The sequence below is a fragment of the Cyanobium sp. HWJ4-Hawea genome (assembly GCF_024345815.1).
Lineage (GTDB): Bacteria > Cyanobacteriota > Cyanobacteriia > PCC-6307 > Cyanobiaceae > Cyanobium_A.
On record NZ_JAGQBV010000001.1, the window covers coordinates 55,985 to 111,761 of the forward strand.

The 55,777-nt window shown below is 58.3% G+C and carries 54 protein-coding genes, 4 tRNA genes, 1 other RNA gene and 2 pseudogenes (1 of these 61 only partly in view); 30 read left to right on the forward strand and 31 right to left on the reverse strand.

Going from position 1 to position 55,777, the window contains the following annotated elements:
* From KBY58_RS00315 to KBY58_RS00340, 6 genes are all read right to left on the reverse strand, one after another.
* On the reverse strand, positions 1-297 hold the 5' end (the start) of the coding sequence (locus tag KBY58_RS00315) for a hypothetical protein (RefSeq protein WP_255002196.1). Its footprint begins 879 nt before the window's first position; 297 of the gene's 1,176 nt are visible here — the first part of the coding sequence; its start codon is at positions 295-297; its stop codon lies beyond the left edge, outside the window.
* A gap of 33 nt (positions 298-330) precedes the next feature.
* A complete protein-coding gene (locus KBY58_RS00320) occupies positions 331-3,609 on the reverse strand; it encodes a hypothetical protein (protein WP_255002197.1) in 3,279 nt (1,092 codons plus the stop codon).
* A gap of 14 nt (positions 3,610-3,623) precedes the next feature.
* Positions 3,624-5,102: a tubulin-like doman-containing protein gene (locus KBY58_RS00325; protein WP_255002198.1), complete on the reverse strand. Its 1,479-nt coding sequence runs from the start codon at positions 5,100-5,102 to the stop codon at positions 3,624-3,626.
* Positions 5,102-5,569 (reverse strand): hypothetical protein, encoded by a 468-nt coding sequence (locus KBY58_RS00330; protein ID WP_255002199.1) that lies wholly within the window; start codon positions 5,567-5,569, stop codon positions 5,102-5,104. The genes KBY58_RS00325 and KBY58_RS00330 overlap by 1 nt, the downstream gene beginning before the upstream one ends.
* Positions 5,570-5,747: 178 nt before the next feature.
* Complete coding sequence (locus KBY58_RS00335) at positions 5,748-6,914, reverse strand: hypothetical protein (protein ID WP_255002200.1); 1,167 nt, start codon at positions 6,912-6,914, stop codon at positions 5,748-5,750.
* A 175-nt stretch (positions 6,915-7,089) separates the two neighbouring features.
* Positions 7,090-7,809 carry a hypothetical protein gene (locus KBY58_RS00340; RefSeq protein WP_255002202.1) on the reverse strand — a complete coding sequence of 240 codons (720 nt, stop codon included), beginning with the start codon at positions 7,807-7,809 and terminating at the stop codon, positions 7,090-7,092.
* Positions 7,810-7,815: 6 nt separating this feature from the next.
* Between KBY58_RS00340 and KBY58_RS00345 the strand changes: the two genes are divergently transcribed.
* From KBY58_RS00345 to KBY58_RS00355, 3 genes are all read left to right on the forward strand, one after another.
* Positions 7,816-8,310 carry a hypothetical protein gene (locus tag KBY58_RS00345; protein WP_255002203.1) on the forward strand — a complete coding sequence of 165 codons (495 nt, stop codon included), beginning with the start codon at positions 7,816-7,818 and terminating at the stop codon, positions 8,308-8,310.
* Between the two features lie 5 nt (positions 8,311-8,315).
* A complete protein-coding gene (locus KBY58_RS00350) occupies positions 8,316-9,068 on the forward strand; it encodes an ARC6/PARC6 family protein (RefSeq protein WP_255002204.1) in 753 nt (250 codons plus the stop codon).
* Between the two features lie 1,393 nt (positions 9,069-10,461).
* On the forward strand, positions 10,462-11,487 hold the full coding sequence (locus KBY58_RS00355; RefSeq protein WP_255002205.1) for a S1C family serine protease: 1,026 nt from the start codon (positions 10,462-10,464) through the stop codon (positions 11,485-11,487).
* Positions 11,488-11,787: 300 nt separating this feature from the next.
* Here KBY58_RS00355 and KBY58_RS00360 read toward each other — a convergent pair whose 3' ends face one another.
* A complete protein-coding gene (locus KBY58_RS00360; RefSeq protein ID WP_255002206.1) occupies positions 11,788-12,225 on the reverse strand; it encodes a hypothetical protein in 438 nt (145 codons plus the stop codon).
* A gap of 86 nt (positions 12,226-12,311) precedes the next feature.
* On the opposite strand from KBY58_RS00360, the gene KBY58_RS00365 reads away from it, so the two are divergent.
* Positions 12,312-13,493 carry an aminotransferase class V-fold PLP-dependent enzyme gene (locus KBY58_RS00365; RefSeq protein ID WP_255002207.1) on the forward strand — a complete coding sequence of 394 codons (1,182 nt, stop codon included), beginning with the start codon at positions 12,312-12,314 and terminating at the stop codon, positions 13,491-13,493.
* Between the two features lie 9 nt (positions 13,494-13,502).
* On the opposite strand, the gene KBY58_RS00370 is transcribed toward KBY58_RS00365, so the two are convergent.
* Genes KBY58_RS00370 through yidD form a run of 3 tightly spaced genes read right to left on the reverse strand, consistent with a single transcriptional unit; the run spans position 13,503 to position 15,630 of the window.
* Positions 13,503-15,029: a UDP-N-acetylmuramoyl-L-alanyl-D-glutamate--2,6-diaminopimelate ligase gene (locus KBY58_RS00370; RefSeq protein ID WP_255002208.1), complete on the reverse strand. Its 1,527-nt coding sequence runs from the start codon at positions 15,027-15,029 to the stop codon at positions 13,503-13,505.
* A gap of 26 nt (positions 15,030-15,055) precedes the next feature.
* Positions 15,056-15,349, reverse strand: coding sequence for a glutaredoxin family protein (locus tag KBY58_RS00375; RefSeq protein WP_254932871.1), 294 nt, complete (start codon positions 15,347-15,349; stop codon positions 15,056-15,058).
* A gap of 14 nt (positions 15,350-15,363) precedes the next feature.
* Positions 15,364-15,630, reverse strand: coding sequence for a membrane protein insertion efficiency factor YidD (gene yidD / locus KBY58_RS00380; protein ID WP_255002285.1), 267 nt, complete (start codon positions 15,628-15,630; stop codon positions 15,364-15,366).
* 92 nt (positions 15,631-15,722) lie between these two features.
* On the opposite strand from yidD, the gene rpsD reads away from it, so the two are divergent.
* Complete coding sequence (gene rpsD, locus KBY58_RS00385; protein WP_254932870.1) at positions 15,723-16,331, forward strand: 30S ribosomal protein S4; 609 nt, start codon at positions 15,723-15,725, stop codon at positions 16,329-16,331.
* A 231-nt stretch (positions 16,332-16,562) separates the two neighbouring features.
* Here rpsD and KBY58_RS00390 read toward each other — a convergent pair whose 3' ends face one another.
* Positions 16,563-17,702 carry a hypothetical protein gene (locus KBY58_RS00390; RefSeq protein ID WP_255002211.1) on the reverse strand — a complete coding sequence of 380 codons (1,140 nt, stop codon included), beginning with the start codon at positions 17,700-17,702 and terminating at the stop codon, positions 16,563-16,565.
* 137 nt (positions 17,703-17,839) lie between these two features.
* Between KBY58_RS00390 and KBY58_RS00395 the strand changes: the two genes are divergently transcribed.
* Complete coding sequence (locus KBY58_RS00395; RefSeq protein ID WP_255002212.1) at positions 17,840-21,910, forward strand: DUF4114 domain-containing protein; 4,071 nt, start codon at positions 17,840-17,842, stop codon at positions 21,908-21,910.
* Positions 21,911-22,192: 282 nt separating this feature from the next.
* On the opposite strand, the gene KBY58_RS00400 is transcribed toward KBY58_RS00395, so the two are convergent.
* From KBY58_RS00400 to KBY58_RS00425, 6 genes are all read right to left on the reverse strand, one after another.
* A complete protein-coding gene (locus KBY58_RS00400) occupies positions 22,193-22,528 on the reverse strand; it encodes a nucleotidyltransferase domain-containing protein (protein WP_255002213.1) in 336 nt (111 codons plus the stop codon).
* Positions 22,529-22,567: 39 nt separating this feature from the next.
* On the reverse strand, positions 22,568-23,452 hold the full coding sequence (gene trpC / locus KBY58_RS00405; protein WP_255002215.1) for an indole-3-glycerol phosphate synthase TrpC: 885 nt from the start codon (positions 23,450-23,452) through the stop codon (positions 22,568-22,570).
* 1 nt (position 23,453) lies between these two features.
* A complete protein-coding gene (locus KBY58_RS00410; protein WP_254932866.1) occupies positions 23,454-24,905 on the reverse strand; it encodes a dihydrolipoyl dehydrogenase in 1,452 nt (483 codons plus the stop codon).
* Positions 24,906-24,942: 37 nt separating this feature from the next.
* Positions 24,943-25,803, reverse strand: a complete 861-nt coding sequence (locus KBY58_RS00415) for an RNA methyltransferase (RefSeq protein ID WP_315858007.1) — start codon at positions 25,801-25,803, stop codon at positions 24,943-24,945.
* Positions 25,804-25,806: 3 nt separating this feature from the next.
* A complete protein-coding gene (locus tag KBY58_RS00420; RefSeq protein WP_254932865.1) occupies positions 25,807-26,055 on the reverse strand; it encodes a hypothetical protein in 249 nt (82 codons plus the stop codon).
* Between the two features lie 13 nt (positions 26,056-26,068).
* Positions 26,069-26,152: transfer RNA gene (locus tag KBY58_RS00425), tRNA-Leu, on the reverse strand.
* A gap of 133 nt (positions 26,153-26,285) precedes the next feature.
* On the opposite strand from KBY58_RS00425, the gene murA reads away from it, so the two are divergent.
* The 5 genes from murA (at position 26,286) to KBY58_RS00450 (ending at position 30,652) form a co-directional block, all read left to right on the forward strand.
* Positions 26,286-27,611 carry a UDP-N-acetylglucosamine 1-carboxyvinyltransferase gene (gene murA / locus KBY58_RS00430; protein ID WP_255002218.1) on the forward strand — a complete coding sequence of 442 codons (1,326 nt, stop codon included), beginning with the start codon at positions 26,286-26,288 and terminating at the stop codon, positions 27,609-27,611.
* 12 nt (positions 27,612-27,623) lie between these two features.
* Positions 27,624-27,705, forward strand: a tRNA-Leu gene (locus KBY58_RS00435).
* The gene (locus tag KBY58_RS00440; protein WP_255002221.1) at positions 27,681-28,910 is read left to right on the forward strand and encodes an aspartate aminotransferase family protein; all 1,230 of its coding nucleotides are present in this window, start codon (positions 27,681-27,683) and stop codon (positions 28,908-28,910) included. The genes KBY58_RS00435 and KBY58_RS00440 overlap by 25 nt, the downstream gene beginning before the upstream one ends.
* The gene (locus KBY58_RS00445) at positions 28,903-30,123 is read left to right on the forward strand and encodes a bifunctional folylpolyglutamate synthase/dihydrofolate synthase (RefSeq protein ID WP_255002223.1); all 1,221 of its coding nucleotides are present in this window, start codon (positions 28,903-28,905) and stop codon (positions 30,121-30,123) included. Before KBY58_RS00440 ends, KBY58_RS00445 begins: the two co-directional genes overlap by 8 nt.
* 46 nt (positions 30,124-30,169) lie before the next feature.
* Positions 30,170-30,652, forward strand: a complete 483-nt coding sequence (locus KBY58_RS00450) for a pentapeptide repeat-containing protein (RefSeq protein WP_255002225.1) — start codon at positions 30,170-30,172, stop codon at positions 30,650-30,652.
* Here the strand turns inward: KBY58_RS00450 and KBY58_RS00455 are convergent.
* From KBY58_RS00455 to KBY58_RS00465, 3 genes are read right to left on the reverse strand one after another with little or no spacing between them, the layout of a single operon-like run.
* Entirely contained in the window at positions 30,649-32,109 is a 1,461-nt protein-coding gene (locus tag KBY58_RS00455) for an FAD-binding oxidoreductase (protein ID WP_255002226.1), read from the reverse strand. The genes KBY58_RS00450 and KBY58_RS00455 overlap by 4 nt on opposite strands.
* Positions 32,106-33,401: an amidohydrolase family protein gene (locus KBY58_RS00460; RefSeq protein WP_254932859.1), complete on the reverse strand. Its 1,296-nt coding sequence runs from the start codon at positions 33,399-33,401 to the stop codon at positions 32,106-32,108. Before KBY58_RS00460 ends, KBY58_RS00455 begins: the two co-directional genes overlap by 4 nt.
* Positions 33,398-33,880 carry a DUF4359 domain-containing protein gene (locus KBY58_RS00465; protein WP_255002228.1) on the reverse strand — a complete coding sequence of 161 codons (483 nt, stop codon included), beginning with the start codon at positions 33,878-33,880 and terminating at the stop codon, positions 33,398-33,400. The genes KBY58_RS00460 and KBY58_RS00465 overlap by 4 nt, the downstream gene beginning before the upstream one ends.
* Here KBY58_RS00465 and KBY58_RS00470 point away from each other — a divergent pair.
* A tRNA-His gene (locus KBY58_RS00470) sits at positions 33,867-33,939 on the forward strand. The genes KBY58_RS00465 and KBY58_RS00470 overlap by 14 nt on opposite strands.
* A 52-nt stretch (positions 33,940-33,991) precedes the next feature.
* Here KBY58_RS00470 and KBY58_RS00475 read toward each other — a convergent pair.
* Both KBY58_RS00475 and KBY58_RS00480 read right to left on the reverse strand, forming a co-directional pair.
* Complete coding sequence (locus KBY58_RS00475; RefSeq protein WP_255002229.1) at positions 33,992-35,071, reverse strand: DUF1611 domain-containing protein; 1,080 nt, start codon at positions 35,069-35,071, stop codon at positions 33,992-33,994.
* A complete protein-coding gene (locus KBY58_RS00480; protein ID WP_254932856.1) occupies positions 35,071-36,171 on the reverse strand; it encodes a dipeptide epimerase in 1,101 nt (366 codons plus the stop codon). The genes KBY58_RS00475 and KBY58_RS00480 overlap by 1 nt, the downstream gene beginning before the upstream one ends.
* A 59-nt stretch (positions 36,172-36,230) precedes the next feature.
* Between KBY58_RS00480 and miaB the strand changes: the two genes are divergently transcribed.
* The 5 genes from miaB (at position 36,231) to ftsZ (ending at position 41,251) form a co-directional block, all read left to right on the forward strand.
* Positions 36,231-37,595, forward strand: a complete 1,365-nt coding sequence (gene miaB, locus KBY58_RS00485; protein WP_255002230.1) for a tRNA (N6-isopentenyl adenosine(37)-C2)-methylthiotransferase MiaB — start codon at positions 36,231-36,233, stop codon at positions 37,593-37,595.
* 34 nt (positions 37,596-37,629) lie between these two features.
* The gene (locus tag KBY58_RS00490) at positions 37,630-38,727 is read left to right on the forward strand and encodes a D-alanine--D-alanine ligase family protein (RefSeq protein ID WP_255002231.1); all 1,098 of its coding nucleotides are present in this window, start codon (positions 37,630-37,632) and stop codon (positions 38,725-38,727) included.
* The gene (locus tag KBY58_RS00495; protein WP_254932853.1) at positions 38,724-39,134 is read left to right on the forward strand and encodes a hypothetical protein; all 411 of its coding nucleotides are present in this window, start codon (positions 38,724-38,726) and stop codon (positions 39,132-39,134) included. The genes KBY58_RS00490 and KBY58_RS00495 overlap by 4 nt, the downstream gene beginning before the upstream one ends.
* A 10-nt stretch (positions 39,135-39,144) precedes the next feature.
* Positions 39,145-39,984 (forward strand): cell division protein FtsQ/DivIB, encoded by an 840-nt coding sequence (locus KBY58_RS00500; RefSeq protein ID WP_255002232.1) that lies wholly within the window; start codon positions 39,145-39,147, stop codon positions 39,982-39,984.
* A 175-nt stretch (positions 39,985-40,159) separates the two neighbouring features.
* Entirely contained in the window at positions 40,160-41,251 is a 1,092-nt protein-coding gene (gene ftsZ / locus KBY58_RS00505; RefSeq protein WP_254933953.1) for a cell division protein FtsZ, read from the forward strand.
* A 21-nt stretch (positions 41,252-41,272) separates the two neighbouring features.
* Here ftsZ and ffs read toward each other — a convergent pair.
* Positions 41,273-41,369: signal recognition particle sRNA small type (gene ffs, locus KBY58_RS00510), an RNA gene on the reverse strand.
* Positions 41,370-41,415: 46 nt separating this feature from the next.
* Here ffs and panB point away from each other — a divergent pair.
* Positions 41,416-42,237 carry a 3-methyl-2-oxobutanoate hydroxymethyltransferase gene (gene panB / locus KBY58_RS00515; RefSeq protein WP_255002287.1) on the forward strand — a complete coding sequence of 274 codons (822 nt, stop codon included), beginning with the start codon at positions 41,416-41,418 and terminating at the stop codon, positions 42,235-42,237.
* Here the strand turns inward: panB and KBY58_RS00520 are convergent.
* Positions 42,137-43,417 (reverse strand): annotated as a pseudogene (locus tag KBY58_RS00520) (coproporphyrinogen-III oxidase family protein); the annotation flags it as partial. The gene panB and the pseudogene KBY58_RS00520 sit on opposite strands and share 101 nt — an antisense overlap.
* A gap of 97 nt (positions 43,418-43,514) precedes the next feature.
* Here KBY58_RS00520 and KBY58_RS00525 point away from each other — a divergent pair.
* Genes KBY58_RS00525 through KBY58_RS00550 form a run of 6 tightly spaced genes read left to right on the forward strand, consistent with a single transcriptional unit; the run spans position 43,515 to position 48,338 of the window.
* Positions 43,515-44,636: a PIN/TRAM domain-containing protein gene (locus KBY58_RS00525; RefSeq protein WP_255002233.1), complete on the forward strand. Its 1,122-nt coding sequence runs from the start codon at positions 43,515-43,517 to the stop codon at positions 44,634-44,636.
* A gap of 31 nt (positions 44,637-44,667) precedes the next feature.
* Positions 44,668-45,372, forward strand: a complete 705-nt coding sequence (locus KBY58_RS00530) for an ATP-dependent Clp protease proteolytic subunit (protein ID WP_254932849.1) — start codon at positions 44,668-44,670, stop codon at positions 45,370-45,372.
* A gap of 35 nt (positions 45,373-45,407) precedes the next feature.
* Entirely contained in the window at positions 45,408-46,010 is a 603-nt protein-coding gene (locus KBY58_RS00535; protein WP_254932848.1) for an ATP-dependent Clp protease proteolytic subunit, read from the forward strand.
* Between the two features lie 51 nt (positions 46,011-46,061).
* The gene (ilvC, locus tag KBY58_RS00540) at positions 46,062-47,057 is read left to right on the forward strand and encodes a ketol-acid reductoisomerase (protein ID WP_255002234.1); all 996 of its coding nucleotides are present in this window, start codon (positions 46,062-46,064) and stop codon (positions 47,055-47,057) included.
* Between the two features lie 14 nt (positions 47,058-47,071).
* Positions 47,072-48,046: an adenosylcobinamide-phosphate synthase CbiB gene (gene cbiB / locus KBY58_RS00545; RefSeq protein ID WP_255002235.1), complete on the forward strand. Its 975-nt coding sequence runs from the start codon at positions 47,072-47,074 to the stop codon at positions 48,044-48,046.
* A gap of 49 nt (positions 48,047-48,095) precedes the next feature.
* Complete coding sequence (locus KBY58_RS00550; protein ID WP_255002238.1) at positions 48,096-48,338, forward strand: hypothetical protein; 243 nt, start codon at positions 48,096-48,098, stop codon at positions 48,336-48,338.
* On the opposite strand, the gene KBY58_RS00555 is transcribed toward KBY58_RS00550, so the two are convergent.
* Positions 48,304-48,702 (reverse strand): YciI family protein, encoded by a 399-nt coding sequence (locus KBY58_RS00555; RefSeq protein ID WP_255002239.1) that lies wholly within the window; start codon positions 48,700-48,702, stop codon positions 48,304-48,306. The two genes, KBY58_RS00550 and KBY58_RS00555, sit on opposite strands and share 35 nt — an antisense overlap.
* A gap of 39 nt (positions 48,703-48,741) precedes the next feature.
* Here KBY58_RS00555 and KBY58_RS00560 point away from each other — a divergent pair, with 39 nt between their 5' ends.
* The 5 genes and pseudogenes from KBY58_RS00560 (at position 48,742) to KBY58_RS00580 (ending at position 50,454) form a co-directional block, all read left to right on the forward strand.
* Positions 48,742-48,918 carry a hypothetical protein gene (locus tag KBY58_RS00560; RefSeq protein WP_254932843.1) on the forward strand — a complete coding sequence of 59 codons (177 nt, stop codon included), beginning with the start codon at positions 48,742-48,744 and terminating at the stop codon, positions 48,916-48,918.
* On the forward strand, positions 48,891-49,268 hold the full coding sequence (locus KBY58_RS00565; protein ID WP_315858008.1) for a hypothetical protein: 378 nt from the start codon (positions 48,891-48,893) through the stop codon (positions 49,266-49,268). The genes KBY58_RS00560 and KBY58_RS00565 overlap by 28 nt, the downstream gene beginning before the upstream one ends.
* Before the next feature lie 325 nt (positions 49,269-49,593).
* On the forward strand, positions 49,594-49,788 hold the full coding sequence (locus KBY58_RS00570; protein ID WP_255002242.1) for a hypothetical protein: 195 nt from the start codon (positions 49,594-49,596) through the stop codon (positions 49,786-49,788).
* A 96-nt stretch (positions 49,789-49,884) separates the two neighbouring features.
* A complete protein-coding gene (locus KBY58_RS00575; RefSeq protein ID WP_255002243.1) occupies positions 49,885-50,196 on the forward strand; it encodes a CopG family ribbon-helix-helix protein in 312 nt (103 codons plus the stop codon).
* Positions 50,138-50,454, forward strand: a pseudogene (locus tag KBY58_RS00580) (type II toxin-antitoxin system PemK/MazF family toxin). Before KBY58_RS00575 ends, KBY58_RS00580 begins: the two are co-directional and overlap by 59 nt.
* Positions 50,455-50,476: 22 nt before the next feature.
* Here the strand turns inward: KBY58_RS00580 and KBY58_RS00585 are convergent.
* The 6 genes from KBY58_RS00585 to hisF all read right to left on the reverse strand — a co-directional run bounded on the left by KBY58_RS00585 (position 50,477) and on the right by hisF (position 55,503).
* Positions 50,477-50,561: transfer RNA gene (locus tag KBY58_RS00585), tRNA-Ser, on the reverse strand.
* A 54-nt stretch (positions 50,562-50,615) separates the two neighbouring features.
* Positions 50,616-52,577: a ComEC/Rec2 family competence protein gene (locus KBY58_RS00590; RefSeq protein ID WP_255002245.1), complete on the reverse strand. Its 1,962-nt coding sequence runs from the start codon at positions 52,575-52,577 to the stop codon at positions 50,616-50,618.
* Between the two features lie 33 nt (positions 52,578-52,610).
* On the reverse strand, positions 52,611-53,528 hold the full coding sequence (glyQ, locus tag KBY58_RS00595; RefSeq protein ID WP_255002288.1) for a glycine--tRNA ligase subunit alpha: 918 nt from the start codon (positions 53,526-53,528) through the stop codon (positions 52,611-52,613).
* 88 nt (positions 53,529-53,616) lie between these two features.
* Positions 53,617-54,324 (reverse strand): bifunctional demethylmenaquinone methyltransferase/2-methoxy-6-polyprenyl-1,4-benzoquinol methylase UbiE, encoded by a 708-nt coding sequence (ubiE, locus tag KBY58_RS00600; protein WP_255002247.1) that lies wholly within the window; start codon positions 54,322-54,324, stop codon positions 53,617-53,619.
* A complete protein-coding gene (locus tag KBY58_RS00605) occupies positions 54,311-54,670 on the reverse strand; it encodes a hypothetical protein (protein ID WP_255002249.1) in 360 nt (119 codons plus the stop codon). Before KBY58_RS00605 ends, ubiE begins: the two co-directional genes overlap by 14 nt.
* Positions 54,667-55,503, reverse strand: coding sequence for an imidazole glycerol phosphate synthase subunit HisF (hisF, locus tag KBY58_RS00610; RefSeq protein ID WP_255002250.1), 837 nt, complete (start codon positions 55,501-55,503; stop codon positions 54,667-54,669). Before hisF ends, KBY58_RS00605 begins: the two co-directional genes overlap by 4 nt.
* A gap of 43 nt (positions 55,504-55,546) precedes the next feature.
* Between hisF and KBY58_RS00615 the strand changes: the two genes are divergently transcribed.
* Positions 55,547-55,771, forward strand: coding sequence for a DUF2862 domain-containing protein (locus KBY58_RS00615; protein ID WP_254932835.1), 225 nt, complete (start codon positions 55,547-55,549; stop codon positions 55,769-55,771).
* Positions 55,772-55,777 lie beyond the last annotated feature (6 nt).

The following is a 55,777-nucleotide window of genomic DNA, read 5'->3' on the forward strand; positions in this document are numbered from 1 at the left end:
ACCATTATCAATTAGATAGCCTTTTAAGTTTGAATCATTTTTAGCAAGCTTAAGCAAATTATAATATGAGAGCTTGACAAGCAGGCAATTGTCTATTTGGAAATCATCACAGGCTTTCTGCGTAGGTCCAAAGAAAGTGGCTTCTTGAGTTATAGAATCATAAACAATTTCACCCTGATAAGCTTTAGATAGCCGAGGTTGTGGGCATTCAGAAGGATTGCCTTTGGTATAGATTGTGCAAGATGCAAATTCTGTCTTGGCTGGAATGATGAATTTTAGTGGATTAATCGAAGTCATTGCCTAAGGATGTAGAGAGAAGATTGATCGGAATTAGCTCTTAGCCCATTTCTTCGCCAGCACCCTAAGCAGGCCCTTGTGTGCAACGATGAAGCCAGGGTCAGGCTCATAGCTTTGCCTAGATCCGCCTCCGGTTGTTCGCCGGCTGTTAAGCAACTGCTTGACCTCATTCCCTAAGTCAAATGAAATCTCATCGAGTGCCTCAGTGCCGGTCTTAGCCCCAAGTGGGGTAACAATATCTCGTATTCCACAAACCCTGATAGCTTCGTTAAAGACCTCAATGAAATTACCAATCTCGGAGAAATCATCAATAGCAATAGAATTTATTTCTTGACATTCCTGAGGCAGTACAAGTTCGTCCTCTGCGCTAAAAGTGATTAAACCTAAATCGGTTTGGAACTTCATTGGAATGCCAGCATATGCCTCGGTTGTGGAATTAGATAGACCCCTTAGCCGAGTTTCATCAACAATCAAGCCTCCTGCGGCCTCCTGCTTAGGGTTTTTAGAAACTATGGTATCTCGACGATCATCTGTGGAGAATCCTCCTGCCCTCGCAAGAATAAACGCAAGGAGCTGGTTGACCTCAGATGATTCGCTGTACTGACCGTCAGGATCGATCCAATTGATGAAACGTGATCCATTACCGCCCAGATAGACAGGTGTGGCACCCTCTTGGTTAAGATATCGTAGTACCAAGCCGATATAGTAATAAAGACCCGCATAGGACAAGGCCAATAGGCCTCTAAATTTCTGGATGCTATCGGTGTCGCTAGCATTACGCAGGCGCTCCAAGACTGTGCCACCCTTGAGCCTTAGGTAGCTATCAAGATAGGCATCGAAGTTATCCCCACTTTTTTTGAGATCCAAAAGGAGCTCTTTTGACTTATCTTCCGAAAGGCCGAATACCTCGCCTATACGGTCAATATTCCACCGGAGAGTATTATGGAAAATATCCCGGCCTGCGAATGGGATTGATAGCTGGTGAACTAGTGACATATCCTTCCAGATACTAATATCGGAAGTACCACCACCCACATCAAGGCAAGTTGTATAGACTAGCTGCTCCCGTAGCTCATCTGCGAAATATTGAGCGAATGCAATACTCTCTGTCTGGAATGCAGTAGCCGCTGTTCCGTCAGTTCCTAGCCTGTGGCGAATATTACTAACTTTTGCTGCGGCACGAAGTGACCGCTCCCAAGCATTCTTGTAACGACTAACTTCGGAAGCAGCAAATGCAGTTGGGTAGGAGGCCTTCCAGGTGATTTCACTAACATCACTCTTGGCCGCATGAGCGCTGACCATATTGACCAAGGCTGCAAGGAAGGCGTCCAAATATTTTGGTTTTGTCCACTTAATATCACTCACTACGTATTCGCTGAGGGAACGTTCGTCAAGTGAAGGTACGTAAACCCTTGATTTAGTAATAAAATCAGGTGTAGTCTCCGCTTCACTTGAACCACGTACGGTCAATAAGGTCGCCAATGGTGGATTGGAGCCATCTGGTGGTGCAGTTAGAACTCCAGGGACAAAGAAGTCTTTATTAGTATCAAAATTTTCAGGTGTATCCGTGATATTAAGGGTTAGTGGTGACAACTCAAGTCTCTCCCTTGATCCAGCCTTTGAGACATGGAGGTTAGTGAATGACGTACCGAAATCAACACCAATAGTCCACTTGCCGGATCGCCCTGCACTGACCTCTGGTGTGAGGATAGGGATGATACCAAGATGGTCCCCACGTTTATCAATCAAGCTAAGGACACTTGGATGTTCATTACTCTGCCAGATCCGATAAATTGTCCCAAGGTCACCATCAAGAACAGAATCCTTGGAGTCGGCTGTTGGCATTTCAACAGTAAACGCATAGGATGAATTTGACCTTTCTTTACCTTCCTGCACAGCCAAATAGAATGTTGACCACCGGCTATCTGACGGGAGGTTAGGCCATAACGAGATATATGGAAGTTGACCTTGAAGCTCGTCCTCAGACTTGATTGCATAGTCCTTGTAAATTGCCAATCGAGTTGGTCGGTTATCAATGCCACTTATTTCGAGCTCAAATGATACTCTTACCCCATTACCTTCTGAGGTTGCAGTAGGGGTCATCCTTAAGCGAGTTTTTAAGTCTTCGCTACAAAAAAACTTGCATATCTGATGGTTAATTGGTGGAATTATAGTTCTAGTTTCGCGATCAGGTTGAATTTCATCCAACCAGCTTCCAGACAGGATTCCTGAGCCTCGATACCAGCGCATTCGTGGGAGGAAAAAGTTGTCTGCGACCCAATACGTCCCGAGTTGGTTACCAGAACTAGAATCGCCTTGGAAAGCGGCAAGTGTAGTGGCTCCAGCCACACAAATTTCATGGCTGGGAAGGTTAAGAACCTGTGGTATAAGATCCTTATCTACGAAGTAGAGGGGGCTAGAATGTGCCTTGATCCCCGGTTGAACTCGAACATTCGAGCTACTCTTAATTGATCCTGGATCAATGACTTGGGCAAGAGCATCCAACGGTTTTGGATTAAGGGCAACTCCAAAAATTTGAAGACTCGTCGCGACAGTTGTTGCTGTCGCAGCATTGGCGCCAAAATCCGCGATGTACTCCTGGATAATCATTCCCAGGCGATTGCTCAAATCCTGATTGGGGCTATTTACTGTCAGAACAGACTGCTTAATATTAGTTAGCCATGCTGCAAATGCAGATTTTTCTTGCTGTCCAAGATGATGCTTTGGATCGCCATATCTAAAAATCGTTTTGCCGCGATTACCAGGGCCTGTTATTTGAACTTCCTCTAGCCAAGGAATATAATCAGCTAGTTGCTGTGGAAGCCAGATTGAAGGTACCGCTAAGGTTGCTGGTGATGAAAATCCTAGTGGGTGACCATTCAGTGTAAAGGTATAAATTGTTTCCCAAGGATTAGCGCCAGTACTTGATAGCAGCACGGAGTCCTTGACTGATGGCAGAAGCCCTACCAATGAGTCGGCGAAAGGATTTGCCTGTGCAAGGTCATTTAGCTTGATGATCTTAGCCTGAATCGGCAGATTCTTAACCTTGGCGAAGGCTAGAACTGCCAAAAAGCCAACATATTCATGAATCAGTTCCTGCCGATTCGGATACTGATCTGTAAGGAAAACAGACTGGAAAAGGAGGGCTCGTGCCCACGGACTTGGTATGGAATTAATGTTAGTGCGAACAGCTTGCTCATACTTGAGTGCTTGCGCAATCGTTCCAAAGATGGATTTTGAGCTCAGATTCCATTGCCCCTGAATTGGTCCAGGAGCAAGCGTGTTGCGAAGCTGGGGAAGTAGAGGTCTCATTTTAGGTCTCCTGTTCAGATGATTTCGTAGAGATTGTTGACTAGGCCTGCCGTGCCCTCAAGACTATGCTTGCTATCAGCTAGATGATTCTTTAAGAGATCGATACTATCTCGCCATTTTTCTCGCTTAGCCACCGTCTGCCCAATTACCAATCTCTCTAGTGATTCGAGGTACGCACGTGAAGGGTCAGGCTCTAATCCGTCGTATGGTTTAAATGAACAATCTCGGATATCAGCAAGCTGCTCTCTAGCAGAACCAGACCAGCATAGTTGCTGAAACCATTGAAGGAAGTCAACAGACCACTTGTCAAAAGCAGCGATTTGCCTGCTTTGGTCTTCCCTTTCAACATCTGGCCTATTTGTACGTTCTGACAGGGAGAAGAATCTATCGAACCAGGGAGCTGATTTTGTAAATGAAGTTTTTGAACTATAGCGTTGCGCTTCTCTCAACTCGTTATAAAGGTTAAAGTGCCATGCATAGCAAGTTCGCAGCGTTGCCTTGAGTGATTTCGAAGTCGTTTCACCAGGGAAATCCTCCCATGTCATCAAACTATCATCTGAGACTGTTAAGTAAGCACCATTGCCATAACCTGAACCTGCATCGGCTGTAACAGCAGATGCAGCTATTAACTCAATACAACTTGATGGATTATTCTGGGTTGGCCCACCGCTTGATGGCCTCTCATACCGCTGTTTAGTACCATCACCGACAAGGTATATGCAGTTGAAGCTATCACCAGCAAGGCGAGCTAAATATTGAAGTGCTGCATCTGTGTTAAGGGTAAAGTTTTTCGCTTCGGCATATATATCTTCATCATCAGGAACATCAAAATCGAAGTATGGGAGTAATACCGAGGCCGTAATTTCGACTGCATCTCGAACCCCTTTCAGTTCCCTTGATAGCAGTGTTCCAAGAGTGGGCAAACCAGATGAGCCTGTACCACCAAAGATACTCCCAAATAAATGGATCCTGGGTTTATCACCGTTGGCACAATCCGCTTGAATATCATTTATCAATTCTGGCCATGGTCCTTGGCTAAACCCGGTTGACTTGATGCGACTTACTACGGCTGATCCAATAGATGGTCTGCCCCTAAAGCCTAGGGAAAGGTCTGCTTGTTTTTCCTCGGGAGCCACAAGACAATCGTACAACTCACCCAAACCTGTATCAACGGCACGCATACCAGCCTCACGATAAATGTCACTTAGCGTGAGCCGGTCAGAATATTCGCCTAGTGGATTCCAATACCCGTAATTTTTCAATGCTCCACTAAAGAGGCTTACATTCGTATCTCTGAAAAGGTCTCCAGCATCTAGAGCGCAGTGAACAGTCTCTCTAGCGCTCTGGAGATTCCCATTAGATGCATCAGCGTCGACGAGTAGAACACCCATCCTTACGTCCTTGCCATAGGCTCCAGAAGCATGCAGATGAACCGCAGCTTGAATACATTTTGCCCCTGTACCACCAATTCCCAAAACATAAAGTTTTTTCATCACCGTTTCTCCGTGAATGTGTTGAGTTCATAGCTCATTGGTGGTATAAATCTGAGCGTTCTTTGGCTTAGGAAACAAGTAGGCAACCAGAAAAGCAACAGGCCATTTACTAATGTAAGAGGGATTAAGAATTCGTATGGCGGCGCGTTCACAAAGGATGCCCCACCTAAAGCTGCTTGCGTTGCAGGGGCCTGAACTATAGTAAATTGGATAAAGAGAACCAAAACAATTATATTGCTAACAATAGCCATCCCCAGAAGACTAAGCCATATGGTTATGGTTTGCTGCGCCTCTTTGCCATTTGCACAGCGCTTATTGTAGCTGTAATTTACCCAAGCTAAAAGAAAACCTACATATAAAAGGGTGCTCACCGCACTTGCAGGGAAGTAAATCTGTTGTGCCCATGCAGCTGGGCTCTGTAGGGAAACAGGAAGAACATCAGTAATTAGGCCAAACGTGATGCCCATAATCCAGATAACCCCAAAGGCGATCGAAAGGCCTCCGACGATATACCGTGTTTTCATGGTGCGGTTAGCATAAATGGTTTTGTAGATACCAGAATTGTAGGATCTTGAGCATTGTATGGTCAAGCAATAAGGCATGTAGCTTAGCAATAAGATAGGGTTCCTCCCTTAGCTAGGATTCCTATCCCTTTACAGCCGAGCATATTCGGGCTGGGCTGTATAATGTTTTAAATTTACGAAAAGCGAACTGATCAGTTTCACCCCTAATAGATTGTATCAAAGCAAGCAGTCTCTGTGTTCTGGCACCATCTAGCCTTGTTCCAGATGTATTCCAATCAGCCCATCTTTCTTGATCTAGCCGTGCGGCATCGACACTAATATCAATAATGTTTATGATTCCCGGGAAAGTCGTAAAACGCGTCGAGATATATGTCTCATTTTCGGACAGAACTGCACCCGTTACAGATGAATTAGTGCTTAGGAAAAAGGTCGAGTCAGTTACCTTGCCCGCTCCAAATCCAATTATTGGATTAGACCCAAATCGGATTTCTGCTTGTTGATTGGCACAGCCTCTTTGCTTCTGTGATAGCAACCATCTGTTGGGATTTTGGACGTTTAATTTTCCAGACAACCCCTGACTTAATGTAAAGACTGGGACTAGGCAACTAGCAGGTGCAATGCTCGTTTTTGCTATTTCAATAAATTCGGTTTTGCCACTGTTTGGATTAGATGAAAACCTTGAAACCTGTAGAGATTTGGCAAGTTCTTTATTCTTAGCAAGCCTGTCAACAATCTTTTCTACCTTATCAGTTGGGCCCAATGCCAGTATATAAAATGGCCTCAGGCCTGTGTATGGAAAAGACTTGAACGCTCCCTGAACAGCAGGGTATACGCCACCGGCGAACATACTACGAATACCGATAATGGCAAGCTCGTTACCATGATAGTTAGACCTCCGCCAGGGTAACCATCCACTAGTTCCACCATCGAACTCTAATTTCGGCTTGATCGCTGATACAACTTGTTTAATGGAAGCATCATCTGGCTCGAGATCACTTATCAGAATGTCTACGCTTGTGGGATCTTTGCTCACAAATTGCTCGATAGAGCTGCTTATTTTAGGCCATTGGCCTTTCATTTCATTGTAAAATTGAGGACGCCGTGCTGCTAAAACAGAAGCTACAACCTTCTTACTTAGCTTTTGACTGATCCCTCCCTCCCTGCCAATACGCATAACTCTAGTTGTACTAGCAGTGAAACCTAATGCAGAATTAATTCCTATTGTTGTATCAATTTCTTCAAGGGCTTTATGAAATGAAGAATCATTTACTGCTGAAAAACCTTGCATGGATCCACTTCCGTCGATCGATACATTGATTACTCCTTGAGATTGTATAGATTCTTTGGCGTCGCTTGCATTGTATCCAGGGCAAGGAGTAGTCTTGCAACCAGCAATCAACATTAGGCATAATATCGGGAAACATTTTGCAGAATGGCCCAGGGTTATATGAAAAAGTCTCATTTTATATCTCTGTAATAAGCTTGCCTTTGCCGACAATTTCCCATCGTGCTCCCCGTTGTAAGGATTGGAGTTTGATTGGATCTTCTACCCATGCTGATGCCCATTCAGATCTAGCACTACTGAGATCGAATACTTGCCTAAGCAAAGTAAGATGAGAAAAGCGTTCAAACGACATCTCTTCCAAGTAAGCCCATTCAGTACCATTACTTAGCCTGACGACTCTCATATATCCAGAAGAACTTCTTCTTAATCTTAGTGTTTCCACTTCGAGTTCATGTTTCTCAAGTTCGGCCTGCACAGAGAAGGGCCTTAACCATTTTGGATGCTGAACTATTATTTGAACGAGTTCAGCTTTGTCGATATCCAAATCTGGTGCCCCTCGTGCATTAGATTCTGACTGGTTAGCGCCTACACCAAACATCCTTACTCCATCACTAGTAGTGGGTCCTCTTCTACTCTCAACCTCTTCAACCCTACTAATTAACTCTGCTACAACTTCTTCTGTAGCCAATAGCCTCTCCCTTACGTAGACCAGCGTGTCAGCCACTTCCTTGACATTTCTTATATTTACTCGGATAATATCTTTTAGCTTGGATAATTCTTCGGACATTTTAAAAATCGCGTAAGTAAATTTAGCCTGGGCTACATGATCTACGGAGGTCGCCTTAATAAAACTATACACTGCCTGGGGCGGGCTATAATATTGGGAGCTTGCAGACACGGCTTAATGCGTACATTACATCTTTCTTTGGTTGCGATGCTTTCAGTATTCTTGCTTTCATGTGGCCGGCAAGCTTACAATAGTCTTCCGCGATCAGTTACTGTGGTCCCCCCATGGTTTTCGAATTTTCCATCATTTCCCAATAGCTTTGGCTTTAAGAATCTTGGAACGGCATACAGCCCAAGTACTCTTTTCCTCAGTGATAATCTTGCGGATGGAGGTGATGTGATTTCAGTTGCCCTGAATGGGCAGGTTGTTCTTGATAACCTAAGAATTCATACCCCTGACAATGAACCTCCTCATCCGTTGATTTTAGCGCTTAAGGAGGGAGCTAATCGGATAAATGTTGCTTGTCGCCAAGACCCAGATGGATTAGGCTGTACTCTGCAGGCCGAAGTTTCCAATACCACTGCTGGGCAAGGAATCACAACTATCAACGAAAACTATATTCCTGAGGGTCAGTTTGCTAGCTTCGTAGTAGAGTACAAACCATCTAACTGACTGTCGTGCCCAAAGATAAATTGCTATTACGAACGGCGTCTACTAGGGCCCTCAATTCTGCACGAGGTTCGTCGAATCCACTTTTGCCTGTATTAGCAGCGTTTGCCTTCTTCATTGCATTTGTTGGTCTTTCGCTCTGGTTCACCCAGCGTGCAAAGGGGCCTCAAGTTGCCCCTCAGGGATCAAGTGCTGGCAAATTCCCCACTTCACAAGCTCTCCAGTCAGTGCCCGCAGCTGTCAATCCAAACCTAAACCTTGTGCCTGGATTCCCAGCGAGGCAATCAGCACAGGCTTCATCTCCTTCGCCTGCCCCACCTCAATCACCATTTTCATCTTCTTTTGCTTCTCCTCAATCAGCAAATCTTGATGCGTCTACTGCCTATCAGTTAGTTGAGTCATGGCTTTCTTACAAGAAAGCCGTTTTCTCAGCACCTTATAACATTTCATCTATTGAGAATTATCTTGTCAATCCAGGCCCCCTTTATTCAGATATAACCAGGTCGGGTGGTTCTATTGACTGGCTTCGTTCCAATAATTTCTCGTATTATTATAGAGAGCTTAAGATTTTAGGATCTTCTGATTTCCGGCAGTTCCCGGATCGTGCTCATTTAACTGTTCGCATTCTTGAAGACCTTGAACTGCGCACTCCTCGTGGTATTGATCGATCCAAATCCGGCCGGAAAACTCAATCTTGGATCTACGAGCTTAAATTCAATAAAGGTAAATGGCTAATTTATGACTATCGAAAAGACGTTTGATGTTTCCGCTAACTCCTGTATCCTTCCACCGCAGCTGATGGCTGTGGTGGAAGGATACTCAGCAGCGCTTTCTTCCCCAATGTGTTAGGTATAGTAATTGCTATTAAGATGACTCCACTGTGGCTACTGTTAGGACTGCTCGTAGGTTTCCTATGTCAACTGGAATGCCCTCGTTGCGAGCTTAATCAATGGAAATGATCGGCCGCTGGCAATTTCTTCTAAGTTTTTACTGTCTTAGTCACCAACGCACAATTATCCGTAATTATGAGCTTAACCTTTTGGGCCATTTGAGATTCGGTCGATCTTTGCATACCAACCACCATGGCTCCTTGAGATCCGTCGGGAAGCCTTCCCTTCCTAGCTGATCTCAGGTCGGGCACTCATGTTGAACTGGCCTGAGCTATCGATATCCTCTCCTTCTCTAAAGCCAGGTTTCCTCGTTTTATTGGTGGGTTTCTACCCTTTCTTCATGAAAATTCACAGCTGTAGGGCCCCAGCAGCATCGATACAAGGTGCATCGCGAGGTTAGTTAGGTTGCATTGTATGGCCACCGAAATCAAGATTTTAGCACCACTATTATTGTTGTCCATCCAACGCCGATGTCGTGGTGATCACGCTGCTGGAGAAAACTTCCAGTTCAGCTGGTCCGGCTGGTTGCTCTTCTGAGTCAGCATCTTCTTTGTCTATCTAGAGCGAAAAGTCATGTTTTAGAAGATCTCTCTCGAGATTCGGGCCCTTGCTGGGAACTGAGATTAATCTGCTGCCCAAATTTGGAGGTTCTGCCATCTATGTCCAAACATTTCCCTGGGCGGCAGAATTCCCCATCGGGTCTATACTGGCATTGAACTTTGTTCTTCACTGGATTAAGAGTTGTCAGCTTCAAGTGCATCACCATTAAATCTATTAATTTGTCGGCACACATTTCCGTCCCTAATGTCTAGCCATTAGTCGTCTTTGACTGGGGTAATCTCAATCAGTTTTAAACCAATGCCAGCCTTTAGAAATCCACAGAACAATCACGTTGTACGTCCAGATAACGCTTCAATTGTTATTGGAGCTTTTCTGCTTGGTCCGATTTTCTTTTTCTGTATCGGCGAAGTTGGTCACGCGCTTGGCAACCTTCTTCTAGGTTTATTGCTTTGGGCTGTCCTTCTTGGTTGGATTGTTTGGATTGTGTACGCTTTCGCTGCGCCCGGAATTGTCAGGAATAAGTGGTTGACCAAGGGTTATATCGAGGAGCAATTGTAAGCGAATAGCGCAGAGTTCGGAAGTCTTTACAAGCTCAGGGTTTCGTGCTCTTCTTTTGATTTTTCCTCAAACTGCAATCCGCTTTTTTACCTTGATTTTTCTCCGATCAAGACCCAGCTTTGCTTCACTAGCGCTCCTTACATTGATGCTTGGTCTGATGACGGGCTGCCAGTCCCGGTTATCTAAGCAAGAAGTTGTGGAGCCTTCTTCTCCTGAATGCTCCAGCCAGGCTTTAAGCCCAGAAGTCCTCTTTGAGGGTGCCAAACCTGGAGTTGCAGTTGTTCGAACTGGCTCTATGGAAGGAAGTGCATTCGTTATTCGGCATACTGCTTCTTCTACTTACCTGATTACAAATTCACATGTCGTCGGAGATGCAAGTAGTGTCGCGTTAAAGTGGTCTGATGGTAACCAGGATACTGCGACCGTTGTTGCCAATTCGGGCGCATCTACTCCTCAGGCTGATTTGGCTTTGCTTGAGGTTAGGGGTGTTCGTGGCCGTGCCTTGGTGCTAAAGCCAATTGCTCCTAGCGTTGGAGCTGACATCGTTGCAATTGGTGCCCCACAAGGCTTGGAATTTAGCCTTACAAGAGGAGTTGTTAGTAGCCTGCGTGAGAATGGTCAGATCCTGCAAATTGATGCGCCCATCAATCCCGGAAATTCTGGAGGGCCCATCCTTGATAAGAGCGGTTGTGTTGTTGGTGTGGCCACCTTCAAGCTTGATAACAGCGAGGGGCTTAATTTTGCTCTTTCCTCTTCCATGATTGATGACTTTCTCGTTAAGTCAATTGGTAACTCCGGTGCTTCTACTTTTTTCTCTACCAGATCTGGTTCTCCGTCATCCCCCTTTTCAGCATCAACCCCTCCTGCTCAGGCGGGCCCTTCTCCATCTCAGATTAACGGCTCTAATTGTTGGTTTCAAGAAAGCCCTGGTTCTCAACAACTTGTTGGTTCTCTATGTCAGATCGCAGTTCGAAATTTTTCACAATCTCGTATTGAAGTTCAGTTGATTAACTCTAATGGCTTAAAGCGTGTAATTTATCTTCTGCCTGGTAATGCTGCCGAGGTCTATGTCGGAGGCAAACGTTTCAATGGAAACTGGCTAGAAGACAAGGATGGTGATCTTCGTGTTCAGATTGAGCCTGAGGTTTTTGCATTCCGCTCTCCCACTTAGCCACTTTCAGGCAGTATAGAAGTTTTCTGCTGTGACGTAGGAACCCTTGCTCGCTGAGTCGCTTCTCCTTGCCTTCTTTTAGCAGGAATACAATGCGATTATCATGAATGATCTTTTGTATACGATTGATTTGAATTCTAGTCATCAGTCAATCTGATAATGCTCCTTTCGCGGTTATGCATTCATTAATCAATCCCCCTGAAACCTTTAACTTTTTAGGTGCTTCAGAAAACAACAAGACTAGGTTACTCCGCTTTGTGAGCTCCTGGAAGATATGTATTTGATCGGAATTAATCTCAATTAGAACAGATCACAAGCCACCCAGGCAAGCAACAGGGTCGTCTTAGCTGTATTTGGCTTGACCATTTCCAACAGGTGGCTGCGATAAGCAACGTCATGCTCTCTCGTTGCGGCGGTTGGATGAGCAACCCCCCCAGCAAAGCCAAGAAAATCAGACATGGCCTTCCTCCATCCAGCCACTGTCCTTTCGGCTGGGCTTTTAAGGCTCCTGGCCTTTTGAATCAGCTCCTCCGCTGTTAGCTGTGGCCTTGGTGCCTCCTCCCCATAGAGAACACGCAAGTAGCGCTGTGTCTGCTTAGGCGTCATCCACCCCTGATCAGCAGTTACGCAAGCCCCTTCCTTCAGGTCGTCGATCAGCTCCTCTGGGCTCACTCCAAACCTTTTCGCCAATGATTGGCTGAAGATCGCTTGGGACACCACGTTTAAGCTGGTTTCCATTGCAAGCCTTTCGAACGTATGTGGGATGCTTCCTGAAGGCCACCTTTAGCTACAGCTTTAGTCACATCCTGATCTCGAGATCGCAGATGGTGCAAGGACAGTTCCGCCAACAGCTCCCAGCCCTAGCCAACAAGACCTACTTCAACTACGGCGGCCAGGGGCCGTTGCCGGAAGCCTCCCTAGAAGCGATCACCGCCAGCTGGCGCAGGATCCAGGAGCTGGGGCCGTTCACAGGTGATGTGTGGCCCTTCATCGAGGCCACCAGCGCCCGCCTTCGGCAGCGGCTGGCCCAGGAGTTTGGGGTGCCAAGCCAGCGGGTGGCCTTTACTGAAAATGTGACCTCGGGCTGCGTGCTGCCCCTCTGGGGCTTGCCCTGGCAGCGCGGCGATGAGCTGTTGATCAGTGATTGCGAACACCCCGGGGTGGTGGCCGCCTGCCGGGAATTGGCCCGCCGCGAGGGTCTCCAGATCGCCAGCCTGCCGGTGGCCGATCTGCGCCACACCCCAGCCGATGCCGAGGCCAGGGTGCTCGAGCGGCTCGAGCAGGCCCTGGGCCCTGCCACCCGCTTGGTGGTGCTCTCCCACCTGCTCTGGAACACCGGCCAATTGATGCCGATTGCGGCGGTGGCAAAACAATTGCAGCACCATCCGCGCCAGCCCTGGCTGCTGGTGGATGCGGCCCAATCGCTTGGGGCAATGCCGGTGGCGGAGGCTGCTGCCGCCGCCGACATCTATGCCTGCACCGGCCACAAGTGGTGCTGCGGCCCCGAAGGCCTCGGGGCAATGGCCCTTTCCGAACGGGTAGTTAGGGAGGCCCAACCCACCTTGATCGGCTGGCGCAGCCTCAGCCACGAAAGCAACGGCCAAAGCGGCTTCCACGGCGATAGCCGCCGCTTCGAGGTGGCCACCTCCTGCCTGCCCTTATTTGCGGGGCTCCAAACCTCCCTGGGGCTGCTCGATGCAGAGGGCAGTGCCAAAGAGCGGCTAGCCGTAATTCAAGGCCTAAGCCACAGGCTCTGGAGCGGCCTTCAGGCCATTGATGGCATCAGCACCCTGCTGGAAAGTGCCCCCCCAGCTGGGCTGGTGAGCTTCCAGGTGGAGGGGCACAACCCGGAAGAGCTGGTGAAGCAGCTGGGGGCAAAGGGGATCTGGATCCGCAGCCTGGATGATCCCCATTGCCTAAGGGCCTGCGCCCACATCAGCACCACCTGTGAAGAGGTGGACCAACTCCTCGAGGCGCTGATGGCGGTCAATGGCTTGCAGCGCTAGTTCGCAGGATCAGGCGCAGCGAGCTTGGAGAGCCCCGTAGGCCTCTTCGCGATCGTCGAAATGGATCTTGCCGGTGCCAAGGATTTGGTAGTCCTCATGGCCCTTACCGGCGATTAGCACCAGATCCTCAGGAGCTGCAGAGGCAATCGCCAGCCTGATCGCAGCGGCCCGATCCACCTCCACCTGTAGGGCCGTGCCGGCGGGAATGCCAGCCACCACATCCGCCAGGATCTGGGCCGGCTCCTCGGTGCGGGGGTTGTCGGAGGTGAGCACGAGCTGGTCGGCCAACCGGGCAGCAATCGCCCCCATCAGCGGCCTTTTACTGCGGTCGCGGTCACCACCACAACCAAAAACGCAAATCAAACGGCCCGAGGTGAAGGGGCGGCAGGCGCCGAGGGCACTCTCCAGGCCATCTGGGGTGTGGGCGTAATCCACCAACACGGCGGGCAAGGGGCCCTGGGCTGCCCCCAGGCTGACCCGCTCCATCCGGCCCGGCACCCCCTTGAAGCTGCCAAGCGCCCCCAACAACAGGGGCAAGGGCACCCCTTGCTGCACCAGGGAACCCACCGCCTGCAGCAGATTCATCAGGTTGAAACGACCCACCAAAGGCGACTGAAATTGGCCTGAACCATGGGGTGTCACCAGGGTGCCGGCCATGCCGCCAGAGCTGAGCTGGAGGTCACGCACGTGCAGCTCGGCGGAGGGATCATCCAGGGAGCTGCGCCAACAGCAATCCCCCAGCTGGCTGGCCAGCCGATCGATCAGGCGCTGGCCCCAGGCGTCGTCGCCATTGATCACCACTCCCTTGGCACAGCCCTGGCCGCCCAACTGGAGATAGGGGGCTGCAAACAGGCGGGCCTTGGCCTCGAAATAGGCCTCCATTGAAAGGTGGTAATCGAGGTGGTCCTGGCTGAGGTTGCTGAACACCGCTCCGGCGAATTGGCAGCCGGCCACCCTTTGCTGATCGAGGGCATGGGAACTCACCTCCATCGCCCCCACCATCGCTCCGGCCTCCACCGCCTGGGCCAATTGGGCCTGCAGCACATCGGCAAAGGCCGTGGTGTGTTGGGCCGTGACGCTATGGCCCGGCCAGCGGTTCACCAAGGTGCCAAATAGGGCCGTGGGACGGCCCGTTTCCGCGGCCAAATGTTCGATCAGGTGGGTGATGGTGGTTTTGCCATTGGTGCCCGTCACCCCGATCAGGGCCAAACGCTGGCTGGGCCGGCCCCAAAACTCCGCCGCCAATTCCCCAGCCCAACGGGCCACCGGACCATCCACCACCAGCACCGGATCCGCAGGGCCCGGTGGATTTGCAGCTGCTGCTGCTGCCCCAATCAGGGCCACCTCCGCGCCGGCCTGCAGGGCCTGGGGCCAAAACTGACCCCCATCCACCTGGTTGCCAGGCAGCCCCACAAACAGGGTGCCCGGCCCAACCCGGCGCGAATCACAGCTAAGCCCCGTCAGGTCGGCATTCGGCAAGCCTTCTGGCACCTCCAATCCCAGCTGACGCAGGAGCGGATGGAGCAGCAGGGCCATGGCGGGGCAACCGTCTTAGTGCCTATCTAAGCGCCTTGGCCAGGGAAACCGTTTTTAAGCAGCCAATCGGCCAGGCTTTTACCCATCAGGCGGGGCGGCACCCGGGGCAATTCCCGCCAGGGGCGGGTCCCGGCCACCTCCCCCTGCGGAGCGGGTATCGCCAGCACCGGCACCTCCAACCCATAGCGCGCCTGGAGGGCCGGATCGCCATCCACATCAACCAAGCTGAGGGCCACCACTGGCGTAAGGGCCCGCAATTTTTCCTCCAGGCCCTCACATAGGCAGCAGCCGGCCCTGGTGAACAGCAACAGCTCGCCCATGGCTGATCCCTCCATTAATCGGGCACTGGATCGCAACCGCAGGGTGTCCAGGGGTGGCAACGCAACAGCCGCCGCAGGGTCAGCCAGCTACCCCGCAGGGCCCCATGGCGGGCAATTGCCTCCAACCCGTAGGCGCTACAGCTGGGAATGAAGCGGCAGCGGGGCCCGAGTAGGGGCGAAAACCACTGGCGATAGAAGCCAATTAGGGCAAGCAGCAGGGCACCCACAACCCCCTGGGCCTCAGCATTGGGGCCAACCGATAGGATCGATCGTTGGCGCAGCACGACTCAAGCCTGTAGGGATTTACCCAGCATGCTTGATCCGGCCTCGCCACGGGCCTTTCGGGCCCAATTTCGTCCCTTGATTTCTTTTCATGTCTCGCTACCGCGGCCCTCGACTGAGGATCACGCGGCGCTTGGGAGACCTTCCCGGTCTCACCCGTAAGTCCGCCAAGCGGTCTTATCCCCCCGGTCAGCACGGCCAAGCCCGTCGCAAGCGCTCCGAATACGCCATCCGCCTCGAAGAGAAGCAAAAACTTCGCTTCAACTACGGCATTTCCGAACGTCAGCTGGTTCGCTACGTGAAGAAAGCCCGTGCCCAGGAGGGTTCCACCGGAACCAACCTGCTCAAGCTTTTGGAAAACAGGCTCGATAACGTCTGCTTCCGCCTTGGCTTTGGCCCCACCGTTCCCGGTGCCCGCCAGTTGGTGAACCATGGCCACGTGACCGTGAACGGCCGCGTGGTGGACATCGCCAGCTTCCAGTGCAAGGCCGGCGACCAGGTCGCCATCCGCGAGCGCAAGCAAAGCAAGTTGTTGGCTGAAGGCAACCTGGCATTCCCAGGCCTGGCCAACATCCCGCCCCACCTTGAACTCGACAAGAACAAACTCACCGCCAAGGTGATCAGCAAGTGCGAACGCGAATGGGTCGCCCTTGAGATCAACGAACTGCTGGTGGTGGAGTTCTACAGCCGCAAAGTCTGATTCCCGACCGTTGTTATCGTCTATGCCCCTGGTCAGTCAAAGCGACCGGCCAGGGGTTTTTTGTGGTTTTCCTAGGCCAATCTTCCGCAAAGCGCCCTCCCCAAACGACTACCCCACGCCGGGAATTAGGCCCGACTTGAGTGGAGCGCACATCCAATTCAAACTCCAATCAAGATTTGCCAGGGGCGCAATAAATGGGTGTGGATCTAACTATCAGCGAGCCAGCAAGATTCAGGCATGCCAACCGAGAACGGCAACACATACATAACCAACCACAATTGAGACTTGAACGATCAATTCGAACCTATCCTGCTGCATTAAATAATTACCCCCATCCCCAACGCGATTACCACGAGAATGGGCATTAGACGACAAAACGAAAAGAATGTAGATCAAAATGCAGACGCAATAGCTGTATGCATAGAGTTGATCAAGGTAAGTAAGATAAGGCACCTCAGGGAAGCTTGCCTTATAGCCAAGATGCAGGAATATTAATGTCAGCAAGGCAGCTGTTGGGATCGCCAGGCGCGAGTCGCCCAACTTCCCATCCAGGGAAGGAGCCATTACCACGATGCCCATAACCACCACGAGCGGCAATATCCACTGAACGAAAACAGCCCAGAAGCCTGGGTCATAAGTAAAAAGAGCAGTTGCCCTGCTGTACCTTGTCTGGCTTCCCGTTGGAGCATCAGGACTAGACAGATAGCTAGCAACAGCCCGTTGCCAGCTGGTTTTAATGAGGCGAAAGCCACTTATATTTGAAAATTCACCGGCTATCGGGTCGGCGGTGGTATTCAATTCTGGGCTCAGAGATACAAATCTCGATTCACTGCTGAGCTCACTATCATCTACTTCGATGATGATTGGCAAGATCAGCCGATCAAAGGGAGAGTTCTCGAGATTAACATTTGGGATGAAGAACTTACCTGAATAAAACACTGACAACGAATACACCTTCCTGCCACCATTCTGCCTGCTAATTACTTCAGTGCGCTCGATTACAGTTGAATCACGATCAACAAGATTGACAATCTCGACGATCCCATCTAAAGCGATTTTGTGACGGGCAATCATATCCTGAACCTCCTGGCCCCATTGGAGCCAATAGAAGCCTTCAGCGCTAAAGCTTTGTTCAGGAAGGTTTATATTTTGAATTGTTCTGACTCTGACCGTCAAATTGATATCAAGATCGGCAGGCTTTCCTTTTTCGTTGATGGTCTCAACTGAGACGTAGCTTCTTGCACTTTGGGTATCATGGGTCTGGGGATTGTGCGGTAACAGCCTTGGAGCGCTGAACTGAAAGAACCCAATGATCAGTAGTGAAGTGAACAGCGCGAGATACAGCTGTGCCAGCCTAGGTTTGAGCTGCATGTGAGCACACAGAAGTTTGCCTGAATTATGGATGCTTGATGCGAGGTGCGCAATCAATTGGGGCATACCCCCTAGGAAATCTTGAAATCACGTCGGTCCACTTGTATACTGTATTGAGTTTTAAACCTTTCAATAACATGGCCACAGATCAGATGTTTAAGCCCCTTGGTCCCGCACCGATTCAGGATCCCTTCAGAGCACGTTTAAGCATAGGAAATCCTTGGGGCAGCGGCATTGCAACTGGTGCTGTTAGTAGCCTTTTCATGGTGCAGGATAACAACACTAAAGATGGCATCCTCTACGCTGGCGCCGCTGGGGGAGGTGTGTGGGGAAGGCCGTACACAGGGGCAACAGATGCATGGGGCCAATGGACTTGGCTAAGCGGCTCTAATGGATACGAAGGAGCTCAATCAATTTCCAAGATAAAGGTTTCTGATGATAACAAGTGGCTAATTTCAGGCCAAGGAGCCACAAGTAGCTTTGGAAATTTGTCGGGCTTGATAGACAAACCCCTGCAGGTTGCAGAAAGGCTTGCAGGCGGCTCCCTAAAATGGATTGCGAATGATGGAAATAGCCAAGAAAAACTAAAAGGAAAAGCCATAACCTCCCTAGAGATAGCTGACAATATTGTTGTTGCAGGAACTAATACGGGTCTCTTCATTGGCTCAATTGATTCAGAAGGCAAGCTCGCAACCCTGGGAGCAGCAGCGAACCTGAGCGAATCCACCAGCAGTTATATATCATCGATTGCAAAATCAAGTTCCGGTCGCCTTTATGCGGCTGTAATTGGCAAGGGTATATACACATCAACAATTTCTGAGCTCAGGCAAGCCCCCTCAAGGGAATGGAAGCTGATAGACAGCTCAGAGCCGCTATGCCGTGACAAGTCAATGTTACGAGTCACAACAGCAAAAGATCCAGCGACGGGCAAAGATATTCTCTTCCTGGCGACAGCTATAATTACAGCATCGAGTCCTTCTGGACTCTATGACTCAATAAATAAAGTTATTTACGATGAAAAGGTTACCAATTCAAACTGGCAAAAAGCAGATGTATCTGGCAAGATTGGAAGTGATCAAGCTATGTTTCATTCATCCTTTGCCTCCGATCCTACAAACCCAGAACAGGTATTTGCAGGCGGAAATTGGGGGCCAGGTGAGTTCAAGAATGGTGAATGGGTTCTGGCACATCTAGGATATACCGGAGCAATCGTAGCTACAGATTTCAGCGGCAATCAACCAAAATTTACTAATCTCTTTCCCTCAAAAGAAGAGCCTAATAACAGCGATGTCACTGCACCGCATGCCGATTCCAGAGATATTGATTTTATGCAAACGCTCTCTGGGGTAACACGCATTATCGAATCAGATGATGGTGGCATCTATATCAAAGATCTGGGTACAAGCAAAGACATCGACACAACAAAGCCCTGGAAAGGGTTAAGTGATGGCCTACGTATCACTGAAGGTTTCAGCTCGGATTGGAGCAGTATTGGCAACCTTGCCATTACGGCAATGCAGGATAATTCCACAGCAGTTGGGCGGTTTGGAAATCAGCCTGGCTGGTTAAATGTCACAAGTGGAGATGGTGCAATAGCGAGATTTGATGATGGAATCGTAGGTAGCGATGGCATCAGCAGGGCTTACTTTTCCGCTCAACAATATGGTTCAAGTGGAATTGTAGAGCAGAATTCATATGACTATTCAGGCACACTTCTCTCTAGTGATGTTCTAAACCTAAGTATCATTGATAAGTATGGCAATTTTCAAGACTGGTTTGATTATGAAAACACCTGGTACGGCGCTCTAAATTACCCCTTCTATCATCCAGCAGAAACAAGTGAATACCGCGCTGGGGACATTGTCTTTTCAGGAATGCGCAATATCTACGAGCAGGTTTTCCCGCACTGGCAGTCGGTAACATTAGGAGAGATGCTGCTTGTTCCATTAATAGCCGAAGATGCAGACAAAAACAAACCTAGATTCTTCACTGAAGTTGCCATAGGATCTAATCAAGCATTTCAGTTCAAGGAACAGAAGCCCTACAGCTGGGACGCATTGTACACAAGTTTCAATCAGAATGAGGATGTAGGCGGTACCCCCACCACCACGGCAAAACTATTTGGCCGCAAAGCATCAGCAAGCACACAACAAGACTGGTTTAAGAATGTAAATGCTTATCAGTTGAAGGATCTCTCCGCAAATCTGCCGGAATACGTCCAAAAAAACAATACAATAACTGGAATTGCAATCAATCCGAATAACCCAGACGAAATTTGGGCTACAGTTGCATACACCAAAATCTCATACACACAACAATTAAAAAGACCTAAAGCCGATTATTTCTCAGCCTCTTCTCTGATTTATAGCCCAGATGGTGGCATAAACTGGAGCATAGTGGCAGAGTCTGGCAAGAATGGAATTCCAGCTACGGCAAGCCTACAGCAGGTTGTATACGCCCCTAAAACTGAAAGTGCTGAATCTGAGTTATTCCTTAGTGGCTATGGAGGAGCGTGGCGTGCCTCAGTGGGGGCAACAAATATTCTCAGCACCTTCAAGCCAGTTGGATGGCAAGGTGCCGGAGATGACAATAATTTTAACATGTGGATTACGAATCTTGAGTATGATTTAGCAGATGATCTTGTTATTGCAAGTGTGATGGCGCAAGGCGCCTGGCTCCTTAGTCGCTCGAATAAAGAACTTGAGCAACTAGAAGAAACTAAAGCTGGCTTTAGAATTAATCAAGCCATCATCCCTCAGGATATATCCACACTAAGAAATCGAAAAAACAGGAAAATCTTTGGATCGATTGAGATTTCCCTGCAGCGAAGCAAGGATAACTTAAACAAAGAAGCAACAGTTGAATTGGTTTTACCAAGTGATGCTAGCAAGTACCTACAACTACTTGAAGTTAAAGAAAATATCATCAATAGCAGTAGTAGCAGGTATTTATTTAGATTTCCAAGTGGAGTTAATGAAATTAGCGTACTATTTGTCTCTAACCTTAATTCCATAACTTTGCCGGACAAATTGATTAATTTTAAGCTTGAAAATGCCACCAATGCAACAATAGCTGATAATTCAGGCAGCATATTTCTCTATGCAACTGCTGATATGATTACATTGAATCAAGAGGCAGAGGGAGTATTTTATTCAAACAAATCTAGATCCGAATCGAGTGAAAACTTGCCGTCGCAGGCCCAGCAGCTGGCGATTTTAATGCCTAGGGCAAATCTTAAGGCCGGTGAACAGTTATTTTGGTATCCAGTAAACAGTGACGGCTCAATCCAGAGCGGCCAGACTGCTATAAAGCCAACAGATTCATCATATCTAAATTTTGCAAAAAGTAAGTTTAGCTATCTCGCTACCGCTCGAGAATCTTATGATTCGCGAGCGCTTAGCCCGGAAAAAGCATTGGAAGCTTTTTCGAATCCCAGCGCGATTCTAAGCAGTGAAGGGATATCAATTGGAGATCTTGCAACAACGGCTGGCACCACACTGCCCTACGCTGATCGATTCGCACTTGCATTGCAAGATATAGAAGGGAATGTGAGGCTTTCTACCCTAGGTTTTAGTATTAATTCCAGCCCAGAATTGGATAATAGTGTTGTATTTGGAGCTCCTGGCATTGGATCACAGGTTGTATTGGCGCCTGGCGAGGGGCAGCTTTTTATGGTAGACGAGCTCACTTACTACGCTGCAAGCAATGCTGGCAGTTCGAATGTTGATTTTAATCTTGATGTTGCTAGATTCGGTGGCTACTTATCAGGGTATGGATTATTTCGTGTAGACAACACTTACGGCCACTTCCTGTTTGGAGATAAGGGGAAACTAGCCAATCACTTGGCACCGGGTAGCGTTGAATATGCCAGAGAGGCTTTTAGGCGATCACAGACGAATACGGTAGATGGGATTACAGGTTTGCCCATTCCTGGCTTTGCTCAAACAAGCAGATCTTCAATTCAACTTGCTAAGGGAAACTCATATGCTCTTTTTATAACTCCTAATCAGGTGCTAGCTTCGCCGGATCAGATCGATAGCCTATCTGAAATCTTGTTTTCAGTTAAAGAGGCAAATCTTGGGAAGGATCTTCAGCAAGTCTCCTTTGGTACTGGCTACTTTGCCTTTGAGGATATGGGCTTGCGGGGAGATCGCGACTTCAATGACATGCTCTTTGCAATTACACCAGTAGTTCAACCTATTGTGTAGCTTCTGAAGCCCCTGATCTTGCTGTTGGATACGTGTTCTTAGCGATGCCTGAGCACGCCTAGAACCACAAGCCCAACTACTGACGTAGGCTTCCGGGCCTCCACGGAAAGGCCAGATCACGGTGTTGCTCAAGAAACCCAATGGCAATAAACCTGGAGACCACAGAACAATTAGAGCAAGCCTCCCAGGCAGTAAGAACGGCTCTTCAATTAACTTTCTACCCTGCGAAATCAGTCCTCACCGCGGTGGGGGCTGATTTTTTATGCCCCATAGATTGCTGGGCTAGGGGTAGGGGGCTGGATCCTCCGGTCCAGTTTCCAGCAGGATGATCCACTCTTTCGGGGTGAGAATCAGGGCGTCACAACTGAGCGGTAACTGCTCGAAAGGCCACTGCCTAAATCGGTGCGACTGCGAACCGGCCGCCGCCCCATCGATCAGCACTAAATCCAAATCACTGCCCACACCGGCATCACCCCGGCCGTAGCTGCCGTAGACCCCTACACGCTCAAGCTCTGGATGCAAGCCCGCTTGCCCAGCCGCCCAGCTCGCCACATCCGCCAAGACAGCCTCACTTTCAGGCCATCTGAGCAGCGATTGATTTAACAAGCGCACTGGCATGACTAAGGGCGTCGCTGCTTTGCAGGTGGCCTCAACCCCTCAGCCCCCAATCAAGGTTTCCAGGGCTGCGGTCACATCGGCCTGGCGCATCAGGGCTTCACCCACCAGCACCGCATCGGCACCGGCGCCCTGGACGCGATCGAGATCTTCGCGGCTGAATAGCCCCGACTCGCTCACCAACAGGCAACCCTTGGCGCGGATGCGTTCGCCATAGAGGGCAGTGAGCTGCTCAGTGGTGGCTAGATCCGTGTCAAAGGTGGCCAGGTTGCGGTTGTTGATGCCGATCAGCTGCACCCCATCGAGGTCCAGCACCCGCTCCAACTCCTCGGCATCGTGCACCTCCACCAGCACCGCCAGGCCCAGGGCCTTGGCCACCTTCAGCAAGTAGCCCAGGTCTTGATCGCTCAAAATCGCCGCGATCAATAGGGCCGCATCGGCTCCGGCGGCCCGGGCCTGATACAGCTGGTAGGGGCTGAGGATGAAGTCCTTGCAGAGCAGGGGCAGCTCCACCGCCTGGCGCACCTGCACCAGCACCTCAAAGCCCCCCTGGAAAAACTGCCGATCGGTGAGCACCGAAAGACAACTGGCGCCGCCCGCTGCAAAGCCCTTAGCAATCGCCACGGGATCAAAATCCTCGCGGATCACGCCCTTGCTGGGGCTGGCCTTTTTCACCTCCGCAATCACCGCCGGCTTGCGGCAGCTGGCCTTCAGGGCCGCGACAAAGTCGATGGGCGCGGGCAAATCCGCCACCTGCTGTTTCAGTTTTTCCAGGGGCACCCGCTCGCGGGCGGAGGCCACCTCCCGGTCCTTTTCCCAAACAATCTTCTCGAGGATCGAGCGAGGTTCGCTCTCCTCATGGCGGATGGCGTACTCCAGGTGGAGCACCTTCACCTTGGGATTTGGTGGGCGGCGACGGAACTCCATCTCAGGCCACCATCGCTGCGGCTTGCTTGTAGGCCACCTCAACCACCTCACTGAGGGTGGGGTGGGTGTGCACCTCCCTTACCAGCTGCTGAACGCACTGGCGCCGGGCCACCGCATTGGCCACCTCCTGGATCAAATCGGCCGCATGCAGGCCATAGATGTGGGCGCCCAACACTTCGCCACTGCTCCTGTTGAAGAGCAGCTTCATCAGACCATCGCTCTCCAGCTCGGCCAGGGCCTTGGAATTGGCCTTGAAGTAGCTGCGCACCGAACCCAGCTCAAAACCATCGCTGGCGGCGAGGGCCTTGGCATCAACTTCCGATAGACCCACCGAACTGATCTCCGGATGGGTGAAGGTGGCCGCCGGAATGGAGCGGTAATCAATCTCGCGGGGGTGGCCAAGGATGTTGTCCACCGCCACCGTTCCCTGGGCCGCTGCGGTGTGGGCCAGCATCATCTTTCCGGTCACATCGCCCACTGCCCATAGGTGGGGTACCGGCTCACCATTCACCAGCACCCGCAATTTGTCGTCGACGGGAATGAAGCCCCGGTTGGTTTCCACCCCCACCGCCGCCAGGTTCAATTCAGCGCTGGTCGGCACCCGGCCCGTGGCCACCAGCACCGCATCCACCTCCAGGGTTTCCACGTATTCCCTGGTTTTCATGTCGGCCAATTCGATCTTGACCGGGCAGCCCGGCGTGATCTTGCGGGCTAGCACCCCTGCTCGGGCCTCAATTTCACGGCCTTCAATCAGATGGCGGGCTGCGATCTTGGCAATGTCTGGATCAAAGGTGGGCATCACCTTGTCGAGGGCCTCAATCATCGTGACCTCGCAGCCAAGGGCCGTGTAGACATCGGCGAATTCCAGGCCGATGTAGCCGCTGCCAATGATCGCGATCCAGCGGGGCAGCCATTCAAGGCTTACGGCCTCATCGCTGGTGAACACCGTGCGGCCGTCGGTCTCGATGCCCGGCGGCACGAAAGGATCGGAGCCGGTGGCAATGATCACGTCGCGGCAGCTATAGACCCGCTCCACCCCACTGGCCTCCCGCACCGCCACCCGCTGCTGGCCATCGAGCCGGCCCTTGCCCAAAAGAATCTTGGCGCCAGCCCGCTCCAGGGCCTTGGTCAGGTTGGTGCGAATCGTCGCCACCAGTTGGTTGGCGTGGTCGGCAATTTTTTGGCGCTCAAAACGCACCGGCGCCGCGTGGATGCCAAAACCAGCCAGATGCTCCGCATCCGCCAGCTCCCGCACCCGGCCGCTGGCCGCCAGCAGGGCCTTCGAGGGCACACAGCCGCGGTTTACGCAGGTGCCGCCCATGTCGCGCGATTCCACAATGGCGACCCTCAGCCCATGCTCGGCGGCATGTTTTGCCGCATCAAAGCCGCCATAGCCAGCCCCGATCACGATCACGTCGAAATCGAAGCTGCCGTTGGTTTGGGCGTCGCTCACCGGGCTGCACTGCGGTTACTGACGGCATTCTCCCCCGTCAGGTTCCAGAGCGCTGCCGCAGGCGCTCCAGCAACAGTGGCGCAGCGGAAACCGCCACGTTTAGCGATTCCACCGCCTGGCAGTGGGGGATCGTGATCAGGTGGGTGGCGATGGCCTGCAGCTCCGCAGCCAGACCCGCCCCCTCATTGCCCAGCAACAGGGCCGTGGGCCGTAGCCAATCCAGCTGCCAATAGGCCAGCGGACCCTTGCCATCGGCCTGGCTTAACCCTGGCGGTACCGCCGCGGCCAGCTGCATCCCCCGGCCTGCAGCAGCCCATAGGCGCTCCTCGAGCTCAGGGCGGCCGATCCTCTCGATAGGCAGGGCCAAGGCCGCTCCAGCGGAGGAGCGCAGCACCTTCGGCTGGAAGGGGTCGGCGCCCTCTGCCAACCAGAGGGCCTCCACCCCCGCCGCCAGGGCGGTGCGCATCAAGGTGCCCAGGTTGCCGGGATCCTGGAGGCCATCGAGCACCAACACAAAGCTGGGCTGGCTTGCCGGCACGGGCTGCCTTGCAGGCACGGGCTGCCTTGCCGGCAGGGGCTCGCTCGGCGCTGCCGGCGGGGCCAAGCTGAACACCACCCCATCGGCCTGGGCCGTGGTGGCCACTGCAGCTAAAACCAGCCCATCAACGCAATAGCGCCGCACCTGATCGGGCCAACCCTCCCAAAGCTCGGGGTGTTTGTCTGCCCAGGCCTGCGTGGCCAGCAGTTCAACCGGCAGCAAATCAAGCCGCCGCGCCTCCTGCAAAAGGTGAGTGCCCTCCGCCAGCAGCAAGCCCTGCTCCCTGCGGCCCTTGCCAACATGCAGCTCCCGCAGCCGCTTCACCAGGGGGTTGCGGCGGCTGGTGATCAGTTCTGGCACGCCCTAGAAGCTGTCGTGGCGCCGCACGTGCATGTGGTCGTGCACCACAAGTTCCTTACCTTCCAAATCCAAGCCCTTAACCGAGGCCACTTCGCCCTTTAGGCCCTCGGCCTGGAGGTTTTCGATCAACTTTTTGAGCAGGACGTCCTCGATGGTGGTTTGGTCGAAACCATCGGGGGTCAAGCTCTCAAGAAACTTGCCGAGCTTGGAGGAGATCACCTCCGAGGCATTTGAAATCTTGAGAACAATCATTGAAGGAAAAAAGTGCGGATGGGGAGACTTGAACTCCCACGACATTGCTGCCACTAGTACCTGAAACTAGCGCGTCTACCAATTCCGCCACATCCGCGTGGCTGCCGCTGAAGCGACCGGTCGAACATACGCCATCACCTAGCCGTTTCTGACCAGTTCGGGCGGCGGACGTCTAGACGCTCCCACTATTTGTTGTCAAGATGGGACTTCAATAGGGGCAGAGCCATCCCATGACCCTGACTGTTGTGCGCTCCCCAGTAATTCTCAACCCCCTGCTCCAGATCTCCGGGGGTCGCAAGTTGACCGGCGAGCTCAGCGTCAGCGGCGCCAAGAACTCAGCCCTGGTGCTGATGGCCACCTGCCTGCTCACCCGCGACACGATCCGGCTGCGCAATGTGCCGCCCCTCACCGATATCGCCGCCATGGGCGAAATGCTTGGCAGCCTGGGGGGCCGAGTTCTGCGGATTGGTGATTGCCTCGAGCTAAACGGCGACCACATCAACAATTCCACCGCCCCCTACGAGCTGGTGAACAGCCTCAGGGCCAGCTTCTTCTGCATCGGTCCCCTGCTGGCGCGCATGGGCATGGCCAAGGTGCCCCTGCCCGGGGGCTGCCAAATAGGTACCCGTCCCGTGGTTGAGCACGTCAAGGGGCTAAAGGCCCTGGGTGCCCAGGTCACGATTGAGCACGGCGTGGTGACAGCCGTGGTGCCTGGCCGGAGCCATCGACTCACCGGCGGCCGGATCCACCTGGATTGCCCGAGCGTCGGCGCCACCGAGACCCTAATGATGGCTGCGGCCTTGGCCGACGGCGAAACCGTGATCGAAAACGCCGCCCTTGAGCCTGAAGTGGTCGACCTGGCGGGCCTGCTGCTGGCCATGGGGGCCCGGGTGCGGGGCGCCGGCACCCCCACCATCACCATCTCCGGGGTCGAGCGCCTCCATGGCGCCGATTACTCCGTAATTCCCGACCGCATTGAGGCCGGCACCTTCCTGCTGGCCGCTGCGATCACCCGTTCCCACCTGCGCATTGCACCGGTGATTCCCGAGCACCTCGGTGCCGTGATCACCAAGCTGGAAGAGGCGGGCTGCCGCATCGAACACGATGGCATTGGCCTGACCCTTAAGGCCGATCAAATCAATGCCGTAGACCTGCGCACCCAACCATTCCCTGGTTTTCCCACCGACCTGCAAGCGCCGTTCATGAGCCTGCTGGCCACCGCCAAGGGCACCAGCGTGATCACCGAAAACATCTTTGAAAATCGCCTCCAGCACGTGGGTGAGCTGCAGCGCATGGGGGCCGCAATCCGGATGCAAGGCAACACCGCCTTTGTCGAAGGGGTACCCCGGCTGAGCGGGGCCCCGGTGCAGGGCACCGACCTGCGGGCCTCGGCCGCGATGGTGCTGGCCGGCTTGGCCGCAGAGGGCATCACCACGGTGAGGGGCCTGGAATATCTCGATCGCGGCTATGCCCACCTCGAAACCAAGCTCAACGCCGCCGGGGCCCTAATCGAACGGGCCAGTGGAGCCCAACCCCTAGCGAAGGCCGCGGCCTAAGCTCTTAAAGAAGGGAGCGTGCCGGAATTGGTAGACGGACTCGACTCAAAATCGAGCGCCTTCGGGTTTGTGGGTTCGAGTCCCACCGCTCCCATCTCTTCAGTGATGGACACCTACGCCCGCTTCCCGATCGCGCTCCAGCGCGGTCAGGGGGTTTGGGTGTGGGATACGGCTGGCAAGCGCTATCTCGACTGTGTGGCTGGCATCGCCGTTTGCACCCTCGGCCATAGCGACCGCCGCCTCAGGCGGGCCCTCTCCCGCCAACTGGGGCAACTGCAACACGTCTCCAACCTCTACCGGATTCCGGAGCAGGAGCAACTCGCCGCGGCCATCACCGGGAGCAGCTGCGCCGATCGGGTGTTTTTCTGCAACTCCGGTGCCGAGGCCAACGAGGCCGCCATCAAATTGGCCCGCAAGCACGGCCACCAGGTGCGGGGCATCGGCACTGAGCCTGGGCAAGGGCCCGTAATTCTCACGGCCCAGGCCAGCTTCCATGGCCGCACCCTTGCCGCCGTATCGGCCACGGGCCAGCCGAAATACCACCAGGGCTTTGAGCCGATGGTGGAGGGCTTCAAATACTTCCCCTACAACGACACCGCCGCCTTCGAAAGTCTCCTGGAGCAATGCGAGGCCCATGGCCCCAGGGTGGCGGCGGTATTGCTGGAGCCCCTCCAGGGTGAGGGCGGCGTGCACCCCGGCAACCGGGCCTTCTTTGAACGGGTACGCCAGCTCTGTGATTCCAAGCAAATCCTGCTGATCTTTGACGAGGTCCAAATCGGCGTGGGCCGTAGCGGCCGGCTCTGGGGCTACGAACAACTGGGGGTTGAGCCAGATGCCTTCACCCTCGCCAAGGGTTTAGGCGGCGGCATTCCGATTGGGGCGCTAGCGGTTAAGGCCAAGGCCGATCTGTTCGTGCCCGGGGAGCACGCCAGCACCTTTGGCGGCAATCCCTTTGCCTGTAGGGCTGGCCTAACCGTGCTGGCCGAGCTGGAAAGGCGCCAGCTGCTGCCCCACGTGCAGGCGATGGGCAGCCTGCTCCAGGAATTACTGGCCGGCTTGGTCAGTCGCCATCCCGGCAAACTTGAGGGTGTGCGGGGCTGGGGCCTGTTGCAGGGCCTGGTGCTGCGCTCGGAAGCGCCATCGGCCCCCGAGCTGGTCAAGGCAGCCATGGCCCAGGGCCTGTTGCTCGTGCCAGCCGGCCCCCAGGTGGTGCGCTTTGTGCCACCCCTGGTGATCAATCGTCGCCAGCTGCGCAGGGCAGTGGCCCTACTTGAGCGAGCCCTGCTCAGCCTTGGCTGATCCCTTTGACGACCTGATCGAACCCTTCAATCGCCGGGGCGTCGACCTGGGTCTTGATCGTCTGCAGGCAGCCCTCGCTGAATTGGGGCATCCAGAGGCCAGCTTTATGGCGGTGCAGGTGGCCGGCACCAATGGCAAGGGATCGATCTCCACCTTTGTCCATGCCGCCCTGCAGGCCTCCGGCATTCGAACTGGGCTCTACATCTCGCCCCATCTGCTGAGCTGGTGCGAACGCATTCGCATCGGCGCCGAGCTGATTGGGGAATCGGCCCTACGCCAAAGACTTTTCGATCTGCAGGACCTGGCTAAACGCCACCTGCTCACCCCCTTTGAGCTGGTCACGGCGGCGGCCTTTTGCGCCTTTGCGGAGGCCCAGTGCCCCCTGGTGGTGCTGGAGGTGGGCCTCGGCGGCCGGCTCGATGCCACCACCTGCCACCCCAACAGAAGCGTGGTGGGCTTTGGCCCCATAGGCCTGGATCACCGTGAATTTCTCGGCAGCACCTTGGCCGCCATTGCCACCGAAAAGGCCGGCGTGCTGCGGCCGGGCACGGTCGCCATCAGCGCCGCCCAAAACCCTGAGGTGGCCGAGGTTTTAGAGCAGCAAGCAGGTGCCATTGGTGCCGAGCTGCGCTGGGTAAAACCCCTAGACCTCGGGCAATGGGATCTGGGCATTCCCGGCGAATTGCAGGCCAGCAATGGGGCCGTGGCCCTGGGCATGCTCCAGGCCCTCAAGCAGGCCGGCTGGCCGATCAAGGAAGCCACCATTCGCCAGGGTTTTGCCTGTGCCCATTGGCCCGGGCGGCTGCAAACAATCCATTGGCGCGGCCACAGCCTGCTGGTTGATGGCGCCCACAATCCACCGGCCGCCAGGGCCCTGCGCCAGGAGCTGGACAACGCCAGTGGCCAAACAGCCAGGCGGTTTGTGTTGGGCATGCTGGCCCACAAGCAGGCGCCGGAGATGCTCCGCGAACTGCTGGGGCCAGATGACCGGGCCTGGATTGTGCCGGTGCCGGGCCACCCCAGCTGGAACGGGGATTCGCTGCGGCAGTCCTGCCCCGAGCTGGCGGAGCAACTGCACACAAGCCCCGATTGGCAGGAGGCCCTTGGCCAGGCTTGGGCCAGTGGCGCCCACCAAAGCTCCCCTGAACCGGTTGTGGTGGCAGGATCCCTCTACCTAATCGGCCACCTAATCGCCGCCACTGCGAGAGAGTGAATCCCTGAGAGAGTGGAGCTCAGATTGCCCCCCCGCCTTCGAAACCATGGTTTGGCTTAAGCGGGCCTGGGCCCTACTGCTCCTCTTGGCAGTTTTCTGCGCCGGCTCCCCCGCCTGGGCGTTTGAGGGCATCGACTACACCCTCACCAACCAAAACGAAGCGGATTTCAGCAGCCGCGACCTGGCCGACACCTCCTTTGCCGGAGCCAGTGGTCGCCACGCCAATTTCAGCGGCTCCGATCTGCATGGGGCGATCTTTACCCAGGCCTCCTTCCCAGAAGCTGATTTCAGCGACGCCAATCTCACCAATGTGCTGATGGACAAGGTGGATTTCAGCGGTGCCGACTTCAGCAACGCCCTCCTGGCAGGGGCCATTGCCTCAGGCAGCAGCTTCATTGGCGCCACCGTCACCAACGCTGACTTCAGCGATGCCTTAATCGATCGACTGGACCAACGATCCCTATGTAAGGAAGCCTCGGGCAGCAACCCCATCACAGGCGTGGATACCCGCAGCAGCCTGGGCTGCTAACGGGACAGCCACCCCCGCAATTTGCCTGGATTGAGCAGGCCTGCAGGGTCATGGGCCGCCTTAGCCGCCACCTGGTCGGCATCGATCACCCCCAGGCCCCCGTCCTCCACGGTCAGCACATGGGGGTTGAACACGAAGGCCCCCAGCTCGCGGCAGTGCTGGATCAGCTCTGCCAGCTGGGCTTGCCCCTGCCAACGCAGCAACGGCAAGGCCGCCAAGCGGGCTGCCCCCTCGTGCTTAACCGCCTCCAGATGCCAGAGCAGGTCTGCTCCCCAGCGCTGGCGCAGGGCCGCAAGGCAAGGGGTCTCCGGCTGGGGCAAGAGCATTTGTAGGTAGGTCCAGTCGGGGTGATTGCTGCGCCAATGGAGGGTTGTGTGGTTCCAGGTGAACTCCCGCAGGGGCAAGCCCGGGCCGGGCAGATTTGGCGCCAGCCAGCGCACTTCCCCCCCCCGCGCCCCTAACCAGGCCACCAGGGCACCTTCTGCGGGGGCCCCTTCTCCAGGGACCCCTTCTCCGGGAGACCGGAGCGCATCGGGCCCCACCCAAAGGAGCAGCCGGTGTTCAGGCCCAGCTGCCTGCTCCGATGGGCATTTCGGGCAGCCAGGGGGCCAGGGCATGGCGGCGGCCACCTCCGCCTCCAGCAGGGTCAAACCCTGCAGGAAAAAGGCGGTCTGGGGCAGCAGTTGGGCCGCGGCTAGGGCCTGCTGCCAATCCTGGAAACCCACCACCACTTGCTGCCAGGCCACCGCTTCCGTGCTGGGCAGCCGCAGGGCCGTGAGGATGCCATTGGTGCCGTAGGCATGGTTGAGCGGGACACTGGCCTCGGCATCGAGCTGCAGCAGCCGGGGCTCCGCCTCCAGGGTGACAACCTCCAGGCCCAAAAGATTGCCGGGATCCCGCAAAAATCCCCAGCGCAGGGAACCCAAACCACTGGAGCCCCCAGCGAAATAGCCCCCCACCGTGGCGGTGCGCATCGTGCTTGGCACCATCCGCAGGGCCCTGCCGGCGGCCGCCAATTGCTGGTCGAGGGCCGCCAAGCTGCAGCCCGCTTCCACCTCCACCACGCCGGTTTCGGGATCGATTTGGCGGACGCGATTAAGGCCCCGCATCTCCAGCACCACCCCCCCCTCCAGCGGCACACACTGGCCGTAGTTGCCCGTGCCGGCACCGCGCACGGTGAGGGGCAACCCATGGCGGGCGCAGGCCCCGGCCACCAGTTGCACCTGCTCCACCTTCGAAGCAAAAACTGCCAATTGGGCCCGATGCTCCTGAAGCTGGGGGATCAGGACCGGCGAAAAGTCGTAGAAATCACGGGAGAGCTTTTCCAGCTCGCCAGGCTCCTGGGTCAAGACCAGCCCCGGATCCAGCAGGCGCAACTCATCCACCAAGGCCTTTACCGCCTGGGCTTGCAGGGCCTTACTTACTTGCGCCAAATCGGGCACCTGGTTGCTTTTCACTGCCCCAGTTTGGCCAGCAGCGGCGATGGCAGCTCAGTCTCGGCTGGCCCAAGCCATTGCCCCGCCCGCAACACCCGTCGCTGGGGAGTGCGGGCCAGGAGCTCGGTCCAGTTGGTGGCGGAGAGCACCACCAGATCGCCCGGCCCCCCCAAGCGCAGCACCCCATCCCAGTCCAGGCCCAGCAGCTCCGAGCTGGCCCGGGTGAAAGGGGCAATGCCCTGGCGCTGGCTGGGCACCAGGTGGCAGGCCGGCACCGCAAAGCGCAACAGCTCAATCGGATCGCCGTCGCCCCCAGGAAACCAGGGGTCTTGCACGTTGTCGCCACCTACTGCAACCCGCACCCCTGCCCGCTGCAGGCTGCGGATCGGGGCCTGGGCCCGCTGCACCGGCGTTTGACCGGGCCGGCGACCCAGCAACCACTGATTTGTGAAAGGCAGGGCCACCACCGCCAGCTGGGCCCGGGCCATCTGCTCGGCCAGGCGCTCCAGCCGGGCCTGGGGCAACAGGGCCATGCTGCAGCAATGGCTGCAGGTGATCGCCACCGCCCTTCGCTGCTCCAACACCAGCCGCGTGAGCAGGGCCACACCCCGCCCGGGTTGGCTATCGGCCTCATCCACATGCAGATCCAGGCCGCAGCCCAGGCGCTCCGCCAGGGCCAGCAGGCCCGTTAGGGCCTCTTGGTCTTGGCCATTAGCCCAGCCGCGGCTGGCATAGGGCGGGCCCAGCACTCCCCCCAGCAACCCGCCCCAGCCCGCCACCCGCCTGGCCAGGGCTTCCCCCTCGGGCCGCAGCCAATGCTCCAGGGGGGCCAGGGCCACCAGCTGCAAATCCAAGCGGCCGCGCCAGCGCTCCCGCAGCTCTAACAGGGCCTGCCAGCTGGCCTCGGTGGCCGGCCCGCCACCACTATCAATGTGGGTGCGCATGGCCCGCACCCCGTAGCGCCAGCTGCGCTCCAGCAGGGCCTCTGCCCTTTGTCTCACAGCATTGGCACTGCGCTGGCCATGTTCCCGCTGGTTCTGGGCCAGGGCCCCGGCCATGCCCCCATCCCAGTTGGGAAAAGCCTGGGCCGTGCCGGTTTTATCCAGGTGGGCATGGGGCTCCACCAGGGGGGTCAGGGCCAGGGGCAAGCCAGCATTTGAAGGCTGCGGCGGCAGGGGCTCAATCGAGCGCACCAGCCCCGACTCCTGCAAAATCCGCACCGCCACCAGGCCATCGGCATCGGGGCTGGGCAGGTCATTAAGGCGAGGATCCAGCAGGCTGCGGGGCAGCCGCAACTCCAGGGCCAAGCTCATGGATTTGGCGTGGCTGCGGATTGCACCAACACAAAGTTTCCAGCAATTCCCAGCACGGTGGCCTGATATCGGGGCACCTGCCAATTCAACAGGTTTTGGCCGCCGATGCTGGCCCGATAGAGGCTGAAGAGGCCGAAGTTCTGGCGTTGGGCCTGCTCACGCACCACCCGCCCCAACACCCCTTTTTGGGCAGCCACCAGGGCAGGGCAATTGCTGATCGTCAAGCGCATGGCCATCGGCAGCCCGCCGGGCTTGCAGAGCTCATCGCTGATTTCCTTGGGCAGGCTTTCGGCGGCAAAAGCCTCCAAATCCGCCGGCGTGGGGTTGGTCAGCACCAGGCCACCGGCCAGCAGGGCCCCAACGGCCAAGCCAGCTGCCAGGGATTGGGAAATCGGGCTTAAAAATCGGCTCGAAATTGGCAAACCCTGTTCTGCCTCATCAATTGGTACATTGGCACCGATCACGGCGGGCGTCGCCAAGTGGTTAAGGCAGCGGCTTGTGGTGCCGCCATTCGGGGGTTCAAGTCCCCTCGCTCGCCCCTTTTTCCTGGACCCCCGGCAGCTGTAACAGCTGCCGGGGGTTTGGTTCTTTTAGGGCTCCAGCCCGTCATCCAGCAGGGCCTCCAGCAGCCGATCGGCCCCCTCCCGCACGGGATCCGCACACACCAGGGAGGTGATGGCACGGATCTGGGCCAGGGCCGCAGCAGCAGCCTCCGGCTCCAGGGTCGCCGTATTCACCGCAATCGCCCGCACCCGCGGCCGCAGGCCATCGGGCCGGCCCAGGGCAGCCAGGGCTTCATAGGCAGCTATCACCTCCAGCAGCGGGGGAATCGCCACCGCCGCCGCGCCGGGGCGGCTGCGCACATGGCTCTGGCCAGCCCGATGCACCAACAGCAGATCCGTGGGCTGGCTGCCACGGATCAAGGGCAGGGTGGCGGTGGAGCCCGGATGGCAGAGGGACCCCTGGCCCTCCACCAGCACCAGCGCCTCTGGCCCAGCACCGGCCGCGGCCTGGAGCACCGCCTGCTCCACCGCACCGGAGGCGTAGTCGACTCGCACCGCATCGAGGGCCACACCCTGGCCGCTGATCAAGATTCCCGCCTGACCTGTGCCCACAAAGCGAGCGTCAAGGCCGCGGCGCTTGGCCTCAGCCTGCAACTCCAAGCAGGCGCTCATCTTGCCCACGGCCATGTCCGTACCCACCGCCAGCAGCCGCCGGCAGGGCAACGCCGCACAACGGGCCGCGGCCACCTCGAGGCCGTCGGGCTCCCGGCGCAGATCCCAGATCCACTGGCCGGCTCGGCTGCAGGCGGCAGCCAGCTCTAGGTCATCCCCCAGGCGGCTATGCAGGCCGCTAGCCAGGTGTAATCCCGCCTCCAGGCCAGCCAGCAGATCAGGACGCATCTCCGGCGGCAAAAGCCCGCCCGAAGGAGCCAGGCCTACCACCGCCACCTCGGGGCCAAAGGCCAGGGCTTCCGCCATCGAGGCCACCACCGGCACCGCCCTGGCAATGCCGGTGATTTCCCCCAGGGAGCGGCCAGCGTGGACCGGATCAATCACCGCCACGATCGGCCCGTGGCGGTAGCGCAGCATCGCCAGGCCGGTCTTGCCGGAGAGGTTGTCGAGGCCGCCGTGCAACAGCAGCACCAGTGGGGCGTCGGCAGTGAGCATCAGCAGGGATCAGGAAGGGGCATCGGGGGAAGGGCCAGCACCCCCAGGCCAGGGCGATCGCTGGGCCGCCATAGGTCGCCCACCAGCTCGGCGCCGCTGAACGGATCGTCCAGCAGGTTGAGATGGCTGTCTAGATCGGGCCAGCGCACCAGGGGCAATAGCTGGGCGGCGGCGCTATTTAAAAGAGTGCTGTCGGAATAGCAGCCCAGCATCACCCCCAGGCCCAGGCGCCGGGCGGTGCGGGCCATCACCAGGGCCTCGCTGAGGCCACCGCTCTTCACTAGCTTGATGTTGACGCCATCCACGTGGGGGGCCAGCCGCAGCAGATCGGCCAGGTCCCAGCAGCTCTCATCGGCCACCACAGGAATCGGGGCGACGCCCGCCAGGGCAGCGAAGCCAGCCGTATCGGCGGCGGGGTCATTGAGGGGAGCCAGGGGCTGCTCCACCAGCACCACGCCCTGCTGGGCCAGCCAGGGCAGCAGCTGCTGGGCCGTGGCCAGATCCCAGCCGCCGTTTGCATCCACCTGCAATTCATGGGCCCGACCAGTGCTTTGCTGCCGTTGCTCCAGGGCCTGGCGCACCACTAGCACCAGGGCGCGATCGTGTTCAACCCCATCCGGGCTGCCGAGCTTGAGCTTGATTCGGGTGGCGGGCAGCTGCTGCCACCAGCGCTCGAGCCGCGCCAACACAGCCGCGGACTGGCCTAAGCCGAGGGTCACGCTGGTGGCGACACAGGCACCTGGATCCAGCCCCCAGAGCCGCCACAGCGGTTGTCCCAGGCGCTGCCCCCACCAGTCGTGCAGGGCCAAATCCAGGCCGCAGCGGGCCGGCGGGCTAAGGGCTGCCAGCAGCGGCTCAAGCGCCTGCAGGGGCTCGGGCGCCAGGGCCTGCAAATGGGGCGCCAGGGCCTCGAGTTCGGCGGCAATCGCCGCGGTTTCGTAATGGCGGTGGCCGGTGTCGAAGCCGCCGGTTTCGCCCAGGCCCGTGATTCCCCCGTGCCCAATGCTTACCAGCAGGTGCTCCACCGCCGCTGTGCTGCCGCGGCTAATCGCCAGGGGCACGGCCTTGGTGAGTTGGAAGCGGCGCAGGCTCAGGTGCATGGGGCTGGGACGCTCTGCTCAAGCTGGCACAACGGAAGCCGATGGCCGAAACTGATCAAATGACGGTCTCCACGAACAGCCCCCGCGGCAGCTATTGGATTACCACCTTTGGCTGTCAGATGAATAAGGCCGATTCCGAGCGCATGGCCGGGATCCTGGAGTCGATGGGCTACAGCCAGGGCCACGGCGAGCACAGCGCCGACCTGGTGCTTTACAACACCTGCACAATCCGCGACAACGCAGAACAAAAGGTCTACAGCTACCTGGGTCGCCAGGCCCAGCGCAAACGGGAAAACCCCCATCTCACCCTGGTGGTGGCCGGTTGCGTGGCCCAGCAGGAGGGGGAATCCCTGCTGCGGCGGGTGCCGGAGCTGGATTTGGTGATGGGGCCCCAACACGCCAACCGCCTCGACGTGCTGCTGGCCCAGGTGGAAGCGGGCCAGCAGGTGGTGGCAACCGAAGAGCACCACATTCTCGAAGACATCACCACGGCCCGGCGCGATAGCAGCGTCTGCGGCTGGGTGAATGTGATCTATGGCTGCAACGAGCGCTGCACCTACTGCGTGGTGCCCTCGGTGCGGGGCCAGGAGCAATCCCGCCTGCCCGAGGCAATCAAGCTCGAAATGGAGGGCCTCGCTGCCCAGGGTTTTAAGGAGATCACCCTGCTGGGCCAAAACATCGATGCCTATGGGCGCGATCTGCCCGGCATCACCCCCGAAGGCCGCCGCAGCCACACCCTCACCGACCTGCTGCACCAGGTGCACGACGTGGAGGGCATCGAGCGGATCCGCTTTGCCACCAGCCACCCCCGTTACTTCACCGATCGGTTGATCGACGCCTGCGCCGACCTGCCCAAGGTGTGCGAGCACTTCCACATCCCCTTCCAAAGTGGCGACGACGAGCTGCTCAGGGCGATGGCCCGCGGCTACACGGTGGATCGTTACCGACGGATCATCGAGCGCATCCGCAGCCGCATGCCCGAGGCCTCGATCAGTGCCGATGCGATCGTCGCCTTCCCTGGCGAGAGTGATGCCCAATACCGCCGCACCCTGGCCTTGATCGAGGAAATCGGCTTCGACCTGGTCAACACCGCCGCCTATTCACCACGGCCCAACACCCCCGCCGCCACCTGGCCCAACCAACTCACTGAGGCCGTCAAGGTGGAGCGCCTCCAGGAGATCAACGCCCTGGTGGAGCAAACGGCCAAGGCCCGCAGTGCCCGCTATGCGGGGCGCAGCGTGGAGGTGCTGGCGGAAGGGGTCAACCCGAAGGATTCCAGCCAACTGATGGGCCGCACCCGCACCAACCGGCTCACCTTTTTCCCGATCGCCAAGGCCGATGGCAGCTCGCACAAGGCGGGAGATCTCGTGACTGTCACCATCGATCAGGTGCGCCCCTTCTCCCTCAGCGGCAAACTGGGGTAAGTGTGTAGGGCCTTGGGCCAGCAGCAACAAGCAGATGAGCAGCACCCCCACCCGCGTTGGCCTGATCTTTGGGGGGGCCTCCGGTGAACACGCCGTTTCGATTCGCTCCGCCGCCACGGTGGCAGGGGCCCTGCGCAGCGGCTCCAATGCCAACCGCTACAGCTTGCATTGCTTCTATATCGACCAGCAGGGTCGCTGGTGGGGGCCCCAGCAGGCCGATGCGGTCTTAGCCGCAGCTTCCCCTGCAACGCCTGAAAGCCTGCCCCCGGAACCCCAAAAACCAGGGTTCTCAGGATTTCCGCCCGGTGCCCAGGAAATTGAGATTTGGTTTCCGGTTTTGCATGGCCCCAATGGCGAAGACGGCACCATCCAGGGACTCTTCAGCCTGATGCAGGTGCCCTTCGTGGGCTCGGGGGTGTTGGGTTCGGCGGTGGGCATGGATAAACAGGCGATGAAGGCGGCCTTCGCTGCGGCCGGCCTACCCCAGGTGCCCTATGCCTGCGCCAGCAGCCGGGAGCTGGCCGCCAACCCCAACCAACTGGTCGAAAAATTGGAAAGCCAGCTGGGCTACCCCTGCTTTGTAAAACCGGCCAACCTGGGTTCATCGGTGGGGATCAGCAAGGCCACCAACCCTGAAACTCTGCGGGCTGGTCTGGCGGCGGCGGCTCGCCTTGATCCCCGCCTCGTGATCGAAAAAGGGGTGGTGGCAAGGGAACTGGAATGTGGGGTGCGCGGTGGCGGCCTCCAACCCCTGGAGGCCTCCGTGTTGGGGGAGATCTGTTTTGACGCCGACTGGTACGACTACGAGACCAAATACAGCGAAGGCAAAAGCCACACCGTGATTCCGGCCCAGGTGCCGGCTGCCATCGCCGAAAGGGCCCGCAGCATGGCTATCCAAGCCTGTGAAGCAGTCGGAGCGATGGGCCTATCCCGGGTGGATTTCTTTTACAGCGAAGCCACCGGTGAGCTCTGGCTCAATGAGATCAACACCCTGCCGGGCTTCACCAGCCAGAGCATGTACCCCATGCTTTGGGCAGCCAGCGGCATCCCCCTCGAAAACCTGGTGCACGAATTGCTAGAAGGGGCCCGAGAATGGCACCAAAGTGCGGTCCAAGGGGGGGTGGAGCAATGATCCATGGACTGCTGTGGCTACCACTGCTGCTGGTTTTCGTACTGCTCACGGCCCTGGGTTGGCTTGAGCGCAGACGTCAGCAGCTATTTCGTGATTGGGCTGAGGGTTCGGAATTGGCCAAGCTCGACAGCTGCGGCGCAGCCCGGCTGCTGGATGGGGTGCTGAGTTGGGCCCGTTTTGAGGCTGGCAAGCTTCACGACGACGACTCTTTTGTGATCAAAAACCTGGAAATGGTGGAGTTGCTCTCCTTGCATTCCGGCGAAGCGCCCCTCACCGAAGAAAGCCAGGGATCCTGCCGGCTGCGGCTGATGGGCAATGGCTTGCACAAGGATCTGCCCTTCTCCGATGCCGATCGGGCCCGCCGCTGGATCGACGAACTAATGGCCCGCTCCCGCTGCGAGCTCTGAAATCCGCCCGGTGAGTCAGACCCCCCTCAGACCGGAAGCCGAGCGCCGCAAACAAATGCGGATGCAAAGGCGCAGCGAGCGGCTGCGCAACCTCTGGCGCCTGCTGGTGTTCACCAGCATTGCTGGCGGCCTGACCTATGGGCTGCTGCGGCAAGGCTGGATCCTCAATGGCCCGGCCCAAGTTGAGGTGGTGGGCAGCCAGCAGGTGGATGCCGCCCAGGTAATTCGGGCCGCAGATCTGCATTTCCCCCAGCCCCTGTTGGGCTTACAACCCAAACAGATCGCCTCTGCCATCGCCGCGGCCCTGCCGGTGGAGCAGGTGCAGGTAACCCGCCTGATGGCTCCACCAAGGTTGAGGGTGACGGTGGTCGATCGGGAGGCCGTGGCCCGGGCCGAGCGCCAAAGCGCCAGGGGGCTTGAGCAGGGTTATGTGGATCGGCTTGGCAATTGGATGAGCACCCGCCAGGGCCAAGGCAGCAAGGGCCCTTCCCCCGAGCAGCTCCAGGTGCGGGGCTGGCAGGCCAGGCTGCGGCCTGCCCTGGCGATGATGTTGGAGCGACGCCAGTCCCTGGGGGCCGATCTCCAGGAGATCCGCTTTGAACCCGGCGGGAGCCTTTGGTTAAAAAGTGCCAGCCTCGGCCAGGTGCGCCTGGGCCCGATTGATGATCAGCTGAATAGGCGGCTTGAAGTGCTGCAGCAGCTGGGCCAGCAACTACCCGCCAAGGTGAAGGGCCGCAAGGTGATCTCCATCGACCTGAGCGATCCAGAACAGCCAGAACTGGGCCTACCCGCAGCCGCTGGCACTGGCACTGCCAGCGGGCCAAACAAACCGGTGGCTAGCCGGGATTAGCAAGCGCCATTAAGGGCAAGGGGGTAGGCAGAAATGGTCTGTTTTCCCATCAGAATGTTGCGCCCCGCCGGCAAACACGCAAAGGTATGGCATCGCGTCGGCTAAAAGCCCACCAACCACCGACATAATGCAGCTTGATCCAGACCAGCCGCAGAGCGCCGGCATTCCCGCAGACATGGTCCTAAGCACGCCCGCCAACATCGGCATCACCCCAAGCCAAAGCGCCCGCATTGAGGTGATCGGCGTTGGGGGTGGCGGCAGCAATGCTGTTAACCGGATGATTGCCTCCGACCTGCAGGGGGTCGGTTATCGAGTGCTGAACACCGATGCCCAGGCCCTAATCCAGTCGGCGGCGCAAAAGCGGATCCAACTGGGCCAAAAATTGACCCGGGGCCTGGGGGCCGGGGGTAACCCCGTAATTGGCCAAAAGGCAGCCGAGGAATCCCGCGCCGAACTGATCGAATCCCTGCAGGGCGCCGACCTGGTGTTCATCGCCGCCGGCATGGGCGGCGGCACCGGCACCGGAGCTGCCCCGATCCTGGCGGAGGTGGCCAAGGAGGTGGGTGCCCTCACCGTGGGCATCGTTACCAAACCCTTTGGCTTCGAGGGCCGCAAGCGCCTGCGGCAGGCCGAGGAGGGCATTGCCCGCCTGGCTGAACATGTCGACACCCTGATCGTGATTCCCAACGATCGGCTGCGGGATGCCATTGCTGGGGCGCCGCTAAATGAGGCCTTCCGCGCCGCCGACGACGTGCTGCGGATGGGCGTGAAGGGCATTAGCGACATCATCACCAAACCCGGCCTGGTGAACGTCGACTTTGCAGACGTGCGCTCGGTGATGGCCGACGCCGGCACCGCCCTGCTGGGAATTGGGGTGGGATCCGGGCGCTCCAGGGCCAGCGAGGCCGCCCAGGCCGCCATGAGTAGCCCCCTGCTCGAATCCGCCCGCATTGATGGGGCCAAGGGCTGTGTGATCAACATCAGCGGCGGCAAGGACATGACCCTGGAGGACATGACCACCGCCTCTGAGGTGATCTACGAGGTGGTCGACCCCGACGCAAACATCATTGTCGGCGCCGTAGTCGACGAAAAACTGGAAGGGGAGATCCACGTCACCGTGATTGCCACGGGTTTCGAAAGCGGCACTCCCTACCGGACCGAGCGCAGCTCCAGCAGCTTTGCCAACAATTTCAGGCAGGTCAGCGAGGAACGGGGAGCCAAAATCCCCCCCTTCCTGCTCAGCCGCCAAACCAGGCCCGAATCCTGACTATTCGGGCCTAGCCAATGGGGTGACCCGGAGTCCACGCCTGCCTTGAGCATCCCGTGTGGCTGCTACCTTCCGGTCCTGACCAGATTTAGGCGTCAGGGCCGCATGGGTCCGAGTCAAGTAGATGCTAGCAATGGCATCCCCCGCCCCTGCAAACCGTGCCCCTGCGCCCCGCTGATTTAGCGCGCCGCAAACAGGCGGGGTTGCAGATCAGCGTGCTCACGGCCTGGGATGCCCTCTCCGCCGCCCTAGTGACCGAGGCCGGGGCAGATGCGGTGCTGGTGGGAGATTCCCTGGCGATGGTGGCCCTGGGCCATAGCACCACCTTGCCCGTAACCCTCAATGAAATGCTCCACCACTGCCGGGCAGCGGGCCGGGGTATGGCGGCCGTAACCCAGGGCCAACTGCCGCTTTTGATTTGCGATTTGCCCTTCCTCAGCTATCAGTGCAGTGCCGATGAGGCCGTGGCCGCCGCCGGGCGGGTCCTGAAGGAAACCCCTGCCGCAGCGGTCAAGTTGGAGGGCGCCGAACCCGAAACCCTGGTGATCATCGATCGCCTGGTGCGCAGCGGCATTCCGGTGATGGGCCACCTGGGCCTGACGCCCCAATCGGTGCACAAACTGGGCTACGGCCGCCAGGCCACAACTCCGGCCGGCCAGGAAGCCCTTAAAAGGCAAGCCCTGGCCCTGGAGGCGGCGGGCTGCTTTTCCCTGGTGCTGGAGCACATCCCCGCCAGCCTGGCCGGCGAAATGCGCAGCCTGCTGGCCATCCCCGTAATTGGCATTGGCGCCGGCGAAAACTGCGATGGCCAGGTGCGGGTCAGCGCCGATCTGCTGGGCCTGACCGCCCGCCAGCCCCCCTTCAGCCCTCCTTTGGTGGAATGCCGGGCCCTGGGCGTGGAAGCCCTGCGCCGCTGGATTGCGGGCCTCCCGCAGCCTGAAGCTCCTCCCACCATTCCAGCAGCTCCACCAACACCCCATTGCTGAGGGCCAGCCCCTCCGGATCCCGCAGCCGCCAGCGCTGGCCCTCCAGCAGCAGTAGCCCGGCAGCAATCGGCCCGGCCAGGCGGCTTTGCAGGGCCCCTAGCTGCCGCTCCAGGGCGGCCCCCCGCCAGCCCTGTTGGGCCAACAGGGCGGCCATGGCGACCCCTTCGCGGCGGCGCAAGCCGACCATCAGCCGTTCATCCAGCGGCATCCCCCCATTTGCAGGCCCGGCCGGAAACCCTGGTTGATCCAGCCAGGCGGCATAGGCCTGGCGGGTGCGGGGCCTGGCCAGGCGCTCGCCCCAGGGGGCGCCCGTGGCTCCCATGCCAAAGCCCCACCAACCGGCCCCACTCCAATAGACCCGGTTGTGGCGGGCCGCATGGCCGGGTAGGGCGTAATTGGAAATCTCGTAGTGGCCGTAGCCGGCCCTGGCCAGCAGCTGGCCGGTGAGCTCCATTAGGTCGGCGCCCAGGTCGGCATCGGGTAAATCCAGCTCCCCCCTGCTCTGGCGCCGCTCAAACACCGTGCCGGGCTCGATGCTGAGGTCGTAGACGGAAAGATGGGGTGGCTTGAGGGCAAGGGCCTGCTCCAGCTGGCCCCGCCAATGGTCGAGGGCCGTTTTCTCTAATGGGGGTAAGCCCTTCTGCAGGGGTAAACCCTGGATCAAATCCAGGCTCCAGCTGAGCAAGCGGCCCCGGGCCTGGGCATCCGCCAACCAGCCAGCCGCCAACTCCAAATCCAGGCCCCGGTGGCGGCGGCCCAGGCCCGCCAGCACCCCATCATCAAAACTCTGGCCGCCCAGGCTGACCCGATTTACCCCAACCGCCAAATAACCCGCCAGCCGGTGTTGATCAAAACTGGCCGGGTCCAATTCCAGGCTGATTTCCGCAGCTGGCGCCAGGCCAAAGCGCCGGCGCAGGGCCCCAATTAGGGCACCGATTTGATCGGGTGTGAGCAGGGAAGGGGTGCCACCGCCGAAATAGACGGTGGAAAGGGGTGGTCCCCCCGGGCTAAGGCCAATTTCCCTTGTCAGCAGCTCGAGATAGGCCGCAATCGAATTAGCCCCCGGAGCCCCCGGCTCCCCACTGGCCCGCTCCCCCAGGGGCACCACGGGGAAATCGCAGTAGAAGCAACGCCGCTGGCAAAAGGGCAGATGGAGGTAGGCGCTGCGGGGCGGAAACACGGGCTCAACACATCAAGGGCAGTGAGCCCTACGGGCTAAATGGTCCGGAATCAGGCATGCTTCCAGATTGAACCCTGGGGGCACGACCACAACAGGAATGCTGGACTCCCTCATCCTGGTCCTGTTTGTCATCTCCGGGGCCGCCGCGGGCTGGCTGGGGGTGGACCTACTGCCCGAGCAGCAGTTGATCCGCATCCCCAACCTCGAGCAGCTGACCTGGGTGCTCGGGGGCGTGGGCTCGGCGGTGGGCCTGGTGGCCGGCCTGGTGTTTCGCAAACTGCGCCAGAGCCTGATGCAACAGGTGCGGACCATGCCCACCGAGCTGTTGATCAGCCGGGCGGTGGGCCTGATCCTGGGCCTGCTGGTGGCCAACCTGCTGCTCGCCCCAATCCTGCTGGTGCCCCTGCCCTGGGAGGTGGAGTTCGTCAAACCGCTCGCCGCCGTGGTGAGCAATGTGTTCTTTGGCGTTTCGGGCTACAACCTCGCCGAGGTCCACGGCCGCACCCTGCTGCGCCTGTTTAACCCCACCAACAGCGAAGCCCTACTGGTGGCCGATGGGGTGCTCCAGCCGGCCAGCGCCAAGATCCTCGACACCAGCGTGATCATTGATGGACGCATCCGCGCCCTGCTCAAAACGGGTCTACTGGAGGGCCAGGTGATCGTGGCCCAGAGCGTCATCGACGAGCTCCAGGCCCTGGCCGACTCGGCCAATGCCGAAAAGCGGGGCCGGGGCCGGCGGGGTCTGAAATTGCTCAGCGAGATGCGCGGCCAGTACGGCCGCCGCCTGGTGGTGAACAGCACCCGCTACGGCGGCCAGGGGGTGGACGACAAACTGCTTGAGCTCACGGCAGATACCGGCGGCACCCTGCTGACGGCTGACTACAACCTGGCCAAGGTGGCCGAGGTCAAGGAACTGAAGGTGCTCAACCTCAGTGAGCTGGTAATTGCCCTGCGACCCGAGGTCCAGCCGGGAGATGAGCTCCAGCTGAAGATCGCCCGCGACGGCAAGGAGGCCGAACAGGGCGTGGGCTACCTCGACGACGGCACGATGGTGGTAGTGGAGGGGGCCAAGGGCCGCATTGGCGAAAGGTTGCCGGTGGTGGTCACCGGTGCCATGCAAAACCCCACCGGCCGCATTGTCTTTGCCCGCACCCATGCCAACGGCAGTGGCAAGCCAAAGGGAACTTCACGCAAGCCACAGGCCATCGACCCCAGCTAGGCTCCGCGCACAGATCAGCAGTGTTGCCCGGATGACGGCGTCAGCTCCCTATTACGGCGATTCGGCCGTGATGCGCACCCCGCCACCTGATCTGCCGAGCCTTTTGCTCAAGGAGCGGATCGTCTACCTGGGCTTGCCCCTGTTCAGCGACGACGACGCCAAGCGTCAAATGGGCATTGACGTGACCGAGCTGATCATTGCCCAGCTGCTTTATCTGGAATTCGACAACCCGGAAAAGCCGATTTTCTTCTACATCAATTCCACCGGCACCAGCTGGTACTCGGGCGATGCGATCGGTTTTGAAACCGAAGCCTTTGCCATCTGCGACACGATCCGTTATGTGAAGCCGCCGGTGCACACGATTTGCATTGGCCAGGCCATGGGCACGGCGGCGATGATCCTTTCGGCCGGCACCAAGGGCCAAAGGGCCTCCCTGCCCCACGCCTCGATCGTGCTGCACCAGCCCAGAAGCGGTGCCCGCGGCCAGGCCACCGACATCCAGATCCGGGCCCAGGAGGTGCTGCACAACAAGCGCACCATGCTTGAGATGTTGTCGAGCAACACCGGCAGGTCGGTGGAGCAGCTCTCCAAGGATTCCGACCGGATGACCTACCTCACCGCTGAGGAGGCCAAGGAATACGGCCTGATCGACCGGGTGCTCTCCAGCCAAAAGGACCTGCCCACCAATTTGCCGGTCGGTGCATCCACCAGCCCTGGCAATCCAGGCATCAGCTAAGCCGCCCCCCTCCTTTAACCCAACGCAACCAAGCCATGCCCATCGGCACCCCCAGTGTTCCCTACCGCCTTCCCGGCAGCCAGTACGAGCGCTGGGTCGATATCTACACCCGTCTTGGGGTGGAGCGGATCCTGTTCATGGGTTCCGAAGTGACCGATGCCGTGGCCAATGCCCTGGTGGCCCAGATGTTGTATCTGGATTCGGATGACAACTCCAAGCCCATTTACCTCTATATCAACTCACCGGGGGGATCGGTGACGGCGGGGCTGGCGATTTACGACACGATCCAATACGTCAAATCCGACGTAGTAACCATCTGCGTGGGCCTGGCCGCCTCGATGGGGGCCTTCCTGCTGGGTGCTGGCACCAAGGGCAAACGGCTGGCCCTGCCCCATAGCCGCATCATGATTCACCAGCCCCTGGGGGGCACAGCCCAGCGCCAGGCCAGCGACATCGAGATCGAGGCCAGGGAAATCTTGCGAATGAAGGACATGCTCAACCACAGCATGGCCGACATGACCGGCCAGCCCTTCGCAAAAATCGAGAAGGACACTGACCGCGATTACTTCCTCAGCGCTGCTGAGGCAAAGGATTACGGCCTAATTGACCGGGTCATCTCCCATCCCAACGAAGCCTGATCGGGCCCTTGCGTAAGCTCGATCCCTGACCAGACCAGAAACTTCGCCCTGATGGCCCAGCTCTTTTACGACACCGACGCCGACCTCAGCCTGCTGGCCGGAAAAACGGTGGCCATCATTGGCTACGGCTCCCAGGGCCACGCCCACGCCCTGAACCTCAAGGACAGCGGCGTGAATGTGCTGGTGGGCCTCTACGAGGGCAGCCGCTCCGCCGAAAAGGCCAAGGCCGATGGTCTTGAGGTGCTGAGCGTGGCCGATGCCTGCGCCAAGGCCGAGTGGATCATGGTGTTGCTGCCCGATGAATTCCAGAAGGCCGTCTACGACGCCGAGATCGCACCACACCTAAGCGCCGGCAAGGTGCTCAGTTTTGCCCACGGCTTCAACATCCGCTTCGAGCTGATCAAGCCGCCCGCCGACGTGGATGTGGTGATGATCGCCCCGAAGGGCCCTGGCCACACCGTGCGCTGGGAGTACCAGAACGGCATGGGTGTGCCCGCCCTGTTTGCCATCCACCAGGACGCCAGCGGCCAGGCCCGCGAGCTGGCCATGGCCTATGCGAAGGGCATTGGCGGCACCCGTGCCGGCATCCTCGAAACCAACTTCAAGGAAGAGACCGAAACCGACCTCTTCGGGGAGCAGGCCGTGCTCTGCGGTGGCCTCAGCGAATTGGTCAAGGCTGGCTTCGAAACCCTGGTGGAGGCTGGCTATCAGCCCGAGCTGGCCTACTTCGAGTGCCTGCACGAGGTGAAGCTGATCGTGGATTTGATGGTGAAGGGCGGCCTTACCGCCATGCGCGACTCCATTTCAAACACCGCCGAATACGGCGATTACGTGAGCGGCCCGCGCCTGATCACCGCCGACACCAAGGCGGAGATGAAGCGGATCCTGGCAGACATCCAGGACGGCACCTTCGCCCGCAACTTCGTGGCCGAATGTGACGCCGGCAAGCCTGAGATGAAGAAGATCCGCGAGCGCGATGCAGCCCATCCGATCGAACAGGTGGGCACGGGTCTGCGCTCCATGTTCAGCTGGCTGAAGACAGCCTGATCCCCTGGCTACTGGTGGTGGGGGCCTGCGGCCTCGACCGACTGGTGGGCGACCCCCGCTGGTGCCTCCACCCCGTGGTGGTGATGGGTTGGTGGATAGGCACACTTAGGGGCCTGGTGGAGGCGATTGCAGGCTCTAGGCCCTGGGCGCTGCGGCTTGGTGGCTGTTTAATCACCGCCCTGCTGGTTGCAACGGCTGGCCTGGCCGGCCTCTGGATCGAGCGATTCGCCCTTGGGCAACCAGCCCTGGGGGGGCCTGTGCTTTTGGTGGGCCTGGCCAGCGCCCTGGCTGGCCGCAGCCTTGATCAGGCGGTCCATGGGGTTTTAAATGCCCTGCCAAATCTGGGATTGGCCCGGGAGCGGCTGGCCGGAATCGTGGGCCGCGATACCGCCGATCTAGGTGAGGCAGAGATTCTGCGGGCCCTGGCCGAAACCGCCAGCGAAAACGCAGTAGATGGGCTGTTTTCGCCCCTGTTCTGGATGCTGCTGGGGGCTGGGTTGTGGAGCCTCAACCCCTCCTGGCCCGGCCCCCTGGCCCTGGCCTGGGGCTTCAAGGCGGCGAGCACCCTCGATTCGATGCTGGGCTACCGCCACGGCACCTTGCGCTGGCTCGGCACAGCGGGAGCCCGCCTGGACGACCTAATGGTGTGGCTGCCCTGCAGGTTGGTGGCCTTCAGCCTGCCCCTTGCCCTGGGCAGGGGTTTTGGCAACTGCTTCGCATCACTGAATTTGGCCCTCGCAGACGGCGCCAGCGACCCCTCGCCCAATGCGGGCGTCTCCCAGGCGGCCTATGCCCATGGCCTGGGGGTCCAACTCGGGGGAGTCAACAGCTATCGAGGCGCCACCGTGCTCAAACCGCTGCTGGCGCCAGCCAATGCCCCAGCAAACAGAGCAACGATCGCGAAAATACTGCGAATAAATGGCCGCCTGCAGCTGATTTGGCTGGCCCTGGCGGGGTTAGGGGCCTTCATGACAAAAATTCTCAGATAACTGCCAGCCGTTGCGCGCCTCACGATGCTGCGCTCAAGAACAGCAGCCCATGCCCCTCCGCGAACTCCTCGAAGAAGCCCTGCTGGAGCCAGACATCGGCACCACCTCCTGCTTCCGCTGGCATGCCACACCGGTCGGCATTGCTGCTGTGTGGCATGGGGGTAAGCCACCACTCGCGCCGCCCTTCGAAGATGCCCTCAAGGAGGGACTGCAGGTGGGCCTGGATCTCAGCCGTGAGGAACGGGAGTTTCACCAGCTCAACGCGGGCCTGGTGATCCTGTTTCACTCCTGAAAAGCTGACTGGCGAAGACCAAGTTCCACTGGTGCAGGCTCCAGCGCACACAGCCTTGCTCAATTAACGGATCAGTGCGCACCAGGGCATCGGCCTGGGCCCAATCCTGGGCCGAAAAGAGCAGCATGCCTCCGGCCCCATCACCGTTGAGACCCTTGCGCTCAGCCCAGTAGCCACTGCTGGGGCTGTGCCCCGTGGCCTCGAGCTCCGCAAGCCAGCGCAGGTGGGCTGGGATCACCGCATCGAATTGATCCTTGGCAACGATGCCCTCCTCAAGCTTCACAAACCAGGCCATGGTCAAAAAAAGGGGGTCAAAAAAGGGAAAGACAAACGGGAAAACGACCGGAGCCCAGCCGTAGGCCATAGCCTTGGTCCACAGCAGCAGGCCTAGCAGGGCACATCCATGGATCACCCATTTTGGATTCTTGTGCCCTGGGCCGTCTTTGCCGTTGGCATCGCCTTAAAGGTATGGCGTATCTACTGGGCCCTGCGCAGCAGGCCCAGTGCCACGGCGATAGACGTTGAAAAGTTCAGGCAGAACCTGGAGATGGCATGGGCAAGGGGCCAAAAAACCGCATAAAACGTAACCCCCAGCAACATGCTAGATTTATGAAGATTTCATACAGGCGCATGTTTTTAAGCTTTTTCGGCTTCCTATTTGCTGCCATTTCTTTTGTTCAAGTCCCCCAATGGGACAACGACTGGACCAAATGCTCGGTGTCAGTTCCCGATACGGCCTGCCATTGGTATGTGGTCAACCCAGACAACACCTTTGGCAAAGGGTTTAGCTGGATTACCGCGCCTAAATTTGATTTCGAAGCCCTCAAAGATATTGCAGTCCAGCACGAAGTAACCGTGGCCCAGGGATACGCAACAACAGTTGAGCTGATGAATGCAACCACCGATATCAAATACGGCGATAACTATTAATCAATATTCAATTCCGGGGCCGCCGGCCTTAGGTAGCTAGAAAACCACCAAGACCACTTCAACCACCAGGAACCCCGCCAGTCCTGCTATTGCCAGAAGGGAAGGAAGGCCAGAAACACCCATTCGCCTACTCCAGAGACTGACCATTTCTAAAGAAAATCAGAAGAAAATGCTGTAGCGATACATACAGCAGAAGAAAACGGCACATTCCTCAATGATTGCCGGCCTCCAGCCGAGGCAAATACGGGCCCGATGTATCCCACGATTCATTGCCAAGTCGCTGGCGAGAACGGCCTGCCACACTCGACCAACTCACCCAATCGGCATGGCCTCTGAGCATCCTGACGCCCCAAAGCAGCTCGGCTTACGCCTGCCTGGGGAAACGATGGAACTGATCTCGGCCATTCAGGAGCACCGCAAGCAATCAAGCCAAGCCACCACCATTGCTGCCATCGTCGAAGACGCCATTGCTGCCTACTACGACCAGCTGGTGGACGAGGGGCAAATAAGCGACAAGTAATTGAGGGTGCTTGCGCCGGGGCTTCCCTGGAGAAGCTGCCCTATGCCCACCTGAGCCACACCCAAAGTTTGCTCATACAAATACCCATACCGCCCGATGGCCCAAGCCCTCTCTGAACGCGTAACCGTGACCATGCCGGCGGAGCTGGTGGCAGGGATTGATCGGATCAAGCGCAACAGAAGTCGCTTCATCGCAGAAGCGGTGCGCCATGAGCTCAAGCGCAGGCAACAGCAGGAGTTGCTGCGCTCACTGGAGGAGCCCCATCCAGACAGCCTCCCCACTTCCGAACTGGGTCTGGAGAGCTGGAGCCAGGAGTTACCGGAGGGTGATCAAAACCTTCTCGACCCCAATGACGGCGTGTCGCTCCACTGGGAGAGTGGGAAGGGCTGGCAGGAGCCGGGCCGATGAGTCTGGCCAGGGTCATGAACAACAGGGCACCAGGCCCTGTGTTGTGGTGAGCGATCAGGGTGTGAACAGCAATCAGCGTTTCCCCCTGATTGCTGTGGTGCCAGCGGGCTCACCAAAGCGTCTACAGCGCTGGTGGATCAGGTGCGCTCGATTGAAAAGCAGCGAATCCGCTGCCGTTACGGCCAGGTATCCGCAGTAGAGCTTGAAGCAATCGACAACGGCCTCTGCCTTTATCTGGGGCTGGAAGCAGCTATGTGAATCAGCCTTAAGTAATCAAAAACGGAGAGGGTGGGATTCGAACCCACGGAAGCTTTCACTTCAAACGATTTCGAGTCGTTCGCTTTCGACCACTCAGCCACCTCTCCAAGTCCTGCGCAGCACGCGGACGGCCCTTGGGCTTTTGCAAGCTTAAAGACCCACTAGGCCAGGGCCGCCTGCAGGGATCCACTGGCGCCAGTGGCAGCCCATCTCCGCTTTGGTTGCAGGGGCGGCCGGCCGCTTAGCCACACCCGCTTCACCCCCCGCTGGTCAAGCCAGCGCTGCTCCTTCAGCTGCGGCCTAAATCCCAGCCAGACCCCATCAATTGCGGGCGAAGCAGAAGTGACGGGCAGGCCAGTAATCCCGACCTGGTCGCGCCAACTCCACAGGGCCTGACGATCCGGCAGCAACAACCACTGGCTACCGCCCACCTTGAGTCGCACCGCCCGGCTGAAACTGGCCAGCGGCTCTGCCACCAAACCAGGGCTCCGCAACTGCTCCCCCGGCAACAACGGTGGGCTGCCCTCTCCAGAAGCAACCACCAAGTTGGATTCCTGCCGCCAACAGCTTGAATTTTCTGCGGGCAATGGATCCAGCAGTAGGGACCAATCCCAGCGCTGAACCCCCAAGCCCTTGGCTAGGGCCTGGGCCTGCAGGCAACTGAAGCCATCGCCCTGCAGGCTCACCAGGGCAGCCCGGCCCTGGTGGCGAGCCACCAACAAATCCAATCGGCCCTGGTGCACCAAGAGCAACTGGTCAGATGCCAGCCAACCCAACTGCACCACCATCACGCCACTGATCAAGGCCGCTCCAAGCCAGCGCCAACGCTTCGCCAAACCGGGTATGGCCACGGCCATCACCGCCAAAACCAACAACAGCACCAGCAGATGGGTCGGCCTACCGAGTTGCCATTGGGCCATCGGCAACCCTGCAAACCAACGCACCACCACCAACAGCAGCCCGCACAGCCAGGCCACCGGAATTAGCAGCAACGGCAATAGGGGCGGCAGCAAAATCGCCACCAGGGCGAGGGCCATCGCCCCCAGCGTGAGCGGCGTAAGCAAAGGGGCCACCACCACATTGGCCGGCACCGCATAGATCGGCACCACACCGAAATGGAGTAGCTGCAGCGGCAGGGTCCAAAAAGATGCCGCCAGGGGCACCGCCAGGGCGGCGGCAGCCACCGGGGGCAACCAGCGCTTTAGGCCCTCCTCCATTGGTCGGGCCGACACCATCAAAGCTGCGGTGGCGACGGCACTCAGTTGGAAGCCCACATCCAGCAACCACTGGGGGAAAACCACCAGCAGGGCCAACAAACTGGCAAACAGGATCCCCAGGGGCCTGGCCCGCCAACCGCACTCCAGCACCACCAGGGCGATGGCGCCCATCAACACCGCCCGCAACACCGAGGGCTGGGGGCCCGCCAGCAACACAAAAAGCGCCATGGCGCCAAGGGCCAAACCAAGCCGCAGGGGCCTTGCCAACCTGCGGCCCAGGGGCATCACCGCCCCCAGCAACACACTCAGGTGAAAACCGCTAGCCGCAAGCGCATGGGAAAGGCCAGCAGCGCGAAAGGCGTCGCGCACCTCCCCAGGCAAGGGCACCACCGCACTGCCCAACACCAGGGCCGCCAGCACCCCACCATTGGCCGCACCCGCCCGCTCCAAAAGGGCCTGGGCCATCCGGCGTCGCAAATCGGCGACCGGTGTGGCTGGTTTGTGAAGCACCTCCAGGTTTTGCACCTTCATTTGGCTGAAGGTCTGCTGACGGGCCAGCCGCTCCGCCGGAGCAGCCAGCAGGGGATGGGGTGAAGCCATCGGTCGCCTCAGCAGGCCATGGACCCGCAGCCGCCAGCCCTCCTGGAGCTGCGGGCAGGGCTCCATCCGCAGTTCCGTGCGCCCCGCCGGCAACTGCAACAGGGCGCGGCAGGCCTGACCATCACCGATCGCACTGGGATCGGCCAGCAGGCGACCCTCCAGGGTCAGTTCCAGTGCTGGATTGGCCCCATGGGCCGGATCTCCAGGCCCAGGCCGGGCTGGCGTAAAGGCAATCAGGCCAATGCGCAGAAGAAGCAGGGCCACCAGGGCCAGCCAGAGCCAATGGCGCCGCCCGCCTCGAGCCATGTCTGCCCCCAAATACTGGGGGCAGGTTTCCCACTAGTTGGTGGGATCTGGAGCGTGTTCGGCAAACCAGGCCTGGCGCTTTGCTTCGCTGAGCAAGGGGAAGCCAAGGGCTTGGCGCTCCGCCAACCAGGCTTCCGCCACCTGACGGGCCAGGTGGCGAATCCGGCCAATCGTGGCCGTGCGCTCCGTAACGGAAATAACGCCGCGGGCCTCCAGCAGGTTGAAGGTGTGGCTGCACTTGAGCACGTAATCCAGGGCAGGGGCCGGCAGGCGCCGTTCCACCAGGTCGGCGGCCTCAGCCTCATAGATGCCAAACAGCTGGGTCAGCCGCTCGGGGTTAGAGGCTTCGAAGTTGTAGGTGCAATGGCCCTTTTCAAACGGCAGCCAGATGTCGCCGTAGGTGCGATTGCCATCCCAACTGAGGTCCCAAATGCTCTCCACATCCTGGAGATACATGGCCAAGCGCTCAAGGCCGTAGGTGATCTCAATCGACACCGGCCGGCAATCGATCCCACCGCATTGCTGGAAATAGGTGAACTGGGTCACCTCCATGCCATCGAGCCAAACCTCCCAGCCCACACCCCAGGCACCCAGGGTCGGCGATTCCCAGTTGTCCTCCACGAAGCGAATGTCGTGGTCCTTGGCCTGGATCCCCAGGGCCTCAAGCGAAGCCAGGTAGGTCTCCTGGATGCCGTTGGGCGAAGGTTTAATCAACACCTGGTACTGGAAGTAGTGCTGGGCCCGGTTGGGGTTATCGCCATAGCGGCCATCGGTGGGCCGGCGGCAGGGCTCTGGGTAGGCCACCGCCCAGGGCTCCGGGCCAATCGCCCGCAGCACCGTATGGGGGCTCATCGTGCCCGCCCCCTTTTCGGTGTCATAGGGCTGCAGGATCAAACAGCCCTGGTCAGCCCAAAAGCGGTTGAGGGTCTGGATGATGTCCTGGAAATGCACGGCGCGATGCTGGCCTTCTATGCCAGCCATTGTGAGGGCTGGCCGGGGAAAGCCCTAGGCGCAAAACCCATCCTGCGCAGAGCAAAGCTCAAGCCACCAGTTGCAGCAGGCCCATCTGTCCGGCCGCCAGGGGCCGGTGCTTGGCGAAACGGAAACCGGCAGCCCGGGCCAAGGCTTCCTGGCCGGTGGCCGTAGGGAAGCGGGCAATGCTGGCCTCCAGGTAGGCGTAGTGCTCGCCAATGCCAAAGCGCTCTGCCGCCGGCACCACCAGGCGGCGCAGGTACAAGCGCTGAAATGCCGCTGGCCAGGTCTGTTCCGCCCGGTTGAAGTCCAGTACGGCGGCCCTGGCCCCGGGCCGCAGCAACCGGCGCAACTCCTGCAGGCCCGCCGCCGGATCCGCCAGGTTGCGCAGGCCGTAGGCCATCACCGCCCCATCAAAACTGGCATCGGCCAGGCCCGTGGCCAGGGCATCCCCCTGGAGCCAGCCCAGGTCAAGCCAGGGTTGGGCCGCCGCGCGCTGGGCTGCCACCTGCAAGGGCGCCGCGGCCGCATCCAGGCCCAACACAGATCCCCCTGGCCGCAATTTGGCCGCCAACACCAAGGCCAGATCGCCGGTGCCGCAACAAAGATCGAGCAGCCTTTGACCGGGCCTTGGCTGGAGCCAGGCCACCGCCTGCCGTTTCCATAGCCGGTGCAGTCCCAGGCTTAAAAGGTCGTTGAGTTGGTCGTAGCGGGGGGCAATCTGATCAAACAGCTGCTCGACCGCCGCCGGATCACCAGGCCTAAAACTGCCCATCCCAGGGCAAAACGATGGAGTCGAGGCTGATACCGGCCTCCTGCTCAGGGGCGGGCAGGAGGCCGCGGGCTTCCAGCCGATCTGGGCTGGTCAGGGTAAGCACCATCACGGTGGCCAGGCCAACGGCAGCAGAACAGACCATGCAGCCAGCCAGCATCAGGGAAAATTCCTTGCGATCATTGGCGGCCTGCATCAACTGGAGCGCCCAGGCCACCAAAGCCACCACGGCAAGCACCATCGCCAAACCCAAGCCGGTCAGGACGGCGGGCGACAGGGCAATAGATGGCAGGGGAAGGGCGGAAATCTCTAAAAATCCAGTCGTGGCCCCAATGTAACCAAAGTTCACGAGCCAGCGTGAGGGGGGCGAATCGATAGGGGGCGAATAGGCATTGGGCGTATCGGGAGGCCGAGCTCCAGCAGCTCCGCCTTGATCTGCTCCACCGTGAGCACACCATCGTGCAGCAAGGAAGCCAGCAGGGCCGCAGAGGCCTGGCCATCGCCATCGCCCGCACCGAGGGCCCTGGCGATGTGTTCGATGCAGCCGGCCCCGCCGGAGGCAATCACCGGCACCTCAACGGCCTGGGCAACGGCCCTGGTGAGATTCAGTTCATAGCCCGCCTGGGTGCCATCTCCATCCATCGATGTCAGCAGGATCTCGCCGGCCCCCAGGGCCACCACCTGGCGGGCCCAGGCCAGGGCATCGAGGCCAGTGTTTTCACGGCCACCCTTGACAAACACATCCCAGCCGGGCCCCCTCTCGCCCAGCTCTGCCCCATCCCGGCGGCGGGCATCAATCGCCACCACGATGCACTGGCAACCAAAGCGATCAGCCCCCTGGCGCACCAGCTGGGGATCGCGTACGGCCGAGGAATTGAGGCTGACCTTGTCGGCCCCAGCCCGCAACAGCTCCGTGATGCCCTCCACGCTGCTAATTCCCCCACCCACGGTGAAGGGGATCGTCACCGCTTCAGCGGTGCGACGCACCAAATCCACCAAGGTGGCGCGCCCCTGGTGGCTGGCGGCAATGTCCAAAAACACCAGCTCATCGGCCCCAGCAGCGCTGTAGCGGCAAGCCAACTCCACCGGATCCCCCGCATCGCGCAGGCCCACAAAATTGATTCCCTTCACGACCCGACCATCGGCCACGTCGAGGCAGGGAATGATCCGTTTGGCAACCATGAGCTCACTGTTAGTGTTGCGCCACTTTCCAGTTGCGCCAGCCATGTCCCAGGCTGCCACCACGGGCTCCGTGAATATTGGCTCCAAGGTGCGGATCACCCGGGTTCGGGACCGCATTTCCACCGAGATGGTGGGAGCTCTCCAAGCCGATGCCTCCGGCACCGTGACCGGCTTCCGCACCGTTGATGGCAAGGGCATCGGCGTGGTGGTGATGCTGGCCAACGGACAGCAGGCTTGGTTTTTCGAAGACGAAATCGCCCTCGCCTGAGCCCCA

What these genes read in the sequence shown, in the direction of transcription:
- KBY58_RS00320 (WP_255002197.1), bottom strand. Translation starts at nt 3,609, where the DNA reads ATGAGACCTCTACTTCCCCAGCTTCGCAACACGCTTGCTCCTGGACCA.
- KBY58_RS00325 (WP_255002198.1), bottom strand. Translation starts at nt 5,102, where the DNA reads ATGAAAAAACTTTATGTTTTGGGAATTGGTGGTACAGGGGCAAAATGT.
- KBY58_RS00330 (WP_255002199.1), bottom strand. Translation starts at nt 5,569, where the DNA reads ATGGGCATCACGTTTGGCCTAATTACTGATGTTCTTCCTGTTTCCCTA.
- KBY58_RS00335 (WP_255002200.1), bottom strand. Translation starts at nt 6,914, where the DNA reads ATGCAAGGTTTTTCAGCAGTAAATGATTCTTCATTTCATAAAGCCCTT.
- KBY58_RS00345 (WP_255002203.1), top strand. Translation starts at nt 7,816, where the DNA reads ATGCGTACATTACATCTTTCTTTGGTTGCGATGCTTTCAGTATTCTTG.
- KBY58_RS00355 (WP_255002205.1), top strand. Translation starts at nt 10,462, where the DNA reads ATGCTTGGTCTGATGACGGGCTGCCAGTCCCGGTTATCTAAGCAAGAA.
- KBY58_RS00360 (WP_255002206.1), bottom strand. Translation starts at nt 12,225, where the DNA reads ATGGAAACCAGCTTAAACGTGGTGTCCCAAGCGATCTTCAGCCAATCA.
- KBY58_RS00365 (WP_255002207.1), top strand. Translation starts at nt 12,312, where the DNA reads ATGGTGCAAGGACAGTTCCGCCAACAGCTCCCAGCCCTAGCCAACAAG.
- KBY58_RS00370 (WP_255002208.1), bottom strand. Translation starts at nt 15,029, where the DNA reads ATGGCCCTGCTGCTCCATCCGCTCCTGCGTCAGCTGGGATTGGAGGTG.
- KBY58_RS00375 (WP_254932871.1), bottom strand. Translation starts at nt 15,349, where the DNA reads ATGGGCGAGCTGTTGCTGTTCACCAGGGCCGGCTGCTGCCTATGTGAG.
- rpsD (WP_254932870.1), top strand. Translation starts at nt 15,723, where the DNA reads ATGTCTCGCTACCGCGGCCCTCGACTGAGGATCACGCGGCGCTTGGGA.
- KBY58_RS00390 (WP_255002211.1), bottom strand. Translation starts at nt 17,702, where the DNA reads ATGCAGCTCAAACCTAGGCTGGCACAGCTGTATCTCGCGCTGTTCACT.
- KBY58_RS00395 (WP_255002212.1), top strand. Translation starts at nt 17,840, where the DNA reads ATGGCCACAGATCAGATGTTTAAGCCCCTTGGTCCCGCACCGATTCAG.
- KBY58_RS00400 (WP_255002213.1), bottom strand. Translation starts at nt 22,528, where the DNA reads ATGCCAGTGCGCTTGTTAAATCAATCGCTGCTCAGATGGCCTGAAAGT.
- trpC (WP_255002215.1), bottom strand. Translation starts at nt 23,452, where the DNA reads ATGGAGTTCCGTCGCCGCCCACCAAATCCCAAGGTGAAGGTGCTCCAC.
- KBY58_RS00420 (WP_254932865.1), bottom strand. Translation starts at nt 26,055, where the DNA reads ATGATTGTTCTCAAGATTTCAAATGCCTCGGAGGTGATCTCCTCCAAG.
- murA (WP_255002218.1), top strand. Translation starts at nt 26,286, where the DNA reads ATGACCCTGACTGTTGTGCGCTCCCCAGTAATTCTCAACCCCCTGCTC.
- KBY58_RS00450 (WP_255002225.1), top strand. Translation starts at nt 30,170, where the DNA reads ATGGTTTGGCTTAAGCGGGCCTGGGCCCTACTGCTCCTCTTGGCAGTT.
- KBY58_RS00460 (WP_254932859.1), bottom strand. Translation starts at nt 33,401, where the DNA reads ATGAGCTTGGCCCTGGAGTTGCGGCTGCCCCGCAGCCTGCTGGATCCT.
- KBY58_RS00475 (WP_255002229.1), bottom strand. Translation starts at nt 35,071, where the DNA reads ATGCTCACTGCCGACGCCCCACTGGTGCTGCTGTTGCACGGCGGCCTC.
- KBY58_RS00480 (WP_254932856.1), bottom strand. Translation starts at nt 36,171, where the DNA reads ATGCACCTGAGCCTGCGCCGCTTCCAACTCACCAAGGCCGTGCCCCTG.
- miaB (WP_255002230.1), top strand. Translation starts at nt 36,231, where the DNA reads ATGACGGTCTCCACGAACAGCCCCCGCGGCAGCTATTGGATTACCACC.
- KBY58_RS00490 (WP_255002231.1), top strand. Translation starts at nt 37,630, where the DNA reads ATGAGCAGCACCCCCACCCGCGTTGGCCTGATCTTTGGGGGGGCCTCC.
- KBY58_RS00495 (WP_254932853.1), top strand. Translation starts at nt 38,724, where the DNA reads ATGATCCATGGACTGCTGTGGCTACCACTGCTGCTGGTTTTCGTACTG.
- ftsZ (WP_254933953.1), top strand. Translation starts at nt 40,160, where the DNA reads ATGGTCCTAAGCACGCCCGCCAACATCGGCATCACCCCAAGCCAAAGC.
- KBY58_RS00525 (WP_255002233.1), top strand. Translation starts at nt 43,515, where the DNA reads ATGCTGGACTCCCTCATCCTGGTCCTGTTTGTCATCTCCGGGGCCGCC.
- KBY58_RS00530 (WP_254932849.1), top strand. Translation starts at nt 44,668, where the DNA reads ATGACGGCGTCAGCTCCCTATTACGGCGATTCGGCCGTGATGCGCACC.
- KBY58_RS00535 (WP_254932848.1), top strand. Translation starts at nt 45,408, where the DNA reads ATGCCCATCGGCACCCCCAGTGTTCCCTACCGCCTTCCCGGCAGCCAG.
- ilvC (WP_255002234.1), top strand. Translation starts at nt 46,062, where the DNA reads ATGGCCCAGCTCTTTTACGACACCGACGCCGACCTCAGCCTGCTGGCC.
- KBY58_RS00550 (WP_255002238.1), top strand. Translation starts at nt 48,096, where the DNA reads ATGCCCCTCCGCGAACTCCTCGAAGAAGCCCTGCTGGAGCCAGACATC.
- KBY58_RS00555 (WP_255002239.1), bottom strand. Translation starts at nt 48,702, where the DNA reads ATGGCCTACGGCTGGGCTCCGGTCGTTTTCCCGTTTGTCTTTCCCTTT.
- KBY58_RS00560 (WP_254932843.1), top strand. Translation starts at nt 48,742, where the DNA reads ATGGATCACCCATTTTGGATTCTTGTGCCCTGGGCCGTCTTTGCCGTT.
- KBY58_RS00565 (WP_315858008.1), top strand. Translation starts at nt 48,891, where the DNA reads ATGGGCAAGGGGCCAAAAAACCGCATAAAACGTAACCCCCAGCAACAT.
- KBY58_RS00570 (WP_255002242.1), top strand. Translation starts at nt 49,594, where the DNA reads ATGGCCTCTGAGCATCCTGACGCCCCAAAGCAGCTCGGCTTACGCCTG.
- KBY58_RS00575 (WP_255002243.1), top strand. Translation starts at nt 49,885, where the DNA reads ATGGCCCAAGCCCTCTCTGAACGCGTAACCGTGACCATGCCGGCGGAG.
- KBY58_RS00590 (WP_255002245.1), bottom strand. Translation starts at nt 52,577, where the DNA reads ATGGCTCGAGGCGGGCGGCGCCATTGGCTCTGGCTGGCCCTGGTGGCC.
- ubiE (WP_255002247.1), bottom strand. Translation starts at nt 54,324, where the DNA reads ATGGGCAGTTTTAGGCCTGGTGATCCGGCGGCGGTCGAGCAGCTGTTT.
- hisF (WP_255002250.1), bottom strand. Translation starts at nt 55,503, where the DNA reads ATGGTTGCCAAACGGATCATTCCCTGCCTCGACGTGGCCGATGGTCGG.
- KBY58_RS00615 (WP_254932835.1), top strand. Translation starts at nt 55,547, where the DNA reads ATGTCCCAGGCTGCCACCACGGGCTCCGTGAATATTGGCTCCAAGGTG.